This is a genomic window from Streptomyces sp. NPDC051020, assembly GCF_040683105.1.
Lineage (GTDB): Bacteria > Actinomycetota > Actinomycetes > Streptomycetales > Streptomycetaceae > Streptomyces.
Genome location: NZ_JBFBCG010000006.1, coordinates 115343 through 171906 on the forward strand (window position 1 = coordinate 115343; position 56564 = coordinate 171906).

53 protein-coding genes, 1 tRNA gene and 3 pseudogenes (2 of these 57 running past the window's edge) are annotated in these 56564 nt (G+C 69.4%); 16 read left to right on the forward strand and 41 right to left on the reverse strand.

Translation table 11 applies throughout. The annotated features are described in order from the left end of the window. Together meaB and AB0N06_RS05610 are read right to left on the reverse strand one after the other, a co-directional pair. Positions 1 to 124, reverse strand: the 5' portion of a protein-coding gene (gene meaB, locus AB0N06_RS05605) for a methylmalonyl Co-A mutase-associated GTPase MeaB (RefSeq protein ID WP_366133417.1). 836 nt of this gene lie to the left of the window's left edge; the window shows 124 of its 960 coding nt (coding positions 1-124); it begins with the start codon at positions 122 to 124; its stop codon lies beyond the left edge, outside the window. Between the two features lie 45 nt (positions 125 to 169). Next, positions 170 to 1372, reverse strand: coding sequence for an acetyl-CoA C-acetyltransferase (locus AB0N06_RS05610; protein ID WP_366133418.1), 1203 nt, complete (start codon positions 1370 to 1372; stop codon positions 170 to 172). Between the two features lie 135 nt (positions 1373 to 1507). Here AB0N06_RS05610 and mce point away from each other — a divergent pair, with 135 nt between their 5' ends. The 5 genes from mce (at position 1508) to AB0N06_RS05635 (ending at position 8938) form a co-directional block, all read left to right on the forward strand. Then, on the forward strand, positions 1508 to 1936 hold the full coding sequence (gene mce / locus AB0N06_RS05615) for a methylmalonyl-CoA epimerase (protein WP_366133419.1): 429 nt from the start codon (positions 1508 to 1510) through the stop codon (positions 1934 to 1936). A gap of 165 nt (positions 1937 to 2101) precedes the next feature. Beyond that, positions 2102 to 5929, forward strand: a complete 3828-nt coding sequence (gene scy, locus AB0N06_RS05620; RefSeq protein WP_366133420.1) for a polarized growth protein Scy — start codon at positions 2102 to 2104, stop codon at positions 5927 to 5929. A gap of 185 nt (positions 5930 to 6114) precedes the next feature. After that, entirely contained in the window at positions 6115 to 7053 is a 939-nt protein-coding gene (locus tag AB0N06_RS05625) for a cellulose-binding protein (protein WP_366133421.1), read from the forward strand. A gap of 86 nt (positions 7054 to 7139) precedes the next feature. After that, positions 7140 to 8153 (forward strand): ATP-binding cassette domain-containing protein, encoded by a 1014-nt coding sequence (locus AB0N06_RS05630; protein WP_366133422.1) that lies wholly within the window; start codon positions 7140 to 7142, stop codon positions 8151 to 8153. 5 nt (positions 8154 to 8158) lie between these two features. Next, complete coding sequence (locus tag AB0N06_RS05635; RefSeq protein WP_366133423.1) at positions 8159 to 8938, forward strand: ABC transporter permease subunit; 780 nt, start codon at positions 8159 to 8161, stop codon at positions 8936 to 8938. Here the strand turns inward: AB0N06_RS05635 and AB0N06_RS05640 are convergent. Continuing rightward, on the reverse strand, positions 8919 to 9371 hold the full coding sequence (locus AB0N06_RS05640) for a hypothetical protein (RefSeq protein WP_366133424.1): 453 nt from the start codon (positions 9369 to 9371) through the stop codon (positions 8919 to 8921). The two genes, AB0N06_RS05635 and AB0N06_RS05640, sit on opposite strands and share 20 nt — an antisense overlap. 208 nt (positions 9372 to 9579) lie before the next feature. Between AB0N06_RS05640 and AB0N06_RS05645 the strand changes: the two genes are divergently transcribed. Both AB0N06_RS05645 and AB0N06_RS05650 read left to right on the forward strand, forming a co-directional pair. Continuing rightward, entirely contained in the window at positions 9580 to 10746 is a 1167-nt protein-coding gene (locus AB0N06_RS05645; RefSeq protein WP_366133425.1) for an ABC transporter ATP-binding protein, read from the forward strand. After that, positions 10743 to 11618 (forward strand): ABC transporter permease subunit, encoded by an 876-nt coding sequence (locus tag AB0N06_RS05650; protein WP_366133426.1) that lies wholly within the window; start codon positions 10743 to 10745, stop codon positions 11616 to 11618. Before AB0N06_RS05645 ends, AB0N06_RS05650 begins: the two co-directional genes overlap by 4 nt. 36 nt (positions 11619 to 11654) lie before the next feature. Here the strand turns inward: AB0N06_RS05650 and AB0N06_RS05655 are convergent, their stop codons facing one another. Beyond that, a complete protein-coding gene (locus AB0N06_RS05655; protein ID WP_366133427.1) occupies positions 11655 to 11984 on the reverse strand; it encodes an ATP/GTP-binding protein in 330 nt (109 codons plus the stop codon). 198 nt (positions 11985 to 12182) lie between these two features. Here AB0N06_RS05655 and AB0N06_RS05660 point away from each other — a divergent pair, with 198 nt between their 5' ends. Further along, a complete protein-coding gene (locus AB0N06_RS05660) occupies positions 12183 to 13235 on the forward strand; it encodes an LLM class flavin-dependent oxidoreductase (protein ID WP_366133428.1) in 1053 nt (350 codons plus the stop codon). 77 nt (positions 13236 to 13312) lie between these two features. Here AB0N06_RS05660 and AB0N06_RS05665 read toward each other — a convergent pair whose 3' ends face one another. Next, on the reverse strand, positions 13313 to 13705 hold the full coding sequence (locus tag AB0N06_RS05665; RefSeq protein ID WP_358857428.1) for an SCO5389 family protein: 393 nt from the start codon (positions 13703 to 13705) through the stop codon (positions 13313 to 13315). A 271-nt stretch (positions 13706 to 13976) separates the two neighbouring features. On the opposite strand from AB0N06_RS05665, the gene nucS reads away from it, so the two are divergent. Continuing rightward, the gene (nucS, locus tag AB0N06_RS05670; protein WP_030971518.1) at positions 13977 to 14648 is read left to right on the forward strand and encodes an endonuclease NucS; all 672 of its coding nucleotides are present in this window, start codon (positions 13977 to 13979) and stop codon (positions 14646 to 14648) included. 84 nt (positions 14649 to 14732) lie between these two features. On the opposite strand, the gene AB0N06_RS05675 is transcribed toward nucS, so the two are convergent. The 4 genes from AB0N06_RS05675 to AB0N06_RS05690 form a co-directional block, all read right to left on the reverse strand. Next, entirely contained in the window at positions 14733 to 17195 is a 2463-nt protein-coding gene (locus tag AB0N06_RS05675) for an ATP-binding protein (protein ID WP_366133429.1), read from the reverse strand. Positions 17196 to 17407: 212 nt separating this feature from the next. Next, positions 17408 to 17731, reverse strand: a complete 324-nt coding sequence (locus AB0N06_RS05680) for an STAS domain-containing protein (protein ID WP_327244317.1) — start codon at positions 17729 to 17731, stop codon at positions 17408 to 17410. 235 nt (positions 17732 to 17966) lie between these two features. Continuing rightward, a complete protein-coding gene (locus AB0N06_RS05685; protein WP_366133430.1) occupies positions 17967 to 18815 on the reverse strand; it encodes a 3-hydroxyacyl-CoA dehydrogenase family protein in 849 nt (282 codons plus the stop codon). Positions 18816 to 18988: 173 nt separating this feature from the next. Beyond that, complete coding sequence (locus tag AB0N06_RS05690) at positions 18989 to 19630, reverse strand: TetR/AcrR family transcriptional regulator (protein ID WP_366133431.1); 642 nt, start codon at positions 19628 to 19630, stop codon at positions 18989 to 18991. 160 nt (positions 19631 to 19790) lie between these two features. Between AB0N06_RS05690 and AB0N06_RS05695 the strand changes: the two genes are divergently transcribed. Next, complete coding sequence (locus AB0N06_RS05695) at positions 19791 to 20363, forward strand: cob(I)yrinic acid a,c-diamide adenosyltransferase (RefSeq protein ID WP_366133432.1); 573 nt, start codon at positions 19791 to 19793, stop codon at positions 20361 to 20363. A 253-nt stretch (positions 20364 to 20616) separates the two neighbouring features. Here the strand turns inward: AB0N06_RS05695 and AB0N06_RS05700 are convergent, their stop codons facing one another. After that, positions 20617 to 21162 carry a hypothetical protein gene (locus tag AB0N06_RS05700; RefSeq protein ID WP_366133433.1) on the reverse strand — a complete coding sequence of 182 codons (546 nt, stop codon included), beginning with the start codon at positions 21160 to 21162 and terminating at the stop codon, positions 20617 to 20619. Positions 21163 to 21313: 151 nt separating this feature from the next. On the opposite strand from AB0N06_RS05700, the gene AB0N06_RS05705 reads away from it, so the two are divergent. Continuing rightward, on the forward strand, positions 21314 to 22510 hold the full coding sequence (locus tag AB0N06_RS05705; protein ID WP_366133434.1) for a histidine kinase: 1197 nt from the start codon (positions 21314 to 21316) through the stop codon (positions 22508 to 22510). Then, on the forward strand, positions 22507 to 23157 hold the full coding sequence (locus AB0N06_RS05710) for a response regulator transcription factor (protein WP_366133435.1): 651 nt from the start codon (positions 22507 to 22509) through the stop codon (positions 23155 to 23157). Before AB0N06_RS05705 ends, AB0N06_RS05710 begins: the two co-directional genes overlap by 4 nt. 140 nt (positions 23158 to 23297) lie before the next feature. Here the strand turns inward: AB0N06_RS05710 and AB0N06_RS05715 are convergent. The 26 genes and pseudogenes from AB0N06_RS05715 to AB0N06_RS05840 form a co-directional block, all read right to left on the reverse strand. Next, positions 23298 to 24967: pseudogene (locus AB0N06_RS05715) on the reverse strand (IS200/IS605 family accessory protein TnpB-related protein). 363 nt (positions 24968 to 25330) lie between these two features. Next, complete coding sequence (locus AB0N06_RS05720; protein ID WP_366133436.1) at positions 25331 to 25777, reverse strand: DUF2550 domain-containing protein; 447 nt, start codon at positions 25775 to 25777, stop codon at positions 25331 to 25333. Positions 25778 to 25920: 143 nt separating this feature from the next. Then, positions 25921 to 26295 carry a F0F1 ATP synthase subunit epsilon gene (locus AB0N06_RS05725; protein WP_345510301.1) on the reverse strand — a complete coding sequence of 125 codons (375 nt, stop codon included), beginning with the start codon at positions 26293 to 26295 and terminating at the stop codon, positions 25921 to 25923. A gap of 110 nt (positions 26296 to 26405) precedes the next feature. Continuing rightward, on the reverse strand, positions 26406 to 27848 hold the full coding sequence (atpD, locus tag AB0N06_RS05730) for a F0F1 ATP synthase subunit beta (RefSeq protein WP_366133437.1): 1443 nt from the start codon (positions 27846 to 27848) through the stop codon (positions 26406 to 26408). Continuing rightward, entirely contained in the window at positions 27848 to 28762 is a 915-nt protein-coding gene (locus tag AB0N06_RS05735; RefSeq protein ID WP_366133438.1) for a F0F1 ATP synthase subunit gamma, read from the reverse strand. Before AB0N06_RS05735 ends, atpD begins: the two co-directional genes overlap by 1 nt. Before the next feature lie 3 nt (positions 28763 to 28765). Continuing rightward, entirely contained in the window at positions 28766 to 30337 is a 1572-nt protein-coding gene (gene atpA, locus AB0N06_RS05740) for a F0F1 ATP synthase subunit alpha (RefSeq protein WP_366133439.1), read from the reverse strand. Positions 30338 to 30470: 133 nt separating this feature from the next. Continuing rightward, positions 30471 to 31286 carry a F0F1 ATP synthase subunit delta gene (locus tag AB0N06_RS05745; protein WP_366133440.1) on the reverse strand — a complete coding sequence of 272 codons (816 nt, stop codon included), beginning with the start codon at positions 31284 to 31286 and terminating at the stop codon, positions 30471 to 30473. Beyond that, positions 31283 to 31828 carry a F0F1 ATP synthase subunit B gene (locus AB0N06_RS05750; protein ID WP_366133441.1) on the reverse strand — a complete coding sequence of 182 codons (546 nt, stop codon included), beginning with the start codon at positions 31826 to 31828 and terminating at the stop codon, positions 31283 to 31285. Before AB0N06_RS05750 ends, AB0N06_RS05745 begins: the two co-directional genes overlap by 4 nt. A 38-nt stretch (positions 31829 to 31866) precedes the next feature. Then, the gene (gene atpE / locus AB0N06_RS05755) at positions 31867 to 32094 is read right to left on the reverse strand and encodes an ATP synthase F0 subunit C (protein ID WP_030386954.1); all 228 of its coding nucleotides are present in this window, start codon (positions 32092 to 32094) and stop codon (positions 31867 to 31869) included. A gap of 72 nt (positions 32095 to 32166) precedes the next feature. Continuing rightward, positions 32167 to 33003: a F0F1 ATP synthase subunit A gene (gene atpB / locus AB0N06_RS05760; protein WP_366133463.1), complete on the reverse strand. Its 837-nt coding sequence runs from the start codon at positions 33001 to 33003 to the stop codon at positions 32167 to 32169. A 210-nt stretch (positions 33004 to 33213) separates the two neighbouring features. After that, positions 33214 to 33651 carry a hypothetical protein gene (locus tag AB0N06_RS05765; RefSeq protein ID WP_366133442.1) on the reverse strand — a complete coding sequence of 146 codons (438 nt, stop codon included), beginning with the start codon at positions 33649 to 33651 and terminating at the stop codon, positions 33214 to 33216. A 260-nt stretch (positions 33652 to 33911) separates the two neighbouring features. Further along, complete coding sequence (locus AB0N06_RS05770) at positions 33912 to 35294, reverse strand: MraY family glycosyltransferase (protein ID WP_366133443.1); 1383 nt, start codon at positions 35292 to 35294, stop codon at positions 33912 to 33914. 92 nt (positions 35295 to 35386) lie between these two features. Next, positions 35387 to 36652, reverse strand: coding sequence for a serine hydroxymethyltransferase (gene glyA, locus AB0N06_RS05775; RefSeq protein WP_366133444.1), 1266 nt, complete (start codon positions 36650 to 36652; stop codon positions 35387 to 35389). 89 nt (positions 36653 to 36741) lie between these two features. Further along, positions 36742 to 37383: a protein-tyrosine-phosphatase gene (locus AB0N06_RS05780; protein ID WP_366133445.1), complete on the reverse strand. Its 642-nt coding sequence runs from the start codon at positions 37381 to 37383 to the stop codon at positions 36742 to 36744. Further along, entirely contained in the window at positions 37380 to 38027 is a 648-nt protein-coding gene (locus AB0N06_RS05785; protein WP_114246670.1) for an L-threonylcarbamoyladenylate synthase, read from the reverse strand. The genes AB0N06_RS05780 and AB0N06_RS05785 overlap by 4 nt, the downstream gene beginning before the upstream one ends. Positions 38028 to 38091: 64 nt before the next feature. Beyond that, complete coding sequence (gene prmC / locus AB0N06_RS05790; RefSeq protein WP_366133446.1) at positions 38092 to 38937, reverse strand: peptide chain release factor N(5)-glutamine methyltransferase; 846 nt, start codon at positions 38935 to 38937, stop codon at positions 38092 to 38094. A gap of 40 nt (positions 38938 to 38977) precedes the next feature. After that, the gene (gene prfA / locus AB0N06_RS05795; protein ID WP_366133447.1) at positions 38978 to 40054 is read right to left on the reverse strand and encodes a peptide chain release factor 1; all 1077 of its coding nucleotides are present in this window, start codon (positions 40052 to 40054) and stop codon (positions 38978 to 38980) included. Positions 40055 to 40238: 184 nt separating this feature from the next. Beyond that, the gene (rpmE, locus tag AB0N06_RS05800) at positions 40239 to 40463 is read right to left on the reverse strand and encodes a 50S ribosomal protein L31 (RefSeq protein WP_019764351.1); all 225 of its coding nucleotides are present in this window, start codon (positions 40461 to 40463) and stop codon (positions 40239 to 40241) included. Positions 40464 to 40645: 182 nt separating this feature from the next. Beyond that, positions 40646 to 41749, reverse strand: coding sequence for an LCP family protein (locus AB0N06_RS05805; RefSeq protein WP_366133448.1), 1104 nt, complete (start codon positions 41747 to 41749; stop codon positions 40646 to 40648). A gap of 369 nt (positions 41750 to 42118) precedes the next feature. Then, positions 42119 to 44116, reverse strand: coding sequence for a transcription termination factor Rho (rho, locus tag AB0N06_RS05810; RefSeq protein WP_366133449.1), 1998 nt, complete (start codon positions 44114 to 44116; stop codon positions 42119 to 42121). 384 nt (positions 44117 to 44500) lie between these two features. Continuing rightward, positions 44501 to 45418, reverse strand: a complete 918-nt coding sequence (gene thrB, locus AB0N06_RS05815) for a homoserine kinase (protein ID WP_366133450.1) — start codon at positions 45416 to 45418, stop codon at positions 44501 to 44503. A 258-nt stretch (positions 45419 to 45676) separates the two neighbouring features. Continuing rightward, entirely contained in the window at positions 45677 to 46747 is a 1071-nt protein-coding gene (gene thrC / locus AB0N06_RS05820; protein WP_366133451.1) for a threonine synthase, read from the reverse strand. 6 nt (positions 46748 to 46753) lie between these two features. After that, the gene (locus AB0N06_RS05825; protein ID WP_366133452.1) at positions 46754 to 48109 is read right to left on the reverse strand and encodes a homoserine dehydrogenase; all 1356 of its coding nucleotides are present in this window, start codon (positions 48107 to 48109) and stop codon (positions 46754 to 46756) included. Between the two features lie 96 nt (positions 48110 to 48205). After that, complete coding sequence (gene lysA, locus AB0N06_RS05830; protein ID WP_366133453.1) at positions 48206 to 49597, reverse strand: diaminopimelate decarboxylase; 1392 nt, start codon at positions 49595 to 49597, stop codon at positions 48206 to 48208. Positions 49598 to 49623: 26 nt separating this feature from the next. Next, entirely contained in the window at positions 49624 to 50688 is a 1065-nt protein-coding gene (gene nrtL / locus AB0N06_RS05835) for an ArgS-related anticodon-binding protein NrtL (protein ID WP_366133454.1), read from the reverse strand. A 55-nt stretch (positions 50689 to 50743) separates the two neighbouring features. Further along, the gene (locus AB0N06_RS05840; protein ID WP_366133455.1) at positions 50744 to 51178 is read right to left on the reverse strand and encodes a response regulator; all 435 of its coding nucleotides are present in this window, start codon (positions 51176 to 51178) and stop codon (positions 50744 to 50746) included. A gap of 256 nt (positions 51179 to 51434) precedes the next feature. Between AB0N06_RS05840 and AB0N06_RS05845 the strand changes: the two genes are divergently transcribed. From AB0N06_RS05845 to AB0N06_RS05855, 3 genes are all read left to right on the forward strand, one after another. Continuing rightward, positions 51435 to 51506: transfer RNA gene (locus tag AB0N06_RS05845), tRNA-Arg, on the forward strand. 554 nt (positions 51507 to 52060) lie between these two features. After that, entirely contained in the window at positions 52061 to 52324 is a 264-nt protein-coding gene (locus tag AB0N06_RS05850) for a CopG family transcriptional regulator (protein ID WP_366133456.1), read from the forward strand. Continuing rightward, on the forward strand, positions 52321 to 52734 hold the full coding sequence (locus tag AB0N06_RS05855) for a PIN domain-containing protein (protein WP_366133457.1): 414 nt from the start codon (positions 52321 to 52323) through the stop codon (positions 52732 to 52734). Before AB0N06_RS05850 ends, AB0N06_RS05855 begins: the two co-directional genes overlap by 4 nt. A gap of 377 nt (positions 52735 to 53111) precedes the next feature. Here the strand turns inward: AB0N06_RS05855 and AB0N06_RS05860 are convergent, their stop codons facing one another. The 5 genes and pseudogenes from AB0N06_RS05860 to AB0N06_RS05880 all read right to left on the reverse strand — a co-directional run bounded on the left by AB0N06_RS05860 (position 53112) and on the right by AB0N06_RS05880 (position 56294). Beyond that, the gene (locus AB0N06_RS05860) at positions 53112 to 53534 is read right to left on the reverse strand and encodes a hypothetical protein (protein ID WP_366133458.1); all 423 of its coding nucleotides are present in this window, start codon (positions 53532 to 53534) and stop codon (positions 53112 to 53114) included. Positions 53535 to 53683: 149 nt separating this feature from the next. Then, positions 53684 to 53854 (reverse strand): annotated as a pseudogene (locus tag AB0N06_RS05865) (NERD domain-containing protein); the annotation flags it as partial. A gap of 934 nt (positions 53855 to 54788) precedes the next feature. After that, positions 54789 to 54932, reverse strand: a pseudogene (locus AB0N06_RS05870) (site-specific integrase); the annotation flags it as partial. A gap of 293 nt (positions 54933 to 55225) precedes the next feature. Further along, complete coding sequence (locus tag AB0N06_RS05875; RefSeq protein WP_366133459.1) at positions 55226 to 55951, reverse strand: DUF4839 domain-containing protein; 726 nt, start codon at positions 55949 to 55951, stop codon at positions 55226 to 55228. A 256-nt stretch (positions 55952 to 56207) separates the two neighbouring features. Further along, the gene (locus AB0N06_RS05880) at positions 56208 to 56294 is read right to left on the reverse strand and encodes a DUF3761 domain-containing protein (RefSeq protein ID WP_225075656.1); all 87 of its coding nucleotides are present in this window, start codon (positions 56292 to 56294) and stop codon (positions 56208 to 56210) included. Here AB0N06_RS05880 and AB0N06_RS05885 point away from each other — a divergent pair. Next, positions 56287 to 56564 carry the 5' portion of a hypothetical protein gene (locus AB0N06_RS05885; protein ID WP_366133464.1) on the forward strand. It continues 4 nt past the right edge of the window, so 278 of the gene's 282 nt are visible here — the first part of the coding sequence; it begins with the start codon at positions 56287 to 56289; its stop codon lies off the right edge, out of view. The genes AB0N06_RS05880 and AB0N06_RS05885 overlap by 8 nt on opposite strands.

Consider the following 56564-nt stretch of genomic DNA (forward strand, 5'->3'; position numbering starts at 1 on the left):
GCGCGAGGGCCGCCATCACCTCGCGCAGCTGCGGCGACGCCCCCTCCACAAGGGAGATGAGCCGGGCCACGGCCCGCGGCCGGCCTTCACGGGCCTGCTCGACCAGGGTGGGAACGTCCACCATCACCGCTCCGTTCGGTTCGTTCTGTGCGTGCGTGCGTGACGAGGACTACTTGCCGGGGACGCGGATGATCAGCGCGTCGCCCTGACCGCCGCCACCGCACAGCGCCGCCGCGCCCGTGCCGCCGCCGCGCCGCTTCAGCTCCAGCGCCAGGTGCAGCACCACGCGGGCGCCGGACATCCCGATCGGGTGGCCGAGCGCGATGGCGCCGCCGTTGACGTTCACCTTTTCCGGGGAGACGCCGAGGTCCTTCATCGACTGGAGGGTGACGGCCGCGAACGCCTCGTTGATCTCGATGAGGTCGAGGTCCTCGACGCTCAGCCCGTCCTTCTTCAGCGCGTGCTTGATCGCGTTGGACGGCTGCGACTGGAGCGAGTTGTCCGGGCCCGCCACGTTGCCGTGGGCACCGATCTCGGCGATCCAGTCCAGGCCCAGCTCCTCGGCCTTGGCCTTGCTCATCACGACGACCGCGGCGGCGCCGTCGGAGATCTGCGAGGAGGTGCCCGCGGTGATCGTGCCGTCCTTGGCGAAGGCGGGCCGGAGCTTACCGAGGGCCTCGACGGTCGTCTCGGCGCGGATGCCCTCGTCCTTGGAGAAGAGGACCGGGTCGCCCTTGCGCTGCGGGATCTCGACCGGGGTGATCTCGGCCTCGAAGAGACCGTTCTTCTGGGCGGCGGCGGCGCGCTGGTGGGACAGGGCGCCGATCTCGTCCTGGTCGGCGCGGCGCAGGCCGAGGCGGGTGTTGTGCTTCTCGGTGGACTCGCCCATCGGGATGTTCTCGTAGGCGTCGGTCAGACCGTCGTACGCCATCGAGTCGAGCATCTCGATCGCGCCGTACTTGTAGCCCTCGCGGGACTTCGGGAGCAGGTGCGGGGCGTTGGTCATGGACTCCTGGCCGCCGGCGACGACGACGTCGAATTCACCCGCGCGGATCAGCTGGTCGGCCAGAGCGATCGCGTCGAGGCCGGAAAGGCAGACCTTGTTGACGGTGAGCGCGGGAACGCTCATCGGGATACCGGCCTTGACGGCGGCCTGGCGTGCCGGGATCTGCCCCGCCCCGGCCTGGAGCACCTGGCCCATGATCACGTACTCGACCTGGTCGCCGCCGATACCGGCCCGGTCCAGCGCGGCCTTGATGGCGAAGCCGCCGAGATCGGCTCCGGAGAAGCTCTTCAGGGAGCCGAGAAGACGGCCCATGGGCGTACGGGCGCCCGCGACGATCACTGAGGTGGTACCGGTCGTTCCAGACATGAGGCACGGCCCCTTGGATTAGATGTGAACGAGGGTTTACTCGAATGTACTGAGCGGTTCGCGGCCCGTCATCCAGCAGCGGGTGTGATCGCGCGCACGTTGCGTAACCATCGGTGGAGCGCTCCACTGTTGTCCATGCTGACGCGAATCGACCACATCGGAATCGCCTGTTTCGACCTCGACAAAACTGTCGAGTTCTACCGCGCTACCTACGGCTTCGAAGTCTTCCACTCCGAGGTCAACGAGGAGCAGGGCGTACGCGAGGCCATGCTCAAGATCAACGAGACGTCGGACGGCGGTGCCTCGTACCTCCAGCTCCTGGAACCCACCCGCGAGGACTCGGCCGTCGGAAAATGGCTGGCCAAGAACGGCGAGGGAGTCCACCACATCGCCTTCGGCACCGCAGACGTCGACGAGGACGCCGCGGACATCCGTTCCAAGGGGGTCAGGGTGCTGTACGACGAGCCCAGGACCGGGTCGATGGGGTCGCGGATCACCTTTCTGCACCCCAAGGACTGCCACGGCGTTCTCACCGAACTGGTCACGTCCGCAGCGGAGCACTGACCTCCGGATACCCGGCCCGGTAGAGTGGGCGGTTCCGGGCCGGGGCCGGGTCGGGGCCGCGCCGCGTCCCCAGCCGTTGATCTGTCACCATTCCCCGGGGGACCGTTCGTCGGCGAACGGTACTCGTTTGGAGAGTTGCGACCAGGGGACGGATGGGACCGCGCAGTGCGGGGCTACGAACGCCAGGAGAGCCACCGAGCTGAAGACGACCATCTCTCGCGGTTCGAAGCCAAGATGGATCGGCTGAGGACCGACCGGGAGAAGGCCGTCCAGCACGCCGAGGACCTCGGTTACCAGGTCGAGGTCTTGCGCGCCAAGCTGCACGAGGCTCGGCGCAATCTCGCGACCCGTCCCGCATACGACAGCGCGGACATCGGTTACCAGGCCGAACAACTGCTCCGTAATGCCCAGATCCAGGCTGAACAGCTGCGCACCGACGCCGAGCGCGAGCTCCGTGACGCCCGGGCACAGACGCAGCGGATCCTGCAGGAGCACGCCGAGCACCAGGCACGGCTGCAGGCCGAGCTGCACAACGAGGCCGTGCAGCGACGGCAGCGCCTCGACCAGGAGCTGGCGGAGCGCCGCCAGACCGTCGAGTCGCATGTCAACGAGAACGTCGCCTGGGCCGAGCAGCTCCGGGCCAGGACCGAGTCCCAGGCCCGCCGGCTGCTCGATGAGTCCCGGGCCGAGGCCGAGCAGTCCCTGACGGCCGCCCGCGCCGAGGCCGCCCGGCTCGCCGACGAGACCCGGCACCGGCTCGGCTCCGAGGCGGAGTCCGCCCGTTCCGAGGCCGAAGCAATCCTGCTGCGCGCCCGCAAGGACGCCGAGCGGCTGCTGAGCGCCGCGTCCAGCCAGGCGCAGGAGGCCACCAGCCACGCCGAACAGCTGCGTACGTCGACGACCGCGGAGACCGAGCAGACCCGGCAGCAGACCGCCGAGCTGAACCGGGCCGCCGAGCAGCGCTTGCAGGAGGCCGAGACACAGCTGCGCGAGGCCCGCCTGGAGGCGGAGAAGGTCCTCGCCGAGGCGAAGGATGCCGCGGTCAAGCGGCTGGCCGGCGCCGATTCGCAGAACGAGCAGCGCACCCGTACGGCCAAGTCGGAGATCGCCCGGCTGGTCGGCGAGGCCACGAAGGACGCCGAGGCGCTGAAGGCGGAAGCCGAGCAGGCGCTCGCCGACGCCCGCGCCGAGGCGGACCGGATCAAGTCCGAGGTGACCGAGAAGGCCCGCACGGCGGCCGTCGAGGACACCGCGGCCCAGCTCGCCAAGGCGGCCAGGACCGCCGAGGAGGTACTGACCAAGGCGTCCGAGGACGCACGGTCGACCACGAAGGCGGCGAGCGAGGAGGCCGACCGGATCCGCCGCGAGGCGGAGGCCGAGGCGGACCGGCTGCGCGGCGAGGCCGCCGAACAGGCTGACCAGCTCAAGGGCGCGGCCAAGGACGACACCGAGGAGTACCGGGCCAGGACCGTCGAGCTGCAGGAGGAGGCCCGCAGGCTGCGCGGCGAGGCCGAGCAACTGCGCTCCGAGGCGGTCGCCGAGGGCGAGCGGATCAGGGGCGAGGCCCGCCGGGAGGCCGTCCAGCAGATCGAGGAGGGCGCGAAGACCGCCGAGGAGCTGCTGTCCAAGGCGAAGGCGGACGCCGAGGAACTGCGGACCGCCGCGGGCACCGAGAGCGACCGGGTCCGTACCGAGGCCGTCGAGCGCGCCACGGCCCTGCGCACCCAGTCCGAGGAAGCGCTGGAGCGGGCCCGTGCCGAGGCCGACCGGCTGCGTACGGAGTCCGAGGAGCAGGCGGAGTCCACCACGGCCGCGGCCGAGCAGGCGGCGGCCGGGCTCCGGGAGGAGACCGAGCGTGCGGTCGCCGCCCGGCAGGCCGAGGCCGCCGACGAGCTGGCCCGGCTGCAGACCGAGGCCGGGACCCGGGTCGCCGCCGCCGAGCAGACGCTGGCGGACGCGCGCGGCGAGGCGGAGCGGATCCGCCGCGAGACGAACGAGGAGTCCGAGCGGCTGCGCGCGGAGGCCGCCGAGCGGCTGCGCGCCCTGCAGACACAGGCGGAGACCGAGGCCGAGCGGCTGCGCGACGAGGCCGCGGCGGACGCGTCGCAGTCGCGTGCCGAGGGCGAGTCCGTCGCCGTACGGCTGCGCAGCGAGGCGGCCGCCGAGGCGGAGCGCCTCAAGTCCGAGGCTCAGGACAGTGCCGACCGGGTACGGGCCGAGGCCGCGGCCGCCGCCGAACGCGTGGGCACCGAGGCCGCCGAGGCGCTGGCCGCCGCGCAGGAGGAGGCGAACCGGCGCCGCCGCGAGGCGGAGGAGACCCTCGACGCGGCGCGCACCGAGGCGAACCAGGAGCGCGAGCGTGCGCGCGAGCAGAGCGAGGAGCTGCTCGCCTCCGCCCGCAAGCGGGTCGAGGAGGCGCAGGCCGAGGCGCACCGCCTGGTCGAGGAGGCGGACGCGCGGGCGACCGAGATGGTCTCCGCGGCCGAGCAGAACGCCCAGCAGGTACGGGACTCGGTCTCCGGGCTCCAGGAGCAGGCCGAGGCGGAGATCGCCGGGCTGCGTTCCACCGCCGAGCATGTGGCGGAGCGGACGAAGGCCGAGGCGCAGGAGGAGGCGGACCGGGTCCGCGCCGATGCGCACGCGGAGCGGGAGCGGGCGAGCGAGGACGCGAGCCGGATCCGCCGGGAGGCGCAGGAGGAGTCCGAGGCCGCCAAGGCGATGGCCGAACGGACCGTCAGCGACGCGATCACCGAGTCGGAGCGGCTGCGCTCGGACACCGCGGAGTACAGCCAGCGGATGCGTACCGAGGCTTCGGACGCGCTGGCGTCGGCCGAGCAGGATGCCTCCCGCAGTCGTGCGGAGGCCCGCGAGGACGCCAACCGGATGCGTTCGGACGCCGCGGCGCAGGTCGACCGGCTCGTCGGCGAGGCGACGGGCGAGAGCGAGCGGATCCGTACGGAGGCGACAGAGCAGGCGACGACCCTCGTCAGCGACGCCACGGCCAGGGCCGACCAGCTCCTCGGCGAGGCGACCGACGAGGCGGAGCGGCTGCGCGCGGAGGCGGCGGCCACGGTCGCCTCGGCGCAGGAGCACGCGGCACACACCCGTGAGGAATCGGAGCGGGTGCGCACCGACGCGGAGGCGGCGGCCGAGCAGTTGCGCGGCGAGGCCCGCGCGGAGGCGGACCGGTTGCTCGACGAGGCGCGCGAGGCGGCGGCGAAGCGCCGTGCCGACGCCGCCGAGCAGGCCGACCAGCTCATGAACAAGGCCCAGGAGGAGGCGCTGCGCGCCGCCACCGAGGCCGAGGAGCAGGCCGACACGATGGTCGGCGCGGCCCGCAAGGAGGCCGTGCGGATCACCTCCGAGGCGACCGTCGAGGGCAACACCCTGGTGGAGCGGGCGCGTACGGACGCGGACGAGCTGCTGGTCGGTGCGCGCCGGGACGCCACGGCCATTCGGGAGCGGGTGGAGGAGCTCCGGGCTCGTACGGAGAGCGAGATCGAGCAGCTGCACGACCGGGCCCGGCAGGAGACCTCCGAGCAGATGAAGACGGCGGGCGAGCGCGTCGACAAGCTGATGAAGGCGGCGACCGAGCAGCGCGAGGAGGCCGCGGCGAAGGCGAAGGAGTTGCTGGCGGACGCGAATTCGGAGGCGAGCAAGGTCCGGATCGCCGCGGTGAAGCGGGCCGAGTCGCTGCTGAAGGAGGCCGAGCAGAAGAAGGCCAGCATGGTCCGCGAGGCCGAGAAGCTGCGGGCCGACGCCGAGGAGGAGGCGAAGCGGACGGTCGACGAGGGCCAGCGCGAGCTCGACCTCCTGGTGCGCCGGCGCAAGGACATCAACACGGAGATCTCCCGCGTCCAGGACGTACTGGAGGCATTGGAGTCCTTCGAGGCACCGACGGGCGGCGGAAAGAGTTCGGGTGGCGGGTCCACCGGCGTCAAAGCCGGAGCCTCGGCAGGCACTCGATCGAGTGGCAAGTCGTCCGGGGGGTAGTCGGCCGACCATGTCACGTGCTTCGACAAGAACGTTCAACCCTCCGAGTGGCAAGGGGTCCGGGGGGCAGCCACTCAAAAGGGGTGTCATTCTCCAGATCAAACGGGCATCCACTCGATGACACGCCGCCCGGGCCCCTAGGATTCCCTCTATCACCTCACCGGTCTTACTTCGACAGGAACCCCATGAGTGACCCTTCCTCCCCCTTCGGCTTCGAGCTCGTGCGGCGTGGTTACGACCGCGGTCAGGTGGATGACCGCATTACCAAGCTCGTCGCCGACCGTGATAGTGCTCTGACCCGCATCACGTCTCTGGAAAAGCGCATCGAGGAACTCCACCTCGAAACGCAGAACGCCCAGGCCCAGGTGAACGACGCGGAGCCGTCGTACGCGGGTCTCGGTGCGCGTGTGGAGAAGATTCTCCGCCTCGCCGAGGAGGAGGCGAAGGAGCTGCGCGAGGAAGCCCGTCGCGCCGCCGAGCAGCACCGCGAGCTCGCCGAGTCGGCCGCCCAGCAGGTGCGCAACGACGCCGAGTCGTTCGCCGCCGAGCGCAAGACGAAGGCCGAGGACGAGGGCGTCCGCATCGTCGAGAAGTCCAAGGGTGAGGCCAACGCGCTGCGTACCGAGGCCCAGAAGGACGCGGCGCAGAAGCGCGAGGAGGCCGACGCCCTCTTCGAGGAGACCCGCGCCAAGGCCGCCCAGGCCGCCGCGGACTTCGAGACCAACCTGGCCAAGCGCCGCGACCAGTCGGAGCGCGACCTCGCGTCCCGTCAGGCCAAGGCCGAGAAGCGCCTCGCCGAGATCGAGCACCGCGCCGAGCAGCTCCGCCTGGAGGCCGAGAAGCTCCGTACGGACGCCGAGCGCCGGGCGCGTCAGACCGTGGAGACCGCGCAGCGCCAGTCCGAGGACATCGTGGCCGACGCGAACGCCAAGGCCGACCGGATCCGCAGCGAATCGGAGCGCGAGCTGGCGGCGCTCACCAACCGCCGCGACTCCATCAACGCGCAGCTGACCAACGTCCGCGAGATGCTGGCGACGCTGACCGGTGCCGCGGTGGCCGCCGCGGGTTCGCCGGTGGACGACGAGCCCGTCACCCGTGGTGTCCCGGCTCAGCAGACCCGCTGACGCCTCGGTACCTCAGCTGTACCCTTTGCGCGCCCGGTTCCGCCCTCGTGGTGGCGCCGGGCGCGTGGCCGTTCTAGCGTGAACGCATGATCGAGCTTGATGGCCTCACCAAGCGCTTCGGCAACAAGGTTGCCGTCGACCACCTTTCATTCCAGGTCAGACCTGGAATGGTGACGGGTTTTCTGGGCCCGAACGGGGCGGGCAAGTCCACCACGATGCGGATGATGCTCGATCTCGACAACCCGACCAGCGGATCGGTACGGATCGACGGCAGGCACTACCGTGAGCTGTTGGAACCCCTGAAGCACATCGGTGCGCTGCTCGACGCCAAGTCGATGCACGGAGGACGCAGCGCGTACAACAATCTGCTCTGTCTCGCGCAGAGCAATCGCATCCCGGAGAGCCGCGTCCCGGAAGTCCTCGACACCGTCGGCCTGAGCGCGGTGGCGAAGAAGAAGTCGAAGTCGTTCTCCCTCGGAATGGGCCAGCGGCTCGGAATCGCGGCCGCGCTGCTCGGCGATCCCGAGATCCTGATGTTCGACGAGCCCGTCAACGGTCTGGACCCCGAGGGGATTCACTGGATCCGCAATCTGATGAAGACGCTCGCGGCGGAAGGCCGGACGATCTTCGTCTCCTCGCATCTGATGAGCGAAATGGCACTCACCGCGGACCATTTGATCGTCATCGGCCAGGGCCGGCTGCTCGCCGACACCTCGATGGCCGATTTCATCCACCAGAACTCGCGCAGTTACGTACGGATGCGCTCCCCGCAGCAGGAACGGCTGCGTGATGTGCTGCACGAGGCGGGCATCGTCGTGGTCGAATCGGGGAGCGGCGTGCTGGAGATCGACGGCGCCACCGGCGAACAGCTCGGCGAGCTGGCCGCGCAGCACCAGATCGTGCTGCATGAGCTGAGCTCCCAGCGGGCCTCACTGGAGGAGGCGTTCATGCAGATGACGGCGGACTCCGTGGAGTACCACGCCCATGCGGACCACGCCGGGTGGCCGCCACCGCCCGCGGGCCCCCGGTGGGGCGAGCAGTGGAACCAGCAGCACGACAGCTTCACGTCCGGCACCTCAGGCACCGGAAAGGGGGCGTGACGACGATGGCATCGGTACCCGCGGTCCTGACCTCCGAGTGGACCAAGATCCGTACGGTCTCCTCCACCACCTGGACTCTGATCTCCGCCTTCGCCGTCACCGCGGCGATGAGCGCGGCACTCTGCGCACTGATGAACTCCCAGTTCGACGAACTCCCCCTGGCGGAGCAGGCCACCTTCGACCCGACCCTCCTCAGTTTCTCCGGGATGGTCCTCGGTCAGCTCGCGATGGTCGTCTTCGGCGTCCTGGTGGTCAGCACGGAGTACAGCTCGGGCATGATCCGTACCTCGCTGGCGGCCGTGCCGCAGCGCGGTTCGTTCCTCTTCAGCAAGGTCCTGGTCGCCGGGGTGCTGTCGCTGCTGGTCGGGCTGGCCACCAGTTTCGCCACGTTCTTCCTCGGCCAGGCCCTCCTCGGTGACCATCGCACGGACATCGGTGCGGAGCATGTCCTGCGTGCGGTCTTCGGCGGCGGCATCTACATGGGACTCATCGCGATCTTCTCCATGGGTGTGGCGACGATGCTGCGCAGCTCGATGCTGTCGCTCGGCATCCTGATGCCGTTCTTCTTCCTCGTCTCACAGATCCTGTCGGCGGTCCCGGGCGCCAAGAACGTGGCCCGCTACTTCCCCGACCAGGCAGGCTCCAAGATCATGCAAGTGGTTCCGGCCGCCATGAACAGCGAGCCGGCGCCGTACGGGCCGTGGGGCGGGCTCGGCATTCTGGCCGCATGGGTGGCGGCCGCGCTGATCGGCGGGTACCTCGTGCTCAAGAAGCGGGACGCGTAGGCGGCAGGTCCGGCTCGGACTCGGTCAGTACCGAGTCGAAGCCCTCCCAGCCCTCCCACTGCCAGACGTCCCGCTCAGGGTCCGCCTTGAGCGGGACGAACCGGCCGAGCTCGAAGTCGCCGTGGGCCGCGTCCAGGTCGAACCACCGCTCGTCAGCCACCTCACTGCCGAGTCCCACCGCCCGCGCCGTCAGCCTCACCATGAGTTTGGCGTCCTCCGACGCGGACAGATCCTTGCCCTGAATCCTGGTCAGAGGCAGCTGCCCCACGGTGGAGTCCACCGGGATCCATACGGTGAAGGGCGCCCCTCGCTCCACGGCGAGCCACGAACGCTCGTCGGCCCGCTGCCCCTTCTCGTCCAGGACCTTGAGCCACTTCTTGTAGATGACACGGCTGCCGTCGAAAGGCGATGTCTCCAGGTAGCGCAGATGCACCCGGGCTCCCGCAGACCGACTTCCTGCCGTACCTCGACGCCTCCGGCGACCTGCGGTTCTACGACGACCTGCCGCCTCTCGGCGACTCGCTCCCTTGAACGGCTTGGCCGGAACCGTCAAAGCCTGGATATCCTCCTAACTCTTACGGGGGGCGTGCGGCCTGACGGCCTGGGCCCCGACGACAGATAAAAGTCGATGGGGCTGGAGCATGATCGAGGCAGTCGGCCTGACGAAGCGCTACGGCGCGAAGACGGCCGTATACAACCTTTCCTTCCAGGTGCGGCCCGGCGCCGTCACTGGATTCCTCGGTCCCAACGGGTCGGGCAAGTCCACCACGATGCGCATGATGCTCGGCCTGGACCAGCCGACGTCCGGCCATGTGACGATCGGCGGGCATCCCTTCCGGAGCCTGCCGAACGCGCCGCGCCAGGTGGGTGCGCTGCTGGACGCCAAGGCGGTGCACGGAGGCCGCAGCGCCCGTAACCACCTGCTCTCGCTGGCGCAGCTCGCGGGTATCCCGGCCGCCCGGGTCGACGAGGTGCTCGGCGTCGTGGGCCTGCAGGACGTCGCCAGGAAGCGGTCCAAGGGCTTCTCGCTCGGCATGGGGCAGCGGCTCGGGATCGCGACGGCGCTGCTGGGCGACCCGCAGGTGCTGCTCTTCGACGAGCCCGTCAACGGTCTCGACCCGGAGGGCATTCTCTGGGTCCGCAATCTGATGCGCATGCTGGCGTCCGAGGGCCGTACGGTCTTCGTTTCCAGCCATCTGATGAGCGAGATGGCGCTCACCGCCGATCATCTGATCGTGATCGGGCGCGGGCAACTGCTCGCCGATATGAGCGTCAAGGACTTCATCTCCGCCAACTCGGCCGATTTCGCACGGGTACGCGTCCCGGATGCGCAGTCCGAGCAGCGGGAGAAGCTTACCGCCGCGCTCACCGAGGCGGGCGGCCAGGTCATGTCGGAGCCGGATGGGGCCCTGCGGGTCACCGGGCTGCAACTGCCGCGGATCAGTGAGCTGGCGCACGGGGCGGATGTGCGGCTGTGGGAGCTCTCACCGCACCAGGCCTCACTGGAGGAGGCGTACATGCGGATGACGCAGGGCGCCGTGGACTACCGCTCGACGGTGGACCAGAAGGCCGGGCTGCAGCAGCCCGTGCCGGGCGGCGGATACGCACCGCCGCTGCCGACCGTCCCTGAGGTGCCGCAGCAGGGCTGGTACGCCCCGCCGCCGCCTGGACAGAACCCGTACACGGCACCCCCCGCGGCCGCCCCGGCCGTGCCCACGACCGCACCCGCCGCACCCGCAGCACCCGCAGCACCCGCAGCCGGCCCCGCAGACCTGACCAAGCGCGACACCAGCGAGGACGCCCGATGACAACGCCGCCGACCCCGCAGGCGCCCTACCAGCAGCAGGCGCAGCAGTACCCGCAGCAGAACTGGGCGCCCGCGCCCACCGATCTGTACACCTCGCCGATCCCGCAGCGCCGCGCCACCCTCGCCGACGCGCTCGCCTCCGAGTGGACCAAGATCCGCTCCGTGCGCTCCACGATGTGGACGCTCGGCGTCATGATCGTGCTGCTGCTCGGCATCGGAGTGCTGTCGGCCGTCGCCGTCAACACGTCCGGCCCCGAGCTCGGCGACACCAAGGTGCTCAGCCTCGGCTTCTTCGGGGTACTTCTCGGTTCGATCTGTGTGATCACGCTCGGCGTGATGACCATCGCCACCGAGTACGGCACCGGCATGATCCGTACGACACTGACGGCCTGCCCCAGCCGTGCCCGAGTGCTGAGCGCGAAGGCGATCGTCTTCTTCCTGCTCACCTTCACCATCACGACCGTGATGACCACGCTCGTCGCCGCGCTGCAGACCGCCATCCTGGACGGCGGTACCGCCAGTGGTGACGACTGGCTGCGCGCCACGGTCGGCGTCGGTCTCTACATCGCGGCCCTGGGACTGCTGTCGCTCGCGGTCGGCGCCCTCATCCGGCACTCCGCCGGCGCGATCACGATCATGATCGCGGTGGTACTGCTGCCGCTCGTGCTGGCCATGTTCATGTTCTCGCCGTCGCTCGCCGACGTGCAGCAGGCCCTGTTCAACTACTCGATCCCCAGCCAGCTCGGCGGGCTGTACGACGCCTCGGTCTCCGCGTCGGGGCCGTCCGGCTGGGAGCCACTGTGGATCATGCTGGGCGTCACGGCCGTGGCCATGGCCGGCGCCTACGCGGCGCTGGACCGGCGCGACGCCTGACCGGTCACCGGCCGGCAAAGCGTGCCGGGAGGGGCACTAGTAGCGCGGCGCGTTCCTGGACCGCTGCACCCTTGTGGTGCGGCGGTCCTTCGCGTTCCAGCACGCCTTGTGCCAGTGCCTGCGGTCGTCGACCCCGCCGTACTCGGACCAGGCGACGAGGTGCGGTACGCCGGACGGGATCTCCTGGTCGCAGCCGGGGCAGCGGTACCGCTTGCCCGCCGCGCTCGCGCCGCTCACCGGGCGCACCGACCACTGTTCGCCCTGCCACTCCTCGGCACGCCCGCCCCCGCCGTAGCGCTCCCCCGGCATACTCGCGCTGCCGGTGGGACTCTCGCCGCCTCGGGGACGGTTACGGCGCGGGGACACGTGACACCTCACGGGGCAGGCTGGGCAGTTCCCGTCAAGCGTAGGGCCATTCGGTCGAAGCAGGCGTCCGGTACGGCCCAGGACAGGACGGGTTACCGGAAAATCGCAACAACTTCGCCGCGGACCGTGCCCTTGGCACGTGTCAGGCGTTGTTGCCAGTAGGGGAGAGCCACGTCGGCCACAAGGAGGTAATGGGCGATGCGCGTGGGAACGTTCGTACTGGCAGCCCAGTTTCCCGGGCAGGGGCCGGGGGAAGCGCTGCATCGCGCGATCCGGTCCACCGAGGTCGCGGAGGAATCCGGGCTCGATTCGGTCTGGCTCGCAGAACATCATTTCGTGCCGTACGGGGTCTGCCCGTCCGCCGTCACGCTGGCCGCGCTGCTGCTCGGCCGCACCCGCAGGATCCGGGTCGGTACAGCGGTCAGCGTGCTGCCGAACCAGCATCCGGTGGCGCTCGGCGAACAGGCGGCGCTGCTCCAACTCACCAGTGGGGGCAGGTTCTCCCTCGGCGTGGGACGGGGCGGGCCCTGGGTGGACCTGGAGGTGTTCGGAGGGGGCCTGGAGGCGTACGAGAAGGGCTTCCCTGAGTCGTTGGACCTGCTGCTCGACTGGCTGCACAAACCACGCGTGGCGGGCAACGGGGAGCGATTCGGCTTCCGTGAGGTCGCGGTGGTCCCCCGGGCCGACGAGCTGCTCGACGAGAACGACGGGAATGGCTCGCAAGGGCCGGGCGGCCCCGAGGTGATCGTCGCGTGCACGTCGCCGAAGAGCGTGAAACTCGCCGCCGAGAACGGCCTGCCGATGCTCCTCGGAATGCACTGCGGCGACGAGGAGAAGGCCGAGATGGTCGCCCTGTGGGGTTCCACCGCGCTCGCCGCGGGCCGGTCGCCCGAGAGTGTCCGGGAAGCGGGCCATGTCTCCGCGGGCGTCGCCCAGATCGCGGACCGGTCCACGGAGGCCGTGGAGACACTCACGAAGGCGATGCCGGGGTGGCTGCGACAGGGATTGGACGCCCATGTGACGGTCGACGGCAGGCACCGCGTCATGCGCGACCCGGCCGCCTATACGGAGTTGCTCTGTGACCTTCATCCGGTGGGCCCGCCCCGGCTCGCCGCCGACCGGCTCGCCGCGACCGCCGAGCGGACGGGCATCACCAGGTTCGCGCTCCTGGTGGAGGGTTCGGGAGATCTGGCGGCCACGGAGGAGAACGTAGCGCGGCTGGGCACCGAGGTACTGCCACTACTGGCATGAACACCCGTAGGAGTACGGGGAGCTGCCGCCCCGGAGCCAGTTGCACCTCCTGCGGCCCGGAGCGGCAGCAGAAGCGTTCAGCAGTCCCGTAGTTCGGGCGACTGGTTGAGCAACTGACCCCTCACCGAAGTGAATCGGGCCAGCCGCTCGTCGACCGAGGCGTCCAGCGGGAACACCGCGACGCGGTGGCAGTTCTGGAATGCCAGGCGCACCCCGAAGTGCCGCTGCAGCGCACCGCGTATCGCATCACTCGCGAGCGCACGCAGCAGCTGACCACGTGCCTGCTCGTCCGGCGGAGGCGTCTGGTTGTCGGCGAAATCTCCGCCGTCGACCTTCAGCTGGGCCACCAGAGAGCTGATCATCTCCCATGCGTAGGGCAGGGAGGTCCGGACGCAGTCGACGAAGTCGGCTTCGTCGACCTCGCCTCGCTCGGCCTGTTCCAACAGCGCCGGTGAGACGTCGAGCGACATGGGTTCTCCTCTCGCGACCCCGGCGGACGGCCGGGGCCTTACGGGCAGGGAAGAGGGACGGCGACGCAGCGTACACGCGCGGCGACCTCATGCTTCCACGGTAAGGGCGCAGTCCGGGCCGCACCAGGAGATTGGGAACACAACCGGCCAATAACGAAGGTGCGCAAAGAGGGGCAAGCCCGAGGTCCCGAAGCGCTGTGGTGGGCGGTGGCGGTGGGGCGACAGAGGGGGAATCGCGCCGGGCACCCGTCGTCGAGTAGCGTTGCCGACCATGCGTCTCGTCATCGCCCGCTGCTCCGTGGACTACGCGGGCCGGCTCACGGCCCACCTGCCCTCCGCTCCCCGCCTCATCCTGGTGAAGGCGGACGGGAGCGTCTCCATCCATGCCGACGACAGGGCGTACAAACCCCTCAACTGGATGTCACCGCCCTGCACCCTGAAGGAGGGTGCCGACGACACCGAAGGCGTCTGGACCGTGGTGAACAAAGCGGGCGAAAAACTGATCATCACGATGGAGGAGATCCTCCATGACTCCTCGCACGAACTGGGCGTCGATCCGGGCCTCATCAAGGACGGCGTGGAAGCGCACCTGCAGGAACTCCTCGCCGACCGGATCGAGATCCTCGGCGAGGGCTACACGCTGATCCGCCGCGAATACCCCACCGCCATCGGCCCGGTCGACATCCTGTGCCGGGACGCGGACGGGAAGACCGTGGCCGTGGAGCTGAAGCGCCGCGGTGACATCGACGGCGTGGAGCAGCTGACCCGCTATCTGGAGCTGCTCAACCGCGATCCCCACCTCGCCCCGGTGAAGGGCATCTTTGCAGCGCAGGAAATCAAGCCGCAGGCCCGGGTACTGGCGACGGACCGCGGAATCGGCTGCGTGGTGCTCGATTACGACGCCATGCGCGGCATCGAGGACGACAAGCTCCGCTTGTTCTGACCACGCCCTCCGCACCACGGAAGGCCCCGGACCCGCGCTGTGCGGTCCGGGGCCTTCCACGTTTCCGCGGACGTGCGCTCAGCCTCAGGCCACGACCGGTTCCGGAGAGCTGCCGGACGCGCTCGCCGTCGTGGACGGGCCGCTCGCCGAGTCGGAGGTGTCCGGGGGTGTCGGATCCGTCGGGGTGTCGGCCGGGGTGGGGGTATCGGTCGGCTCCGTCTCCGTCGGGGTCGGAGTGGCCGTCTTGGTCGGCGTCTTCGTGGGTGTCCTGTCAGGCGACTTGGTGGGCGTGCCCGGGGAGCTGGGCCTCCCGCTCGTCGGCCGGCCCGGACTCGGGCTGTCGCTCGGCACGCTCGACTCCGAGGAGGGTGCGCCGCTGCCGCTCGGGGTGACCTGGCTGCCGGACGGTCCCGGCGCCCGGGACGAGCCGCTCGACGAGGCCCCGCCCGGTGTCGAGTCGTCCGCCGGCTCGTCGGCCGGGAGCCCGTTCTCGCTGTCGTCCTCGACCGCCGACTGCTCGGTCGAGACGCGTCGGCCGTCCTGGGCGTCGCTGCTGGGCATCATGCCGAGCGTCACCACGGTGCCGAGCACCGCGGCCAGCACGACGCCCGCGCCCGCCGCGACCAGATTGCGCCGGGCGCCGCCCAGCACCGCCTTGCGGCCGCCGAATCCACCGGTGCCGGATGCCGGGGCGGCCCGGGGTATCAGCGCGGTGTCGTCCTCGGACGTCCGCGGCAGCACCATCGGCCCGGCCGCAGGTATGCCGCCGAACGGCGACGCCGGCTCGTCGTACCGCGCGGCCGGCATCTCCTCGCCCGCCGGTGTGCGGCCGCCGGGCAATGCGCCGGAGCGGTCCGCGACCAGGGCGAGTGCCCGGCGTCCGGCCACCGCCCCGGACTTGTCGGCGAGCGCGCCGCGCATGCCGATCGAGGTCTCCAGTTCGGCCCTGGCCCGGTCCGGATTCCCGTTGCACAGTGCGAGAACGCCCAACTCGTGATGGAAGTAGGCCTCCTCCGCGACCTCACCGGCGATCCTGGCGGCCTCCTGGCCCAGCCGCAGGGTCTTCTCCCAGCCGCTCCAGTGCAGCCCGGCCGCGAAGGCGGGGGTGGCACTACGGGCCAGCAGCACGGCGGCGCTGGCCTGTCCGGCCCCGTCGCCGGGGACCAGCCGGGTCATGGCCGCGACGATCGCGTCGGCCTCGGCGACCGCCCGGGCGGCGGCGACCGAGGGGTGCCCAGCCCACCAGGCGTAGTGCTGGGCGGCAGTGCGGGCCCGGTCGTCCGCGTCCTCGCCGTACCCGGCGGCCTCCAGCTGGGCGACGACTCCGGGGGCCAGCCGGTAGCGGGAGCCGGCCGGCGAGAGCAGTCCGCAGCCGGCCAGCTCACCGAGTGCGGCATCGGCGTGGGTGTCCCCCACGAGCGCCGGCAGATGCGCCTGGTGCGGCACCTCGCCGCCGAGCGCGACCGCGAAGTGCAGGGCGTCGCGTGCCGGGCCGCTCAGCCGGGAGGCGAGCAGTGCGGCGGGGGCCGCGCCCTCGCCGAGGCTGGGCAGCGGTACGCCCTGCCCCTCGGCGTCGGCGCCCTTCGCGAAGATGTCGTCGACGGGCCGGCCCTCGTCGTGCGCGGTCGGGTCGGTGCGCAGCATGTCGCGCTGGCGCAGCAGGGCTCCCGCCTGGACGAAGCGCAGCGGCAGCCCCTCGGACTCGAACCAGAGGTCACCCGCCCAGTTCGCCTCCTCGTCGGTGAGCGGCCGCTCGACGACGTGTTCCAGCAGCTCGACGGAGGCGCTGCGGCCCAGTCCTGCGAGGAAGACCTCGTCGAGGTGCGCGTCGGCGGCGGGCGCCGGGGCGTCGGGGGTCGTGGCGAACAGGAAGGCGCACTCGGGCGTCGCGTCGAGCAGCTCGTCCAGCGCGGCCCCGCCGAACTCCAGGTCGTCGAGGACGACGACGGCGCCGATGGACCGGAGCTTCTCGAGAAGTACGGCGCGGTCGGGGCGGAGCAGCGGTGCGTCGTAGACCGCCTCGAAGAGCCCGTACAGGAGGTCCGTGACGGTGCGCTTGAGGCCGGAGAGCCGGACGACTCCGTCCGGTGCGAGGTCCGCGCAGTCGGCGGCGACGGCGCTCAGCAGCGCCGTGCGGCCGGATCCGGCCGGCCCCGTGAGCCGTACCGAGCGGCCGCGCGCCAGCAGGCGCACCAGCCGCTCACGCTCTTCCTGCCGCTCCAGGAGCGGCAGTTGGGGGGCGGGCGGACCCGGTGGTACGGGCGGTGCGGCGGCACGCTCGCGGTCGGCGCGCTCGGCGGCGTTGCGGCGGACCGGCACGGGGGGCTGCTCCCCCGGCGGGCAGAGCTCGACCTCGCTGCCGTCGACCGGGTTGACGGTGAGCAGGAAGTCGCCGGAGACGACCTGCACGACACGTGCCTGCTGCATCGTCTGCTGGCCGAAATCGCTGGTCAGCGGCGCGCGGGGCTGCAATCGCCGTCCGCTTTCCTCGCCGTGGCCATCATTGCCCTGGCCGAAATCTTCCGGCCCCCGGTGTATCGGGTCCATCGCCAAAATCCCCCAGACGCGTCGCGCGGTTGCCCCTCCCGGCCTCGCACGCACCGCTGTCGCTTCTGGTCCGGTGTCCGCCCCATGGGTTCCGTCATTCGGGGGACGGCCGAACCCTAGACCGTCGCCCGGTATCCACACACCATCGGGGTGACACGCTGCCCCGGACGTCATGGTCTCGTGAGGATTGTGCGTGTTCGGATGAACGCCCTCTACACCCGCGGCAGGGAGTCTGCGGCGATTCCGCCCTCGATGGCCAGAATGCGGTGCAGTCGGGTCGCCACCAGCAGGCGCTGCATCTGCGGTGGCACTCCACGGAGCACCAGCCGCCGCCCGGCCCGCCCGGCCCTCCGGTGTGCGCCCATGATGACGCCCAGTCCGGTGGCGTCCCAGGAGTCCAGCTCGGTCAGGTCGAGCACCAGGTCGCCGGCTCCGTCGTCGAGGGCGGAGTGCAGGACCGTACGGGCGTCCGCCGCGCTCCGGACGTCGAGGCGGCCCCCGACGACCAGCTCGGTGTGGTCGCCCCTGATGTGCATATGCGCTCCCGGAAATACTCCATGGACGGTCCGTCTGCCTGTTCCTGCCCCTGCTCCGTCTCTGCCACAACTGACTGTGCCGGCCACAGGGAAGTTGCCGTCTGTAAGCGAACCGATACCGAATTCACTCCGTGGAGTGACATCGGCCCGCTGAAGGTCCACTGCAGCCGGGAGCCTCCCCCGGCTCCCCCGGGCCTGATCGACGGCAGATCAGGCACCCGGGGGCCGAATGCGATCAGTAGGTGTAGAAGCCCTGCCCGCTCTTGCGGCCGATGTCACCTGCATCGACCATCCGGCGCATCAGCTCCGGTGCCGCGAACTTCTCGTCCTGCGACTCGGTGTAGATGTTGGAGGTGGCGTGCAGCAGGATGTCGACGCCGGTCAGGTCCGCCGTCGCGAGGGGGCCCATGGCGTGACCGAAGCCCAGCTTGCAGGCGGTGTCGATGTCCTCGGCCGAGGCAACACCCGACTCGTACAGCTTGGCGGCCTCGACGACGAGCGCCGAGATCAGCCGGGTGGTGACGAAGCCGGCGACGTCACGGTTGACCACGATGCAGGTCTTGCCGACGGACTCGGCGAACTCGCGCGCGGTGGCGAGGGCTTCGTCGCTGGTCTTGTAGCCGCGTACGAGCTCGCACAGCTGCATCATCGGGACCGGTGAGAAGAAGTGCACACCAACGACGCGCTCCGGGCGCTCCGTGACAGCCGCGATCTTGGTGATCGGGATGGCGGAGGTGTTGGAGGCGAGGACGGCGTCGTCCCGCACGATCTTGTCGAGGGCGCGGAAGATCTCATGCTTGACCTCGAGCTTCTCGAAGACGGCCTCGACGACGACGTCCGCGTCGGCGACGGCGTCGAGATCGGTGGTCGTGGTGATGCGGGCCAGCGCGGCGTCCGCGTCGGCCGCCTCCAGCTTCCCCTTGGAGACGAACTTGTCGTACGAGGCCTTGATGCCGTCGCGACCACGGGTCAGGGCCGCGTCGGTGACATCGCGCAGCACGACGTCCCAGCCCGCCTGGGCGGAGACCTGCGCGATACCGGACCCCATGAGTCCGGCCCCGATGACGGCGAGCTTCCTGGCCACGTTCGCACCCCTTTGCGTTCGGCCCCGACGGCCGTCGTCCGCGACGACGGTCCGGACGGATTCTTAACGGTTGTTCACATGCTCTCCGGCGGAGATTAGTACCCGTGAGGCGCGCTGGGGCGGCGAAGAGATGCGCGTCACGTCTCACATGACGGACATCACACCGGGACGCGTCATTCGGCAGCGCGTCGCGCGTAGTTGAGCACCTTGTCCCCGAGCACGTCCTCCATCTCGTCGAGGAGGACGAGGGCTTCGCGGGACACCTCGGCGGGCTTGCGGCCGGCGACCATCTCGCGGCTGATGTGGCCGAGCAGGGTGGAGTGGACCCAGGAGAGCTGACCGGCCACCAGCAGCGGCAGCGGGTCGCCGGAGCCGGTGCCCGCCTCCTCGCGCAGGGTCGTCTCCAGGTGGACGAGCGCGTCCTGCTGGACGTACCAGAGGCGGGCCTTGAGGCTGTCGGCCTCGTGGACCACCCGCATGAAGCGCTCGTACCCCTCGACCAGGCCGACTGTCGGCGAGACGCCTTCGACCTGGATGCGCAGTTCACGCAGGACGGCGTCGGCGGCGGACTCGCCCCGGCCGCGGCCGCGCACGTACCGCGAGAGGCGGCCGACGACATCGCTGCCGCGGTCGAGAAACAGGTCCTCCTTGGTGGGGAAGTAGTTGTAGACCGTGTTCGGTGAGACGTCCGCGGCCTGCGCGATCTCAGCGATGGTGACCGCGTCGAAGCCACGCTCCAGGAAGAGGGCGGTGGCCACGTCCGAGAGGTGCTGTCGGGTCTGCCGCTTCTTCCGCTCCCTGAGTCCCTCTGCCATAGCACCATCCTAGTTTCGCTGGCCTCAGTTAATTTTTGGCGTCATTGCAATTTTTCATGGACTCTGTTTTCCGGTGCCATGGTCAGTCATCACCGCAGCCGGGCTCGCCCGGACCTTCGCGACCGGACACGTCCCCGGTCACGGCACTAGGCTCGGCCGCATGGTCAATCTGACGCGCATCTACACCCGTACCGGCGACCAGGGCACGACCGCCCTCGGCGACATGAGCCGCACCGCCAAGACCGATCTGCGGATCTCGGCGTACGCCGACACCAATGAGGCCAATGCCGTCATCGGTACGGCGATCGCGCTCGGGCAGCTGCCGGAGGAGCTCGTGAAGGTCCTCGTCCGGGTGCAGAACGACCTGTTCGACGTGGGTGCGGATCTGTCGACGCCGGTCGTCGAGGAACCGAAGTACCCCCCGCTGCGGGTCGAGCAGCACTACGTCGACCGGCTGGAGGCGGACTGCGACCACTTCCTGGAGCAGCTGGAGAAGCTGCGGTCCTTCATCCTGCCGGGCGGTACGCCGGGGGCGGCGCTGCTGCACCAGGCGTGCACGGTGGTCCGGCGGGCCGAGCGGTCCACCTGGGCGGCGCTGGAGGTGCACGGCGAGGTGATGAACGCGCTGACCGCGACGTACCTCAACCGCCTCTCCGACCTCCTGTTCATCCTCGCGAGGACGGCGAACAAGGAAGTCGGCGACGTGCTGTGGGTACCGGGCGGCGAGCGGTAGGCCGGGGTCCCTTCGTCCCGTCCGGCGTGCGAGGACAGCGTCGGCCGGACGGGACCGGCCCCTACCGCTCCGCCGTAGAGGCCGCGCACGCAGGTGGGGCGGCGTCGCGTGCCGATGGGCGGCGCCCGGCGGCGTTGTCGTCGGTCGACGACTCCCCCATAGCCCGAAAGGCATGGGAGGAGCCCCCTCCGCGTCGCCTCCCTCCTCCGCCTTGCCAGCCTTGCCCCTCGCCCCGCCCCTTCCTCCACCCCACCTACGTGCGCGGCCTCTTCGCCCGCTTCGGGAACACCGTGTAGCTCACGGCGATGATCAGGTTGATCCCGATCACGAAGAGCATCGTCTGCTGCCAGGACCGCAGCGATCCCACATCCCCGTCCCCGCCCACGTACCAGATCGCCCCTTCCAACAGCGCCAGCGCGGTCGTCGCCGCGAGCACCCACCGCCCTGCGACCCGCCACTCGTGGACCGCCCTCGGCATTCCGTACTTCGGCGGTTTCACCGGCGGCGGGCCGCCTGCGAACCGGTGGGCGACGCGGGCGTCGACCCACGCGATGGTCGAGTGGCCGAGTCCGACGGTGAAGCCGATGTACACCGCGGCCAGTCCGTGCTTCCAGTCCGGCTCGGCACCGTTCTTCAGGTCGATGGCCGTCACCACCAGCAGCGCGAGCTCCAGCAGCGGCTCGCACAGCAGCAGTGCGGCCCCGAGCCTCGGCTTCTTCGCCAGGTACCGCATCGCGAGTCCCGCGGCCAGCAGCACCCAGAAAGCGATCTCGCAGAACACGATCAGCGTGACGATCACGGCACTTCTCCTCCCGTTCCCCCTCATCCTGCTCGATCCACCTGCGCGCTTCGTCGTCGCCAGTGACGAGCCGCGACTGCATCCTTCTATGTAGTCGCGTATCGCCCCGGGTAGGGAGGCCCGCCGCGCGACGGCCGTGTTGGATGGGGGCATGCTCCTGCCTGCCCGCCCGCACCGCCACGACGTACTCATCGCGGTCATCGGGCTGTTCAGCGGTGCCTCGCTGACGGCCGTCGGTCTGGCCACGCAGACCGGCCGGCTCCTCGACTCCCCATGGGCCACCCTGCCGCCGCTCGCGGTGATGGCGTCGCTGGAGCTGCTGCGCAGATCGGCGCCCCAGACGGCGCTGGTCATCGGCACGCTCACGCTGGTGGCCGATCAGTTCACGCCGGGGAACCTGGCGACCGTGCTGATGTTCACGGACCTTGTGTACGCGGCGGTGGTGTACGGGTCCCCGGCCGCCGCCCGCCGCATCCCGGTGACGACGTTCCTCATCACGGTCGCGGTCACGATCGGGTTCCTGGCCTGGTTCCGCAGCCCCGAGGCGCTGCTCGTCGGCATCGTCTCCGGCCTGGTCTCGTTCGGGCCCGCGATCACCGGAGTCAGCGTGCGGAACCACCGGGACGCCGCGGAGACCGCCCGACTGCGCGCCGAACAGACGGCGCTGCTGGCCGAGATGGACCGGGCGCAGGCGGTGACCGCCGAACGCGCCCGGATGGCCCGTGAACTGCACGACATGGTCGCCAACCATCTCTCCGCGATCGCCATCCACTCCACCGCGGCGCTCTCCATCGACGAGCCCTCGACAACCCGGGACGCGCTCGGCGTCATCCGGCAGAACAGCGTCGAAGGGCTGGCCGAGATGCGACGGATGATCGGGCTGCTCCGTACCGGGAGCAAGGGGGCGGAACCGAGCATCGCGCCGACCCTGGCCGCCCTGGACACACTGATCGAGCAGACCCGCACGGTCGCCGCGTCGAGCGGACTGACCTGCACCCTTGAGGACACTCGCGGTGAGCAGAAGGCGCTGCCGGCACCGGTCGAGCTGGCCGCGTACCGGATCGTCCAGGAGTCGCTGACGAACGCGCTCAAGCATGCCGCGCCGGGCCCGGTGGGGGTGCGGCTCGGGCGGGCCGGACAGCTGCTGACGGTGGAGGTCACGAGCGTGTTCGGGGACCACCCGGGGCCGCGCGCACCGGGGTCGGGGGCAGGCCTCGTCGGAATGCAGGAGCGGGTCGCGCTGCTGGGCGGCGAGATCGCGGCGGGACCCGTCACCCCTGGGGACGGGCCGAGGATATGGCGGGTGCGGGCCGAACTGCCCGTCGACGAAAGGACGGTGAAGGGATGACGATCCGGGTACTGGTGGCGGAGGACCAGTCGGCCGTGCGGGCGGGGCTGGTCCTGATTCTGCGCAGCGCGCCCGATGTCGAGGTGGTCGGGGAGGCGCCGGACGGTGAGGCGGCGGTGCGGCTGGCCCGTGAACTGCGCCCGGATCTGGTGCTGATGGATGTGTCGATGCCCCGGCTGGACGGGGTGTCGGCGACGCGGCAGGTGGTGGCGGAGGGGCTGGCCGATGTGCTGGTGCTGACGACGTTCGATCTGGACGAGTACGTCTTCGGGGCCCTGCGGGCGGGCGCTGCGGGTTTTCTGCTGAAGAACACCGAGGCGCGTGAACTGCTCGAAGCGGTACGTACGGTGGCGCGCGGCGAGGGCATGATCGCCCCGGCCGTGACGCGCCGGCTGATCGCGGAGTTCGCCGCGACCGCCCCGGCGCGAGCGGCCGGCTCACCCGATCCTGCGGTCCTCGACGCACTGACGCGACGCGAGCGCGAGGTGCTGGGATGCCTGGGCCAGGGGCTGTCGAACGCCGAGATCGCGGTGCGGCTCTCGATGGCGGAGGCGACGGTGAAGACGCACGTCAGCCGCTTGCTGGGGAAGCTGGATCTACGCAGCCGGGTCCAGGCAGCAGTGCTGGCACAGGAGTTGGGGATGTGAGGTCGCGAAGCGATCCATGGTCCAGACCTCTTGACGATTGGTCCAGACCTTCCTAATCTCACCGAGCACACTGCGGTGAGCACGCCATGACAAGGCGGGCTCAGGGCGGCGCAGGGTTTGCAGTCCACGGACCACCGTTCCTAGCCAGTGTGCATGAGTGAGTCCTGGACCCACTGCTGCGTACTGGGCGCATCCCGAACGGTGTTGGATGCGCTGGGTTCCCGCTTTCGCTTCCCGCTCGGCGCCGGCCCTCCAGGGGGCCGGTCCGTGGCGGGTGGGCGGGTTCCTTCACGTCCCCGGTCACCTGACCCGGCCTGGACGGTCCGATGCCCCGCACGATCGCTCCGGTCGTGTGGGGGCGGTGCCGTCCTTCCCCAAGCTCTCAACTCCGTTCGAGCAGGGGATACCCCATCCCGGATCGGGTGCCCGAGGGCGCGTCGTCCGATCGCAATACCGGCGGCATCGTGACGAGACATGGTGCGGTGGGGGGTGACCAGCGGTTTCTGCCAGTGCTGGGCACCCCACTGGGAGGTGTAGGCGGGATCGACTGCGACAATGCTCAGGCCCTGTTCGGCGGCCATCGACACCAGCCGGGCCTTCAGTTTCCCGGTCGGGATGCCGGAGATGAGCTGCCGGAACCGCTTCCGGCGGCCGTGCTTCTCGCGGGTCTTCTCGGCGGTGAAGTCGAGGTCTTCGATGCCGATCGCCGCGACCCCGACACGCCTCGCCCAGTTGATCAACCGGGTCAGGGCGTGGCGGATCTGTGCGTCGCGGTGATCGGTTGTGCCGGACAGGTCGTAGGGGAAGCGGCGCGGGTCTCCGATGGGGTTGCCGTGCTGGTCGAGGTGGTAGGCGGCGAAGTGGTCGGCGTTGGTGTCGACGCCGATCATGCCCCGGGCACGGGCGGCCTCCAGCGGGATGGTCTTCACGACGGGGCGTTGCCAGGATGCGGTGAGGTACCAGCGGCCACGGTCCACGTCGAGGTGGATGCGGTAGGCGACGGCCCGGTTCGCGGTGATGCGGTCGGCCCACTCCGCACCCCGGTGCGCAAACGCCACGGTGGAGGTGAGGATGTACCGGCCGTGCCCGGCGTTGGCCAGGTGCGCGAGCGGAGCAGGCAGCTTGATGCTCACCTCGCCGTCCGGGTGACACGGATCGTCTCGTTCCCGAACCGCTTCCCCGACTCACCATCAGCGGCAAGAAACCAGCGCCCCGCCTCCCACCGTTCCCGCCACTGGCCTTCGGTGAGCTCGGCTTGGGCGAGATGCTGGCGGGTGTTGAGCAGACGTCTGCCGCCCCGCACCACCCGCACGCGTCCGGTCTGTCGGTCACGGACCGCGGCGGCGTGCCGCGCCTCCAGTGCCGCGAGGCGTCGGGACTTGCGGAACCACTCGCCCTTCGAGCGGTAGCCGCCCGCGGCCCGCTTCGTTCCACGCTTGCCGATCGGGAGGGACAGACGCTGCCGCAGCGTCCTGATCCCCGCCTCCAGCGTCTGGATGTGCGCTGCCTGGCAACGCCGGGCCAGCGCCCACTGATCATGCGTGGCCTTGGTGATCGCACCCGCGATCCGCGACGACGACAGCGGCGTCAGCTCCCGCTTACGCGATGCCCAGGTGTCCGCGCTGTGCTCCACCTCATCCGCGCAACGTGCCTTGAGGTCACGCGAAGCCAGACGGCCCTGGTGCTCACCAACCCAGCGGAGGACTTCCTCGTCCCGGGGAGTGAGACGCTTGAGACGGTCCCGGACGGCCACCCCGCAAGGCCCCGGCACCACGAAGGGTGCCGCCAACTCCCGCACACCATCCACCATGTCACCCCCTCCCGCAAGGCCGGACGCCTGCCACCCAGCCCAACGAGCAGCAGCCGTCAAAGGTCACCCATTCGACCCCAGAACCCCCGTTCCCGCCCGCGCGAACCCGCTGACGGGACTCACTCCCGCTCGCTACAACTCACGTCAACGCAGCAAAACCAACAGCAGCTCGCAACCCCTACGATCCCCTGCGGGATCAGCGCACGACCCCGGAAAGCAGCCGGGGAGACAGGTCCGCTCCCTGTCTCCCCGGTTTTCGCTGTGCCGTGCTGCTGTCCGTGCCGCGCCTGCCGTTACAGCTCCTCAGGCGACGTTCACCCTGCCCCGGACATCGCCCGGGGGCCCCTTCGAGCGAGGCCCGTCTCAAGCAACATTGACTCGCTGGCCGGGCGGAGCCGCCTCCAGCCAGGCGAGGAAACCGGTCAGGGCGTCCTCGCTCATCGCCAGCTCCAGGCGCGTCTCCCGGTGGAGACAGCCGAGCACGACGGCGTCGGAGAGCAGCGCAAGCTCCTCCTCGCCCTCGGGCAGCCGTCGGTCGATCACCTCGATCGCGGAACGCTCAAGGATCCGGCGGGGCCGGGGAGCGTACGAGAAGACTCGGAACCAGTCGATACGGTCACCGCTGTAGCGCGCAACGCCGTACACCCAGCCCTTGCCCGAGAGGTCGGGCTCGGCCGACACGTTCCACCGCACGCTGCAGTCGAAGGTCCCACCGGAGCGCTGGATCAGCCGCCGGCGCAGACCGAAGACGAAGAGACCCACCGCAACCAGTACGACGACCAGGCCGCACACCCACAAAGCGAGGACCATCTCCACCGACCTCCTCGCATCGTCGAGTAACGGATACCACCCGGACTGCACTTGCAACTGCACCTGCATCGCCTCAGCCGCGGCACGGTCTGGAGAGTTCCAGCTCGGGCCGCGGCTGAGGGTAAAGACATTCGGCGGGGTGCCTAACGCACCGCCACCGCGCGGATTCGCACATCGGCGCGACGCTCGGCGGCGCCGTCCGCGTCCGACTTCGCACGCTCCAGCGCACGCTCGGCGCGCTCGACATCGATCTCGTCCGCCAGCTCGGCGATCTCCGCCAGCAGCGAAAGCTTGTCGTCCGCGAACGAGAGGAAACCGCCGTGCACAGCCGCGACTACGGTTGTGCCCTCGCTCGTACGGATCGTCACCGGGCCCGACTCCAGCACACCGAGAAGCGGCTGGTGACCGGGCATGACGCCGATGTCGCCGGACGTGGTACGCGCGACGACCAGGGTGGCCTCGCCGGACCAGACACTGCGGTCCGCGGCGACCAGCTCGACGTGCAGCTCAGCAGCCAAGAGTGGCTCCTCGGGTCACCACCCGGCCGTTGGAGCCGGGTGTTGGGTCAATTCTACGGGGCGTGGTGAGGGGGACGGGACGCACCCGCCCCCCTCGGTGAGCCATGGGCTCAGGAGACGCCGAGCTCCTTGGCGTTGGCCTTGAGGTCCTCAATGCCACCGCACATGAAGAACGCCTGCTCCGGGAAGTGGTCGTACTCACCGTCGCAGATCGCGTTGAACGCGGCGATCGACTCCTCGAGCGGCACGTCCGAACCGTCCACGCCGGTGAACTGCTTGGCGACGTGGGTGTTCTGCGACAGGAAGCGCTCGACACGACGGGCACGGTGGACAACGAGCTTGTCCTCCTCGCCCAGCTCGTCGATACCGAGGATCGCGATGATGTCCTGGAGGTCCTTGTACTTCTGGAGGATCCCCTTGACACGCATGGCCGCCGCGTAGTGGTCCTGCGCGATGTAGCGCGGGTCCAGGATCCGGGACGTGGAGTCCAGCGGGTCCACGGCCGGGTAGATGCCCTTCTCGGAGATCGGACGGGAGAGAACCGTCGTCGCGTCGAGGTGGGCGAAGGTGGTGGCCGGGGCCGGGTCGGTCAGGTCGTCCGCGGGGACGTAGATCGCCTGCATCGAGGTGATCGAGTGACCACGGGTCGACGTGATGCGCTCCTGCAGCAGACCCATCTCGTCGGCCAGGTTCGGCTGGTAACCCACTGCGGACGGCATACGGCCGAGCAGCGTGGAGACCTCGGAGCCGGCCTGGGTGTACCGGAAGATGTTGTCGATGAAGAAGAGCACGTCCTGCTTCTGCACATCGCGGAAGTACTCCGCCATGGTCAGACCGGCCAGCGCGACACGCAGACGGGTGCCCGGGGGCTCGTCCATCTGACCGAAGACAAGGGCGGTCTTGTCGATGACGCCCGAGTCCTGCATCTCCTCGATGAGGTCGTTGCCCTCACGGGTACGCTCACCGACGCCCGCGAACACCGACACACCGTCGTGGTTGTTGGCGACGCGGTAGATCATTTCCTGGATCAGAACGGTCTTGCCGACACCGGCACCACCGAACAGACCGATCTTTCCACCCTTGACGTACGGGGTGAGAAGGTCGATGACCTTGACGCCGGTCTCGAACATCTCGGTCTTCGACTCGAGCTGGTCGAAGTTGGGCGCCTTGCGGTGGATCGGCCAGCGCTCGGTGACCTCGGCCTCGGCCTCGGGCTTGTTCAGGATCTCACCGAGGGTGTTGAACACCTTGCCCTTGGTGATCTCGCCGACCGGGACCGTGATGCCGGTGCCCGTGTCGGTCACCGGAGCCTGGCGGACCAGACCGTCGGTGGGCTGCATCGAGATCGCGCGGACCACGCCGTCGCCGAGGTGCTGGGCGACCTCGAGCGTCAGCTTCTTGAGCTTGCCGTCCTCGGCCGGGTCGGCCACCTGGACGGTCAGCGCGTTGTAGATCTCCGGCATCGCGTCGACGGGGAACTCCACGTCGACGACCGGGCCGATGACCCGGGCGACGCGGCCCGTGGCGACGGCCGTCTCAACTGTGGTCGTCATTACTTGTCACTCCCCGCGGTCGCGTCGGCCAGCGCACTGGCACCACCGACGATCTCGCTGATTTCCTGGGTGATTTCGGCCTGGCGGGCCGCGTTGGCAAGCCGTGAGAGGCTCTTGATGAGCTCTCCGGCGTTGTCGGTGGCCGACTTCATCGCGCGGCGGCGGGCAGCGTGCTCGGAAGCAGCGGCCTGCAGCAGTGCGTTGTAGATCCGGCTCTCGACATACCGCGGAAGCAGGGCGTCGAGGACGTCCTCCGCCGACGGCTCGAAGTCGAAGAGCGGCAGGATCTCGCCCTTGCCCTCTTCTTCCTTCGTCGTGTCGAGGCTGAGCGGCAGCATCCGGTCGTCCACCGGGTTCTGCGTCATCATCGACACGAACTCCGTGAAGACGATGTGCAGCTCGTCCACGCCGCCCTCGGCGGTCTCCTGGGTGACCGCTTCGATCAGCGGGGCCGCAGCCCGCTTCGCATCCGCGTACGTCGGGCTGTCGGTGAAGCCGGTCCACGAGTCCGCGATCTTGCGCTCACGGAAGCCGTAGTAGGCGACACCCTTGCGGCCGATCACATACGTGACGACCTCCTTGCCCTCACCGCGCAGACGCTCGGTCAGTCGCTCCGCCGCCTTGATGGCGTTGGAGGAGTAACCGCCGGCCAGACCGCGGTCGCTCGTGATGAGCAGGATCGCGGCCCGCGCCGGAGTGTCGGCCTCGGTGGTCAGCGGGTGCTTGGTGGTGGAGCCGGTCGCCACCGCGGTCACCGCACGGGTGAGCTCGGTCGCGTACGGCGTCGACGCCGCCACCTGGCGCTGCGCCTTGACGATGCGCGAAGCGGCGATCATCTCCATCGCCTTGGTGATCTTCTTCGTGGCGGTGACGGAGCGAATGCGGCGCTTGTAAACGCGAAGCTGAGCGCCCATCGATCAGCCCTCGCCCAGAAGCTTGCCGTCCGAGGTCTCGAACTGCTGCTTGAAGGCGGCGACCGCGTCGGCAACCGACTGCAGCGTGTCGTCGGACATCTTGGCGCCCTCGGCGATGCTGGTCAGGAGCTCCTTGCGCTCGCGGCGCAGGTACTCCAGCAGCTCGCTCTCGAAGCGACGGATGTCCTCGACCGGGACGTCGTCCATCTTGCCGGTGGTGCCGGCCCAGATGGAGACGACCTGCTCCTCGACCGGGTACGGGTTGTACTGCGGCTGCTTCAGCAGCTCGACCATGCGCTTACCGCGCTCCAGCGACGCCTTCGAGGCCGCGTCCAGGTCGGAACCGAAGGCGGCGAACGCCTCCAGCTCACGGTACTGGGCGAGGTCGACACGGAGACGGCCGGAGACCTGGCGCATCGCCTTGTGCTGGGCGGAGCCACCGACACGGGAGACCGAGATACCGACGTTCAGGGCCGGACGCTGGCCGGCGTTGAACAGGTCGGACTCCAGGAAGCACTGGCCGTCGGTGATGGAGATGACGTTGGTCGGGATGAACGCCGACACGTCGTTCGCCTTGGTCTCGACGATCGGGAGGCCCGTCATCGAACCGGCGCCCATCTCGTCGGAGAGCTTCGCGCAGCGCTCCAGCAGACGCGAGTGGAGGTAGAAGACGTCGCCCGGGTAGGCCTCACGGCCCGGCGGACGGCGCAGCAGCAGCGACACGGCGCGGTAGGCGTCGGCCTGCTTCGAGAGGTCGTCGAAGATGATCAGGACGTGCTTGCCCTGGTACATCCAGTGCTGACCGATGGCCGAACCGGTGTACGGCGCAAGGTACTTGAAGCCGGCCGGGTCGGACGCCGGGGCGGCGACGATGGTCGTGTACTCGAGCGCGCCGGCCTCTTCCAGGGCACCGCGCACGGAGGCGATGGTGGAGCCCTTCTGACCGATGGCGACGTAGATGCAGCGCACCTGCTTGTTCACGTCGCCCGAGCGCCAGTTGTCGCGCTGGTTGATGATCGTGTCGACGGCCAGAGCGGTCTTACCGGTCTGACGGTCACCAATGATCAGCTGACGCTGGCCGCGGCCGATCGGCACCATGGCGTCGACGGCCTTGTAGCCGGTCTGCATCGGCTCGTGCACCGACTTACGGACCATGACGCCAGGGGCCTGCAGCTCGAGGGCGCGGCGGCTGTCGGTCGCGATCTCGCCGAGACCGTCGATCGGGTTGCCGAGCGGGTCGACGACGCGGCCGAGGTAACCCTCGCCGACGCCGACGGAGAGCACCTCACCGGTGCGCTGCACCGGCTGGCCCTCCTCGATTCCGCTGAACTCGCCGAGAACGATCGCACCGATCTCGCGCTCCTCGAGGTTGAGGGCGAGACCGAGGGTTCCGTCCTCGAACTTCAGCAGCTCGTTCGCCATGGCCGAGGGAAGACCCTCGACCTTCGCGATGCCGTCGCCGGCAACGCTGACCGTACCGACCTCCTCGCGCGAGGCCGCGTCCGGCTTGTACGCCTGGACAAAGTTCTCCAGCGCGTCCCGGATCTCCTCCGGCCGGATCGTGAGCTCCGCCATCTGGGTTCCCTGCTCTCCTTGTTGGGCCCGAAGTTTCTTAAGGGGGTCTGGGGGCCGACCCCCAGGAATCTTCTGCAGTTTCTGCACGGCCCAACCGGGCCGCTGGTCTTGCTTGTTCTGTTGCTGCGCTGTGTCAGCCGGCCATGCGGCGGGACACCTCGTCGAGGCGCTCCGCGATGCTGCCGTTGATGATCTCGTCACCGACCCGCACCGCGATCCCGCCGAGGACCGTCGGGTCCACGTCGAGGTTCAGGTGCATCGGCCGACCGTAGATCGTCGTCAGTGCGGCGCCGAGGCGCTGCTTCTGCTGATCGCTCAGCGGCACTGCCGTCGTGACCACGGCGACCATGCGGTCCCGGCGCTCCGCGGCAAGCTTGGAGAGGGACTCGAGTCCCGCTTCCAGGCTACGTCCCCGGGGCTGGGTCACAAGCCGCACGACGAGGCGCTCGGTGGCGGGCCGTGCCTTGCCGCCGAGCAGGCTGCGCAGCAGCTCAGCCCTGGCAGTGGCGGACGCGGACCGGTTGGTGAGCGCGGCGCGCAGCTCCTTGTCGGAGGCGACGATCCGGCCGAACCGGAAGAGCTCGTCCTCGACGTCGTCGAGATCCCCGCTGCGCTGGGCGGCGGTGAGGTCTGCGATGTTCGCCAGTTCCTCGACCGAGTCGACCAGGTCGCGCGACTGCGACCAGCGGGAGCGGACCATGCCGGAGATCAGATCGACGGTCTCGCCGCCCACCTGACCGCGCAGCAGCCGTCCGGCCAGCTCCGCCTTGGCCTCACCGGCCTGCGACGGGTCGGTCAGGACCCGCCGCAGTGACACCTCGCGCTGGAGCAGCGCCGTGACGGCGGCCAGCTCCTCGGCGAGCTTCGCCGCGTCGACCGACGTGCTGTCGGTCAGCGCGTCGAGACGCTCACGTGCGGCAGCCAGTGCCTCGCGGCTCGCGCCGTTCATCGGACAGCCTCGGCCTTCGCCTCGAGCTCGTCGAGGAAACGGTCGATGGTGCCGCTCTGCCGGGCGTGGTCCTCGAGGGACTCGCCGACGAGCTTGCCGGCCAGGTCGGTGGCGAGCTTGCCCACGTCCTGACGCAGCGCGGAAGCCGCGGCCTTGCGGTCGGCCTCGATCTGGGCGTGACCGGCAGCGATGATCTCCTCACGCTGCCGCTGGCCTTCCGCCCGCATCTCCTGCAGGATCACGACGCCCTGCTCCTGCGCCTCCTGGCGCAGGCGCGCGGCCTCGTGACGAGCCTCGGCGAGCTGAGCCTTGTACTGCTCAAGAACGCTCTGGGCCTCGGTCTGGGCCGCATCGGCCTTCTCGATACCGCCTTCGATGGCCTCGCGGCGCTCTTCCAGAACCTTGTTGATGTTCGGGAGGAGCTTCTTGGCGAGGAAGCCGAAGACGATGACGAAGGCGATCAGACCGATGACGAGCTCAGGGAGCGGCGGAACCAGAGGGTTCTCTGGCTTTTCGGCCGCGAGCTGAACCAGGGGGTTCACATCAGTGCCTTTCGTCGGAACGGACTAGTCGCAGTTCGTCAGCTGTAGACGAACGGCATGACCAGACCGATCAGGGCGAGCGCCTCACAGAAGGCGAAGCCGAGAATCTGGTTGGCGCGGATCAGGCCGGCAGCCTCGGGCTGACGAGCGAGAGCCTGCGTGCCGTTACCGAAGATGATGCCGACGCCGACGCCGGGACCGATGGCGGCCAGGCCGTATCCGACGGAGCTGAGGGAACCGGTGACGGCGGCAAGGGTCTGGGACATGCCAGTTCTTCCTTCTCTTTCACGGACCGGTGGGGGTTGGCCACCGGACGACTGGGGGGAGGGGAGGCGCGATCAGTGGTGCTCGGCGACAGCGCCCTGAATGAAGCTGCACGCCAGGAGCACGAAGACGTACGCCTGAACAGCCTGGATGAACAGCTCGAAGGCGGTCATCACGATGACCATCACGAACGAGACACCCGCGTAGGCGATACCGATGCCGTTCAGCAGGTACCAGCTGGCGATGGTGAAGAGGAGCAGCAGCGTGTGACCGGCGAACATGTTCGCGAAGAGTCGGACCGCGTGCGTGAAGGGCCGGACCAGGACGTTCGAGAAGAACTCGATGACCATGACCAGCGGCAGCACCGCGCCGAGCGACTTGTCGTAGCCCGTCAGGTTCTTGAAGCCGCCGACGAAACCGTGGCGCTTGAAGGTGATGCTCATCCAGAGGATGTAGACGATCGCCGCCAGGCCCGCCGGGTACGCGATGATCGACGTCACCGGGAACTGGGCGAGCGGGATGATCGACCAGAGGTTCATCATCCAGACGAAGAAGAAGATCGACACCATCAGCGGGACGTACTTCTCGCCCTCGCGCTTGCCGAGCGTCTCGTAGACGATCCCGCGGCGGACGAAGTCGTAACCGGCCTCGGCGACCATCTGCAGCTTGCCGGGGACGACCTTCGGCTTGCGGAAGGCGGCCCAGAAGAAGCCGACGATGATGACCGTACCGAGGAGCGCCAGCAGCATCGTCTTGTTGAAGTAGACGTTGCTGTTCGCGTCACCGAAGATCGGCTCGAACAGGAATGAGTGCAAGCCAGGACCCGGGAAACCACAACCGGAGAAGATGTGGCAATCGGTCTCGAAGGCGAGCACCTGTGTCGGGTCAGCACTCACCGCGGGCTCCTTCAGCGTGGCGCATAGGTACGGCAACCTCGTTGTGTCGGCGCGGCGCGCAGCCGCGGTTCGGCACTGGACTGGTGTTACGGATGTGTGAGCGGCAGTCAGGCATTGAGCCTCGCGATCGAGCAGGCGTCAGCTCACATGCCCGCGCCCGCAATGCCGCAGTTGGAACCGGACGATAGCAGGGTCTGAAACCTGCACTTATACCGCCCCTACCCTTCACGTCTTCGGGCCCGTGTTCGTGGGCTTGTCGCGCTGGTCGGACTCGGGCTCGACGTAAAGGATCTTGGCCTTCATGTGCGCACGCGCCTGTGCGCCGATCCACACGAGAGTCAGCGCGACCAGAGTGATCGCGAAGGCTTTCGGGTCGAACATCGTCGTGTTCTTGAATGCGGCGACAAAGATGAACAGCAGGAGAAGCTGAGCCGTGTACAGCATCAGCCCCATCGCCTGGAACAGGTGAGGCAGGGACCTGGCGGTCCGTTGCAGAACCACGAGGCCGATCCCCATGAAGAGGACCACCACGATGGTCGCAACGAGCGCCCCGAGGGCTCCCTTGCCACCGGCGACTCCACCGCTGACGGCGACGGCAACGGCGCCGGCTGCAGCGGTGGGTACGGCGGCTTGAAGGAGAGTCCGGACGTCGTTGGACGGCATGGCGGCAGCTCCGCTTGCAGGGGGTGGGCAGTGTGTCGTCATGGACGAGCGTAGGCCCGGTCCGAGTCGATGCTTCGGGCCTATGGACCGTCTCGCTGGGGTCCTTCGGCTGTATCCACCGGGCTTAGTGAACGGTATCACAAACTATTTGATGAGGTCTTTACTAAGAAAGTGTGCTTGCTGTCACACATGAGAGTTAACCCGCGCGTGTGAGCAACACAACGCGACCTCTTGTCCGGTATTGCCCACTGATGCCTGAGTCATCGGCGGGCGGAATCAGCCTGACGACTTTTCGAAGAACGCGAACGGGGTCCGATCGCGGTCGCTCCGTTGACGCCGGAGACACCGACGACGACGTGTGCCGGCTCCTGCGGCTCCGGCTCGTGCCCGTCCTGCCCCATCTGCGGTTCCCGGGGCTCCTGTTGCGCCTCGTGCGCGGCTCCGGAGCTCTTGCCCCGATGGTCCCAGCGGCGGTAGCGGGGCGGCACGAAGCGCTCCGCCCAGCGCGGGGCGCGCGGTGTGAAGCGGGGCATCAGCAGCAGGACCAGCCCCACCGCGCTCAGCCCCACGATCACCAGCGCGATCCACAGCGACGTCGAGTGCACGGAGTAGCCGACCGCACCGAAGGCGATCAGGGCCGACCAGAAGTACATGATCAGCACGGCCCTGCTGTGCGAATGGCCGATCTCCAGCAGCCGGTGGTGCAGATGGCCGCGGTCCGCGGCGAACGGCGACTGGCCGTTCCAGGTGCGCCGGACGATCGCCAGCACCAGGTCCGCGGTCGGGATCGCGATGATCGTCAGCGGCAGCAGCAGCGGAATGAAGACCGGCAGCATCGCGTGCGTGGCCTCTCGCTCACTGCCCGCGAAGAGCTTCATCGCGTCCGGGTCGACCTGCCCCGTGACAGAAATCGCACCGGCGGCCAGCACGAGACCGATCAGCATCGAGCCGGAGTCGCCCATGAAGATCCGGGCGGGATGCATGTTGTGCGGCAGGAAGCCGAGGCACATGCCCATCAGGATCGCCGTGAAGAGCGTCGCGGGGGCGGCCGCCTCGATCATGTGCCCGTACCAGAGCCGGTACGTGTAGAGGAAGAACGCGGCCGAGGCGATGCACACCATGCCGGCCGCCAGGCCGTCCAGGCCGTCGACGAAGTTGACCGCGTTGATCGTGACGACGACCAGCGCGACGGTGAGCAGCGTGCCCTGCCACTGGGTGAGCGCGACCGTGCCGATGCCGGGGATCGGCAGCCACAGGATCGTCAGCCCCTGGATGACCATGACCGCGGCGGCGATCATCTGCCCGCCGAGCTTGATCAGCGCATCGATCTCGAACTTGTCGTCGAGGACGCCGATCAGCCAGATCAGCGCGGCACCGGAGAGCAGCGCCCGCGGTTCGCTGGACAGCTGGAACACACTGTCGAGGTTGTACAGGTGGGCCGCGACGATCAGTCCGGCGCACAGCCCGCCGAACATGGCGATGCCACCGAGCCTCGGTGTCGGTTCTCGGTGGACGTCACGCGCACGGATCGCGGGCATCGCCCCGACCGCGATGGCGAACTTCCGCACCGGGCCGGTGAGCAGATAGGTCACCGCAGCCGTGACACAGAGCGTCAGCAAGTAATCACGCACGGGCTGCCCCACAGATATCGCCGGCCATCTCAGCCCACACCTTAACTACGTCGGCCTCATGGTTGAGGACACGGAGGTACGCGTGATGGTTGCATGGACCACGTCTACCCCGGATAGGGAGGATATTTCCCGGCCAGTTCCCTCACCTCAGCGCGGACGTCGCCTTCCTCACGTACCGCAGCCCCGAAGAGCACCGCGAGCCGTGCCATGTCGGTGACGTTCATGCCCTGGGTGGTGACCGCGGCAGTGCCGAGCCTGATGCCCCGGGTGTCCCCGTAAGGCAGCGCGCAGGTGTCCAGCACCATGCCCGCCGCCGCGAGCCGTTCGCGGGCGGTGCGGCCGTCGATGCCCAGTGGCGCCGGGTCCGCGACGATCAGGTGGGTGTCCGTGCCGCCGGTGGTCACTTCGAACCCCTCGGCCTCCAGGCCGGCCGCCAGAACCCGGGCGTGTGCCACCACCTGATGGGCGTACGCGGCGAACGCCGGTGTTGCCGCCTCGCCGAACGCGACCGCCTTCGCCGCGACCGTGTGCATCTGCGCGCCGCCCTGGGTGAACGGGAAGACCGCCCGGTCGATCCGCTCGGCCAGCTCCGATCCGCACAGGATCATGCCGCCGCGCGGCCCGCGCAGCACCTTGTGCGTGGTGGCGCACACCACGTCGGCGTACGGGACGGGACTGGGCGCCGCTCCCCCGGCGATCAGCCCCATCGGGTGCGCGGCATCGGCGATCAGATACGCGCCGACCTCGTCGGCGATCTCGCGGAACAGCTTGTAATCGGGATGGCGGGGGTACGAGATCGAGCCGCTGACGATCGCCTTGGGCCGGTGTGCCCGGGCCAGGGTGCGCACCTGCTCGTAGTCGATCAGGCCGCTCTCCGAGTCGACCCCGTACCCGACGAACTCGAACCATCGGCCGGAGAAGTTGGCGGGCGAGCCATGGGTGAGATGTCCGCCGTACGAGAGTCCCATCGCGAGCACCGTGTCGCCGGGGCGCAGCAGGGCCGCGTACGCCGCCAGGACGGCCGAGGAGCCGGAGTGCGACTGAACGTTCGCGTGCTCGGCGCCGAAGAGCGCGGTGGCCCGCTGAACGGCGATGAGTTCGGCGGCGTCGGCCAGCTCGCAGCCGCCGTGATGGCGGGCGCCGGGATAGCCCTCGGCGTACTTGTTGGCGAGCGGCGAGCCGAGCGCGGCCAGTACCGCGGGCGAGGTGAAGTTCTCGGCGGCGATCAGCTGCAGCGTGCTCGACTGCCGGTGCAGCTCCCCCAGCAGCACGTCGGCGATTTCCGGGTCTCCGCGGAGCAGGGCGCCGAAATCCTGCGGCAGGGCTGTGACGGTGGCGGAGGAGAGTGCGGCGGGAGTGGTGACCGACATCTGACGGCTCCGGGCCTGGGGAGGGGGATGCGTTGGCGTCGGATCCAATGTAGGCCGGTACGCGTGCGCCCGCCCGCTGCCCAGGAGCGTCAGTGCGGGGCCGGTACGCCCGTCAGTGCGGTGACCACCGGGTCGAGCGCCTGGTTGATCTCATCGCAGATGGAACGGAAGAACGTGATCGGGGCACCGTACGGGTCGTAGACCTCGTCCGCCTCGGCAGTGGGGGCCAGCAGCCAGCCGCGCAGCGCGGCGGCCGCACGGACCAGCGCACGGGCGCGTTCGACGACGCCCTCGTCGCGCGGGTCGGGCAGCGTCGCGGGGTCTATGGCCCGGACCAGCCGGGTGAATTCCTTGAGCGTGAACGTCCTCAGGCCGGCCGAGTGACCCATCGAGATCACCTGGGCGCGGTGGTCCCGGGTGGCGGTCAGGACGAGGTCGGCGCGGATCACGTGCTCGTCGAGGAGCTCGCGGCCGACGAAGCCGGTGGCATCGGCGCCGAAGTCGGCGAGGACGATCTCGGCGTTGGTTTCCATCGGGGCGCCTTCGTGCCCCCAGGTGCCCGCGCTCTCCACGATCAGACCGCCGCTGAGCGGGTCGCCGAGCCGGTCCACCAGGGCATGGCGGGTCAGCCGCTCGGTGATCGGCGAGCGGCAGACGTTGCCGGTGCTGACGTGGAGGATGCGGAAGGTGTCGGTCCGCCCCGCTATGCCACGCCCCTCAGGGGCGGTCAATTGGCCACCTCGAGGTCCGGTACCACCTTGCGGAGTTCCTCGACGGAGAGGGCTCCGGCCCGCAGCAGGACCGGGACCTTGCCGGTGACGTCGACGATCGAGGACGGCACGATGCCGGGCGTCGGGCCGCCGTCGAGGTAGACGGAGACGGAGTCGCCGAGCATCTCCTGGGCGGCGTCGCAGTCCTCGGGAGCCGGGTGTCCGGTGAGGTTGGCGCTGGAGACGGCCATCGGGCCGACCTCGGTGAGCAGTTCGATGGCGACCGGGTGCAGCGGCATCCGGATGGCGACGGTGCCGCGGGTGTCGCCGAGGTCCCACTGAAGCGAGGGCTGGTGCTTGGCGACGAGCGTGAGGGCTCCCGGCCAGAAGGCGTCGACGAGCTCCCAGGCCTGCTCGGAGAAGTCCGTGACGAGGCCGTGCAGGGTGTTCGGGGAGCCGATCAGGACAGGGGTCGGCATGTTGCGGCCGCGGCCCTTGGCGTCGAGCAGGTCGGCGACGCCCTCGGAACTGAAGGCGTCGGCACCGATCCCGTACACGGTGTCGGTGGGCAACACGACCAGTTCTCCGCGGCGGACGGCGGACGCGGCTTCACGCAGACCCGTCGTACGGTCGGTCGCGTCGTTGCAGTCGTATCGCCGAGCCATCAGCCGGCCTCCTCAAGCATGTACGGGTATGGCGGGTACGGGTCGTGCGGGTGCGGGGCGCCGGTCACGGCATGGCCCTACGGGCCGTCGCGAACCGGGGCCGTCGGTTCAGATCGGGGTGGTCGGCCGCGTCGGCCCAGCCCCGCTCCTCGGTGAAGATCCACGGCACCTGACCGCCCTGGGTGTCGGCGTGCTCGATGACGACGAGGCCACCGGGGCGCAGCAGGCGGTGCGCGGTGCGCTCAAGGCCGCGGATGGTGTCCAGGCCGTCCTCGCCGGAGAAGAGCGCCATCTCCGGATCGTGGTCACGGGCCTCGGGTGCCACGTACTCCCACTCGGTGAGCGGAATGTAGGGCGGGTTGGAGATGACCAGGTCGACCTGGCCGTCGAGCTCGGGAAGGGCCGTCAGAGCGTCTCCGCGGTGCACGGTGACCCGAGACCCCTCGGCGTTCTTCCGCGTCCATCTGAGGGCGTCCTCGGAGAGCTCCACGGCGTGCACGCGCGAGCGCGGCACCTCCTGGGCCATCGCGAGGGCGATGGCGCCCGATCCCGTGCACAGGTCGACGATCAGCGGCTCGACGACGTCCATCGCCCGGACGGCGTCTATCGCCCAGCCGACGACCGACTCGGTCTCCGGGCGGGGCACGAAGACGCCGGGGCCGACCTGGAGCTCCAGGTAGCGGAAGAAGGCGCGGCCGGTGATGTGCTGGAGCGGTTCGCGGGCCTCGCGGCGGGCGATGGTCTCCCAGTACCGGGCGTCGAAGTCCTCGTCCGGCACCAGGTGCAGTTCGCCCCGCTTGACGCCGTGCACGAACGCGGCGAGTTCCTCCGCGTCGAATCGCGGCGAGGGTACACCGGCGTCGGCCAGCCGCTGGGTGGCCTGGGCCACCTCGGCGAGCAGCAGGTTCATCGCGGTTCTCCGTACGGGTTCACGGGCGGGGCGGGCGTTCTTATGCGGCGGCGAGCTTGGCGGCGGAGTCGGCGTCGACACAGGCCTGGATCACGGCGTCCAGCTCCCCGTCGAGCACCTGGTCCAAGTTGTACGCCTTGAAGCCGACGCGGTGGTCCGAGATCCGGTTTTCCGGGAAGTTGTACGTACGGATCTTCTCGGAACGGTCGACGGTACGCACCTGACTGCGCCGGACGTCCGAGGCTTCCTGCTCGGCCGCTTCCTGGGCCGCGGCAAGCAGTCGCGAACGCAGGATACGCATCGCCTGCTCCTTGTTCTGGAGCTGGCTCTTCTCGTTCTGGCAGGAGGCGACCACGCCGGTCGGCAGGTGCGTGATGCGGACGGCGGAGTCCGTGGTGTTGACGGACTGGCCGCCGGGGCCCGAGGACCGGTAGACGTCGATACGGAGATCGTTGGCGTGGATCTCGACGTCGACCTCCTCCGCCTCGGGCGTGACGAGCACACCGGCGGCGGAGGTGTGGATACGGCCCTGCGACTCGGTGGACGGCACGCGCTGCACGCGGTGCACCCCGCCCTCGTACTTCAGCCGGGCCCACACGCCCTGGCCGGGCTCCGTGGCGCCGTTGCCGCCCTTGGTCTTCACCGCGACCTGGACGTCCTTGTAGCCGCCGAGCTCGGACTCGGTGGAGTCGATGATCTCGGTCTTCCAGCCGATGCGCTCGGCGTACCGCAGATACATGCGCAGCAGATCGCCGGCGAAGAGGGCCGACTCGTCGCCGCCCGCGCCCGCCTTGATCTCCAGGAGCACGTCCTTGTCGTCACTGGGGTCGCGCGGGACCAGGAGAAGGCGGAGCTTCTCGGTGAGTTCCTCGCGCTGCTTCTCCAGGTCCTTGACCTCGGCGGCGAACTCGGGGTCGTCCGCGGCGAGCTCGCGGGCGGTTTCGATGTCGTCGCCGGCCTGCTTCCAGGAGCGGTACGCACCGACGATCGGGGTCAGCTCGGCGTAGCGCTTGTTGAGCTTGCGCGCGTTGGCCTGGTCGGCGTGGACCGCGGGATCCGCGAGCTTCTTCTCAAGATCGGCCTGTTCGCCGATCAGTTCCTCGACCGCCTCGAACATCGGGGGCTCCTGGGGGTGGGGTATCCCCTGCTCCGCAGAGCTTGGGGAAGTTACTCGATATGCCGACTGAACGGCATCGTGCTGTCCGGGCGGGGTACGGGGAGACCCCGTACACCCGGCCGGAAAAAAACGCCGGTCTCGGCGCCCCCGGGAAGAGGGCGCCAAGGACCGGCGCAAGAACTCGCTACTTGCTGGCGGAGCCTGCAGCCTTGCCGAAGCGGGCCTCGAAGCGGGCCACACGGCCACCGGTGTCGAGGATCTTCTGCTTGCCCGTGTAGAACGGGTGGCACTCGGAGCAGACGTCGGCGCGGATGGTGCCGCCGTCGATGGTGCTCCGGGTGGTGAACGACGCGCCACAGGTGCAGCTGACCTGCGTCTCGACGTACTCGGGGTGGATGTCGCGCTTCAAGGGTGTCTCCTAGGTTCGGGAGGGCGCCGGGTCGCATGCGCGGATTGCGCATCCGTGAACCGGGGCCGACGTACCAGTCTGCCAGGACCGGCCGTATCTCCCAAAACCGGGGGCGGGCCGCACCTATTCCCGACCGTTCGGGAACACATCGCGCGTGTCCTGCTGACTGATCCGGCAGAGGTCTACCGGACGACCTTGCCGGCCACGCCCTTGTCGCCCGCCGACTTCTCGGTGGCGGAGGCCGGGATGGGCTTGTCGTGCTTGAGGGCGGTCCACACCTGCTGCGCGGACTCCTCCAGCGGAACGACGCGGTTCGGGTCGGCCGGGTCGTACTGCACGGGCATCGTCACCATGGTGACGTTCTTCGGGTTGAGCCCCTTGAGACCGGTGGCGAAGCCGGTGAGGCTCTGGACCGAACCCAGGTCGGAGTCGGTGGTGACGGCCTTCGTCGCTGTGTCCGCGAGGTCGAACAGGGTCTTCGGGTTCGAGAACACCCCGACGCTCTTCACCTGTTCCATCAGCGCCTTGATGAACGCCTGCTGGAGCTGGATGCGACCGAGGTCGCTGCCGTCGCCGATGCTCTTGCGGGTGCGGACCAGGCCGAGCGACTGCTCCCCGTTGAGGGTGTGGGTGCCGGGCTGCAGATGCAGATGGCTCTTGGAGTCGTCGATCGCCTGCGTGGTGGTGATCTTGACTCCGCCGAGCTGGTCGATGAGCTTCTTGAAGCCGGTGAAGTCGACCTCGACGTAGTGGTCCATGCGGATACCGGACATCGATTCGACGGTTTTGACCGCGCAGGCCGGTCCGCCGACCTCGTACGCCGTGTTGAACATGGCGCGCTGCTGGCCCGCGACCGTCTTACCGGTGGTGTCGCTCGTGCAGTCGGGGCGGGTGACGAGGGTGTCGCGCGGGATGGACACGACGCTGGCCGTCTTGTGGCCCTTGTTGACATGCACGACCATCGCGGTGTCCGAGCGGGCGGTGCCTTCGTCCACGCCGTACGCGGAGTTCGCGCCGGAGCGGGAGTCGGAGCCGAGGACGAGAATGTCCTGCGAGCCGTTGTCGACATTGACGGGGCGGTTCTTGCCGAGCGCGGCGTTGATGTCGACGGCCTTGAGATTGTCGTTGAGCTTCACGTACGCGTATCCCAGCCCCGCACCGCCGACGACGACCACACCGGCCGCGGTCCAGGCGGCTATGACCGTGGCCCTGCGGCGGCGGGACGGCTTCTTCCGGCGCTTGCCGGTGCCGCGTATCCGGGTGCTGCTCCCGCTCTGCCCGGTCATCCGTCTCCCTCGGTACTCGCTTGCTCCCGGCTACCCCTTGCTGGTGTTCGGGCACTGTTTGTGTCGCTCTGTCGCCACTTTGTACGACGCCGCGACTCGGAGAAGGGTTGCACAGCGACCTGTGACGCCCGTGTCGGCCCGGAACCCGCAGGCAGCGCCAGTGAACAGCTGGTGATCCCGCGCTCACCTGCGGTTTCTTGGCCTGTCCTAGCCAATTCGGGTCCGGCGGCGGAGCGGTCGCCGTGTGGCGAAGGTCTCGAATCGGGCAGTTCGAGTGAAACACCGGAAACAGGGCCGCCCCCGTCACCGAGGTGACGAGGGCGGCCCTGTCGACGACCGGCGGTCCAGGACTGCCGGGACGGTACGAGGTCAGTCGTTGCCGTTGCCCGGGGCGGGCGTCGTCTTCTGGATCTGGAGCAGGAACTCCGCGTTGGACTGGGTCTTCTTCATCCGGTCCAGGAGCAGCTCGATCGCCTGCTGCTGGTCGAGTGCGTGGAGCACCCGGCGCAGCTTCCAGGTAATCGCCAACTCGTCGCTGCCGAGCAGGATTTCTTCCTTACGGGTGCTGGACGCGTCGACGTCCACCGCCGGGAAGATGCGCTTGTCCGAGAGCTTCCGGTCGAGCTTGAGCTCCATGTTGCCGGTGCCCTTGAACTCCTCGAAGATCACCTCGTCCATGCGCGAGCCGGTCTCGACGAGCGCCGTGGCCAGGATGGTCAGCGAGCCGCCGTCCTCGATGTTGCGCGCGGCACCGAAGAAGCGCTTCGGCGGGTACAGCGCGGTCGAGTCGACACCACCGGACAGGATGCGGCCGGACGCCGGGGCCGCGAGGTTGTACGCGCGGCCGAGGCGGGTGATCGAGTCCAGCAGGACGACCACGTCGTGACCCAGCTCGACGAGACGCTTGGCGCGCTCGATGGCCAGCTCGGCGACGGTGGTGTGGTCCTCGGCGGGACGGTCGAAGGTCGAGGAGATGACCTCGCCCTTCACCGACCGCTGCATGTCGGTGACCTCTTCCGGACGCTCGTCGACCAGGACGACCATCAGGTGGCACTCGGGGCTGTTGACGGTGATCGCGTTGGCGATCGCCTGCAGGATCATGGTCTTGCCGGTCTTCGGCGGGGCCACGATCAGGCCTCGCTGGCCCTTGCCGATGGGAGCGACCAGGTCGATGATCCGCGTCGTCAGGACGTTGGAGTCGGTCTCCAGACGGAGCCGGTCCTGCGGGTAGAGCGGGGTCAGCTTCTGGAACTCCGGGCGGCCGCGGCCGGACTCGGGCGCCATTCCGTTGACGGAGTCGAGGCGGACGAGTGCGTTGAACTTCTCGCGGCGCTCGCCGTCCTTGGGCTGGCGCACCGCACCGGTGACGTGGTCACCCTTGCGCAGGCCGTTCTTGCGGACCTGGGCGAGCGACACGTACACGTCGTTCGGGCCCGGCAGGTAGCCGGAGGTCCGGATGAACGCGTAGTTGTCGAGGATGTCCAGGATGCCCGCGACGGGGATCAGGACGTCGTCGTCGGTGACCGGCGGTGCGTCGCTCGCGAAGTCGTCGCGGCCACGACGGCCACGGCGGTCGCGGTAGCGGCCACGGCGGCCGCGACGGCCACCTGCCTCGTCGTCGTAACCGTCGTCCTGCGGGCCGCCGCCACCCTGCTGCCCCTGGCGCTGCTGGCGCTGGCCGCCCTGCTGACCCTGGCCACCGCCCTGCTCGTCGCCCTTGCCACGGCGGTCGCGCTGACGGTCACGGCGGTCGCCGCGCTCACCGCGGTCGCCACGCTGACCGCGGTCGCCACGGCGGCCCTCGGCGGTGTCCACGGTGGCTTCGGCCTTCGCCTCGGAGCGGTCCTCGCTCTTCGGCTCGGCCGGCGTCTCCACCTTGGCCTCGGCCTTGGCCTCGACCTTGGTTTCCGCCTTGGTTTCCGGGCTGCCCGCCTGCGCGGTCGCACGGCGCCGACGACGCTCGCCCACGGGCTGGTCGTCACTGGCCGGCTGGCCGGGGATGTCGATCTGCTGCTGAGCCGTGGCCTTCTCGGCGGGCGCGGCGGCGGACTCTTCCCCGGTGCGCGACTTGGAGGTGGCGCGCCGCTTGGGCTTGGTCTCGGCGGGCGCGGCAGCGGCCTTGGGCGCGGCGCTGCCGGCCTGCGCCTCCTTGATGACCTCGATCAGCTGGCCCTTGCGCATCCGCGCAGTGCCCTTGATGCCGAGGCCGGACGCGACCTGCTGCAGCTCGGCCAGGACCATGCCATCGAGGCCGGTGCCGGAGCGGCGGCGCCGTGCGGTGGTGCCAGTGGCAGCACCTTCGGCGGGCGCGGCGCTGTCGACGGTCTTGTCGGCAGTCACGCCCATCAGATCGGTGGTGTCGCTCACGAAGGGTCCTTCCCTGGAGCGGACGTCGGCCTTCTGGCTCGGCGACCGGTTGTGCTGTCCGACTGCGGTCTTTTGATCTTGCGGACCGTGCCGGGGCGGTGGTCCGCCGGGTACGGCGGAGAGATGAATGTGCAAGGTTCCGGCGCGAGCATCCCCCTGCTCGGCCCACTCCTGGACAAGCGAGGGGTGTCGTGCCGGTTCCGGAGCGTGCTCGAAACTGCTCAGGCAGGCTGCTCAGGCAGTCGGGGAGGCTCTCGGAAGAAATGGTGGCCCCTGAAAGGGACACGAAGCAACGCGCCACATAGACGTCGGTTGCAGACTTGAGGTTAACACTACCGGCTCCAACAAACATTCCCCCTCTCACTCACCGGCAATCACTTCTCGCTACGAGGCGAGTGGCAGCACACTCGCGCCCGAGGCGTCGAGAGTGAGCCGGTTGGCCGCCCATCCTTCGCCCGCCAGCCGTGCGACCTTGTCGGCCGCACCGTCCTCGGCCAGCGCGAGCACGGTCGGCCCGGCGCCGGAGATGACTGCAGGGACGCCGTCGGCGCGCAGTCGGTTGACAAGCTCCACGCTCTCCGGCATCGCCGGGGCGCGGTATTCCTGGTGCAGTCGGTCCTCGGTCGCGGCGAGCAGCAGCTCCGGGCGCCGGGTCATGGCCTCGACGAGGAGCGCCGCACGGCCTGCGTTGAACGCGGCGTCGACGTGCGGGACGGTGCGCGGCAGCAGTCCGCGGGCGGTCTCGGTGAGCACCGGCTTGCCGGGGACGAAAACCACCGGAACGATGGAATCAGAGGGATCCGTCCTGATCGCCCGGGCGGATCCGCCGTCCATCCAGGCCAGCGTGAAGCCGCCGAGCAGGCATGCGGCGACGTTGTCGGGGTGGCCCTCGATCTCGGTGGCGAGCTCCAGCAGGGCCGCGTCGTCGAGCCGGGCGTCGCCGCCGATGGTCACGGCGCGGGCCGCGACGATGCCGGCACAGATGGCGGCGGAGGAGGAGCCGAGGCCGCGCCCGTGCGGGATGCGGTTGGCACAGACGATCTCCAGGCCGCGGGGCTGTCCGCCGAGCAGGTCGAAGGCGGTGCGCAGGGAGCGCACGAGGAGGTGACTTTCGTCGCGGGGCAGGGTGTCGGCACCCTCGCCGGCGATGTCGATGTGCAGCCCGGAGTCGGCGACGCGGACGACGACGTCGTCATAGAGCCCCAGCGACAGGCCGAGGGCGTCAAAACCCGGGCCCAGGTTGGCGCTGGTAGCGGGGACGCGCACCCGGACGGCGGCGGCTCGGAAGGCGGGACCGGCCATCGCTTCGACGACTCTCCTTGTGAGGCAGCGGGAATGTGTTGCGGCGGGATTGTGGCGGTGGATCTTTCGTAAGCCTGTGGAGAACCCGATGGCCACGACGGCAGCACCGCGGCAGGTGCGGCGTGGCAGGTTGAGTACAGCTTATCGAAGGAAGGTTCTGTGGCGACATAGGGCGCACAGGAGGCGCACGATGCGTGTCGCACGCCTCCCATGCGCTCTCCGCCCCGAAAGGGGGCGGTTGAGCTGCTGATGTTCCGGTTACGCGAGTCCCAGCTTCTCCGCGGCGGTGGCCGCGTCGACCGGTACGGTGACCGGCTGCGGGGCACCTGCGACGGCCCAGTCGGGATCCTTCAGGCCGTTGCCGGTGACCGTGCAGACGATCTTCTGGCCCGGGTCGACCTTGCCCTCTTCGGCGGCCTTGAGCAGACCGGCGACCGACGCGGCCGAGGCGGGCTCCACGAAGACGCCCTCCTGGGAGGCCAACAGGCGGTAGGCGGCCAGAATCTGACGGTCCGTGACCTCGTCGATGAAGCCGCCCGACTCGTCCCGCGCGGCCAGCGCGTACTGCCAGGAGGCCGGGTTGCCGATCCGGATCGCGGTGGCGATGGTCGACGGGTCCTTGACGACCTCGCCGCGGACGATGGGCGCGGAGCCGGAGGCCTGGAAGCCCCACATGCGCGGCTTGTGCGTGGACATCGCGTCCGCCGCGTACTCCGTGTACCCCTTCCAGTACGCGGTGATGTTACCCGCGTTGCCGACCGGCAGGACGTGGATGTCCGGGGCGTCGCCGAGCGCATCGACGATCTCGAACGCCGCGGTCTTCTGGCCCTCGATCCGAACCGGGTTGACCGAATTGACCAGGGCCACCGGGTAGTTGTCCGAGAGCGAGCGGGCCAGCGTCAGGCAGTCGTCGAAGTTGCCGTCGACCTGCAGGATCTTGGCGCCGTGGACGAGCGCCTGGCCCATCTTGCCGAGCGCGATCTTGCCCTGCGGCACGAGGACGGCGCAGACCATGCCGGCCCGCACCGCGTACGCGGCGGCGGAGGCGGAGGTGTTGCCGGTGGAGGCGCAGATGACGGCCTGAGCGCCCTCCTCCTTGGCCCGGGTGATCGCCATCGTCATCCCGCGGTCCTTGAAGGACCCGGTGGGGTTGGCGCCCTCCACCTTGAGGTGCACCTCGCAGCCCGTACGCTCGGAGAGGACCTGAGCGGGAACGAGCGGCGTACCACCCTCACGAAGCGTGACGACCGGCGTCGTGTCCGTGACCGGCAGGCGGTCCCGGTACTCCTCGATGATGCCGCGCCACTGATGGGTGCCCTTGGTGGTCATGGGTCCTTACTCCCCTTCAACACGCATGATGCTGGCGACACCGCGCACGGTGTCGAGCTTGCGCAGCGCCTCGACGGTCGCCGAGAGGGCGGCGTCGGGCGCGCGGTGGGTGACGACGACGAGGGATGCCTCGCCGCCTCCGCCCGTCCGGCGCCCGCCGCCACCCTGCTCGATGGCGACTTCGTCGCTGCTGCTTGAATTTCGACCTTGCTGGCGAACCGTATCGATGGATACGCCCTGTTCGGCGAAGACCGTCGCGACCTGGGCGAGCACGCCAGGCTTGTCGGCCACGTCGAGGCTGATGTGGTACCGCGTGACAACCTCACCCATGGGGCTGACCGGCAGACGCGTGTACGCGGACTCTCCGGGGCCGGTGGCCTCGCCGAGCTTGTTGCGGCAGACCGCGACCAGGTCGCCGAGGACCGCGGAGGCGGTCGGCGAGCCACCGGCGCCGGGGCCGTAGAACATCAGCTGCCCGGCGGCCTCCGCCTCGACGAAGACCGCGTTGTACGCCTCGCGGACGGAGGCCAGCGGGTGGCTGAGCGGGATCATCGCGGGGTGCACACGCGCGGTGACGGACTGCCCGTCGGCGGCGCGCTCGCAGATGGCGAGGAGCTTGACGGTGCAGCCCATGCGGCGGGCCGAGGCGATGTCGGCGGCGGTGACCTCGGTGATGCCCTCGCGGTGCACCTCACCGATCGTCACCCGGGTGTGGAAGGCGATCCCGGCAAGGATCGCGGCCTTGGCGGCGGCGTCGAAGCCCTCGACGTCGGCGGTCGGGTCGGCCTCGGCGTACCCGAGGGCGGTGGCCTCGTCGAGCGCCTCGGAGTAGCCGGCGCCGCTGGTGTCCATCCTGTCGAGGATGAAGTTGGTCGTGCCGTTGACGATGCCGAGCACCCGGTTGACCTTGTCACCGGCGAGGGACTCACGCAGCGGCCGTACGAGCGGAATGGCGCCGGCGACGGCTGCCTCGTAGTAGAGGTCCCGGCCATGCTGCTCGGCGGCGGCGTGCAGTGCGGCGCCGTCCTCGGCGAGCAGCGCCTTGTTCGCGGAGACGACGCTCGCGCCGTGCTCGAAGGCGGTGGTGATGAGCGTGCGGGCGGGCTCGACGCCGCCGATGACCTCGATGACGACGTCGATGTCGCCCCGTTTGACCAGGGCGGTCGCATCGGTGGTGATGAGTGCGGGGTCGATGCCCTCGCGCACCTTGGAAGGGCGGCGGACGGCGACGCCGGCGAGCTCCACGGGCGCTCCGATGCGCGCGGCGAGGTCGTCGGCGTGCGTCGTCATGATGCGCGCCACCTCTGAGCCGACCACTCCACAGCCCAGCAGCGCCACCTTCAGCGGACGCGTACGCATCATCCGACCTCGTTTCTCATACATGCTCATGTGTGGACCAGTCTCACTCACCGGACGGACGTTTCTGCCACCCGTCCGGATCCTGAGACATATATTTCATCAGCCGACATCGAGACGCAGGAGATCTTCCTCCGTCTCCCGCCGGACGATCACGCGCGCCTCTCCGTCACGCACGGCGACGACGGGCGGGCGCAGCGCGTGGTTGTAGTTGCTCGCCATGGCGCGGCAGTAGGCGCCGGTGGCGGGCACCGCGATCAGGTCGCCGGGCGCGAGGTCCGACGGCAGGAACGCGTCCTTGACCACGATGTCGCCGCTCTCGCAGTGCTTGCCGACGACGCGGACGAGCAGGGGCTCGGCGTCGGAGCGGCGGGAGACGAGCGCGACGGAGTACTCGGCGTCGTACAGCGCGGTGCGGATGTTGTCCGACATGCCGCCGTCGACACTGACGTAGGTGCGGAGCCCTTCGAGGTGCTTGACGGTGCCGACCTCGTACAGCGTGAACGCGGTGGGTCCGACGATGGCGCGCCCCGGCTCGACAGAGATCCGCGGGGTGGCGAGCCCGGCCGCCTCGCACTCGCGGGTCACGATGTCGCCGAGTGCCTTGGCGATCTCGTGCGGCTCGCGCGGGTCGTCGTCGGAGGTGTACGCGATGCCGAGACCACCGCCGAGGTCGATCTCCGGCAGCTCGATGCCGTGCTCGTCGCGCACCTCGGCGAGGAGCTGGACCACACGTCGGGCGGAGACCTCGAAGCCGGCCATGTCGAAGATCTGCGAGCCGATGTGCGAGTGGATGCCGACGAGTTCGATCCCGTCGAGAGCGAGCGCCCGGCGGACCGCCTCGGCGGCCTCTCCCCCGGCCAGCGCGATGCCGAACTTCTGGTCCTCGTGCGCGGTGGCGATGAACTCGTGGGTGTGCGCCTCGACGCCGACGGTCACCCGGATCTGTACGCGCTGCCGCTTGCCGAGCCGCTGCGCGACGTGCGAGACCCGGACGATCTCCTGGAACGAGTCGAGCACGATCCGCCCGACTCCGGCCTCCATGGCGCGCTCGATCTCGGCGACGGTCTTGTTGTTGCCGTGGAAGGCGATGCGTTCGGCGGGCATCCCGGCGGCGAGCGCGACGGTCAGCTCACCACCGGAACAGACGTCGAGGTTGAGCCCCTCCTCCTGGAGCCAGCGCACGACGGCCCGCGACAGGAACGCCTTTCCGGCGTAGAAGACATCGGCGTCCCGCCCGAAGGCGTCGGCCCAGGCGCGGCAGCGGGCGCGGAAGTCGCTCTCGTCGAGGAAGTAGGCGGGCGTCCCGAATTCCTCGGCCAGCCGGGTCACTTCGATCCCGCCGACGGCGACGACGCCGTCGGCGTTGCGGGAGACGGTGCGGGCCCAGACCTTCTCGTCGAGGGCGTTGAGGTCGGCGGGCGGGGCTGCGTAGTGGCCCTCGGTCAGGACGTCGGCGTGACGGGGACCGGCGGGGTGCGCGGATCGGCTCATCGTGTTGCTCTGCTCTCTCAGGTCTCTCAGAGGACTTCGGGTGCGCTGATGCCGAGCAGGGACAGGCCGCCTGCGAGCACCGCCCCGGCAGCTTCGGCAACGGCCAGCCGGGAGCGGTGGGCGGCCGAGGGTTTCTCGTCGCCCTTGGGCAGCGGCGGGCAGGCGTCGTGGAAGTCGAAGAAGGCGTGCGCGATCTCTTCGAGCTGCCGGGCGAGCCGGTCGGGCGCGCGGTGCCGGGCGGCGGCGGCGAGAGCCTGGGGGTAGTCGGCCAGCGTACGCATCAGTGCGGGGGCGTACACGTCCTCGTCGTACGTCGCGGTGAATCCGAGAAGGGCTGCGCCGCGGGTGAGGGCGCAGACCCGGGAGCGGGCGTAACGGACCAGGAAGAGCGGGTTGCCGACGCCCTGGACGAGCAGCTCCGCACCGAGCGGGGCGTGGTCGTGCCCGGCCGGCCGCAGCAGTCCCCACCGGGTGGCGTCGGGACCGAGCCGCCGCAGCAGCTCCCCCGCGCCGACGCCGGCGGGAACGGGCCGGATGGCGGTGAGCGGAGTCGGCGGCTTCCCCTGGGCGTCGACGTGGACGCCCAGCCGCGCCCAGTCCGGGTCGGGCGCGCCGTCACAACTGGTACGCACCAGCGCGCCCTGCGTTCGCGCGATCGCGCGCAGCGTGTGGGTGGTGACCGCCGCCCGGACCTCGCGGGCGTGGCTGAACCGGAGGACGTCTCCGGCGAGCGTGTCCCCGTGCCCGTACCGGGCCCCTCGCGCCAGCACCTCGCGTACGAGTGCCTCGCGCGCCCGGACATCGGCCGACGCGTCGAGGGTGAAACTCAGGAACCCGGGCCCGGTGACGTCGACCCGCCCGATCCCGGGCGCACCGGCGACCCGGTCCCGCAGGATCTCGGCCACTTCCCTGGCCGGACGCGCGGCGGGCCCGGCCAACTGCAGTGCGACGGCACAGGCGTAGTCCCCGGTCCCGCCGGGCCTGGTCCTCTCCACTCGCACGCGCGCGGGCACGGGCGCACGCAGAACGTCCTCGTCGACCGCGCGGCGCACGGCGTGCAGCACGGTCCTGGAGAGATCGGCGGGGGTCACGGGACAAGCGTATGGGAGGGAGGGGGGCGTTTCGCGACCCGGTTTCGCCATGCGGTCAGCCCGCGGCGCTCTCCGCCCTCCCGGCACGGTGTCTGCCGTCGGCCGACGGCGGGGCCTCCCTGTTCGCCAACTGTCGTACGAGCCGCACCAGCTCGCTCGGCTCGAAGGGCTTCGCCAGGAAGGCGTCGACCCGGGCGGCGACGCCGTCCTCCGCCTCGTACTGCGTACCGGCGCTGATGATCGCGACCGGCAGCCGGCTGGTCCGGGGATCGGAACGGAGCCGGGTGGCGGTCTCCAGACCGTCGAGCCGGGGCATGACGACATCAAGGGTGATCACATCCGGACAGACCTGATGCACCAGATCCAGACACTCGACACCATCGGCCGCGGTCACGACCTCGAAGCCCTCAAGCTCGAGATTGACCCTGATCAACTGCCGGATGGCCTTGCTGTCGTCGACAACAAGCACACGGCCACACGCCCCTGACACACTTCAGAGGGTAGGTCGGGCGCAGGGGCTGCGTCCGGGTTTTGCCCACTTCCGGCCCCGGACGAGTGGTGGGCGGACGGCACATGGCCGACACGGCGGCCCTGCGCACGGGCGCGCGACCGGGCCGGCGGCACGGGGCACGGCGGCGCCGGGGCGCGGGGGCGACGCGCGACGGCGACCTCGCGGAAATACCTGTTCACGGACACCCGCCAGAAGCTGGTAGTGTTTCATTCGTCGCCAAGCAGTTCGGCGACACGCCCCCGTAGCTCAGGGGATAGAGCATCGGCCTCCGGAGCCGGGTGCGCAGGTTCGAATCCTGCCGGGGGCACTTCCGGATAGACCCTCTGATCAGCGGAAACGCTGAGCAGAGGGTCTTTTTCATGCGGTTAGACGCTGCCGGACCGGTGGCAGTTGCGCTCGACGCTCCGGAACCGCGCGACTGTCCCTGCTCTGCGGTTTTCCCGAGGCGAAACGAAGCGCTGCCGGCCGGCCGTCCCGCGTCGCACTGCACCGTGGGACACACGTCGGACGCGAGCAACATCCCTTTCCACCCTGGCGCTTGACACTCCGCGTATGCGGCCGATGACCCGAGCGGCCCGACCGGCCGAGCGGTCACCGCGTCGGCACAGCTCGACGATCCCGGCGTGAAGGAACGGCGTGGGAGAGGCTTCTCCTACGAACGGAGATACAAATACGACCTCGCAACGAGCCTTGGCCGGGGCTTTCCCGAGGCAAAGCGGAGCGCCACGAGTCGACCGCCGCACGGCGCCCGGCGTCACGGGAGACGCTTGGGACGCGAGCCCGCACGGAAAGGAGCCGGGAGCAGCCCCTTCTTTCCAGCTCCACCCGAGCGTCGGTAGGATCGCAGGTAGGATGAGTGGCATGAGTGAGGCTACCGGTAAGTACTCGATCACCATGCCCCGCGACATCGCCGAAGCCGCCAAGGCCCGCAGCGGCCCGTCGGGGCTGTCCGCCTACGTGGCCGCCGCCGTCGCCCGCCAAATCGAGCGCGACAACCTCAACGAGCTCATCCAGGTCGCCGAGGCCGAACACGGACCCATCACCGAGGACGAGATCCAGGGCCTCCGCGACCAGCTCCACCAGGCGCGCCGGCAGCAGGCCCGCAATGAGACGAACGCGGCGTGACCCGCTCCCCCGCCACCCCGGGCGGCACACTCGTCCTCGACAGCGAAGGGCTGGCCAAGGCCGTGCTGCGCGATCGCGCAGTCACGGCCTGGCTCGCCCTTGCCCGCACCGACGACCTGCGCGTGATCACGTCCGCCGCCACCTTGGTGGAAGTGACCCACCCCCGCATCAACCGTCCAGCCCTGGAGTGGACCCTGTCCCGCCTCGTCATCGAACCGATCACAGAGTCGATCGCACGCCACGCTTCCACCCTCCTCGCCGACGCCGGCCTGCACGGCCACAAGTACGCCATCGACGCCATGCTCGGCGCGACCGCGCTGGCCTCACCCGGCCCTGTCACCGTGCTCACCTCCGATCCGGAAGACCTCACCGCGCTGTGCGGCAGCCGAATCACCGCCATCAAGATCTGACACTTCATATTGAGGGCATTCAGCGCATTCCCAAGTCGTGGGGTATGCGTGGGACGAGATGCCTGACAACTCGTCAACTACGCCTTTGGCCTGCGAAACTGCGTGGGACACGCACGGCCTCCGGAGCCGGGTGCGCAGGTTCGAATCCTGCTGGGGGCACCCTTCATGAGGTGCCCAAAGACCCCGTCACCAGCGGAAACGCTGAGGCCGGGGTCTTCGCGTTTGTGCAGGCGTATGCCGCTCGGAGCGGGCGTATGTCGGGGTCTGTGGACGAGGCGTGGACGGGATCTTGGAGCATTACGCCAGGTGAGCCCCGCAAAACGATGTGGCCCCAGGACAGGTGTAGGGGCCACATCGCAAGGCGGTACAGGTTCCCCCTAGTCGGCGGTGACCCCCCAGTAGCCGATCTGCGCGGGCCTACCGTCGCGGTAGAGCACTGTGCAGTTCCCCCGGGCGCGGCCTGGGAAGTCCAACCGCTCGGAATCGAGAGCGGCGTCCCACTCCTCGTAGGTGGGCCGGCCGTGAGGAGCCCACGCGCGCACTTCACCATCGGTCAGCGGCCGCATGAACGGACCGTCGTCGGTGTCCGCGGCCTCGATCATGAGAGGGAAGTCCAACACGGAGCCCGTGCCACCGGTGAAGATGTACTCCTGCCACTCCGGGTCGTGCCACAGTTCCTCGACGGATCGCCCCTCGAAGCCGTGGTTGTCCCGCGCCAGCTCGTCTTCCTGGGCCTGCCGGAACGCGGCCACCAGATCACGCTGATACGGGCCTGTATGAGTCCATGCGTTGCCGCCCATCCGCGTCCCCTCTCCATTCGAACTGCTTGTTCAAGAGCGGAGCGTAAGAGACGGCACTGACAGGGCACCCCGTCCCGACGATGGTCACACCCTGGAGACCACCCACAGGTCCCGCAGGGAAGGCCGGCACCTCGCTGAGACGCACCGGCTCAGGCCCGACCCCAAGCCTGGCGATGGCGAGCGACGCCGTACACCTGCTCAACCTGCTCAGCCGTCAGCACCCCCGAGAGCGGCGCCAGTGCCGCTACCTGACGCTCCTGGTACACGCGCACGCTGAGCTGTGTGGCGACCACCTTCAGATCAGTCACGCCGACGAAGACACTGTGCGGCGCAGCTCAGTTCGCTCTTCCCGGACGATGCCGACCACGCCATGACCACGCTCTCCGAAGCTGCGGGCCCAAGCCCGAGAATGTGCACGGAGGTTGCCCACCTTGGCGTGCCGACGTCGATGGCGGGGCAGCGCGGCCACGCACCGAATGCCAACGGGGGACTAGCCTGCGGAACAGAGGCCGTCGTTAGGACAGAACACAACCCCCGTGTAGTTATAGCCGACCCGTATGGTCACGGGATTCGGGTCGGGGGGGGATGTTGACGTAAGAACCCGCGTCAGCTGTAGCACTGAAGTGGACCGTCGTCCCGACAGTGAAGCTCGCAGTGCAGGTGCCGGTCGGATTCGGCGCCGGGTCGCCTCCGTACGGATCCCACGCTGAAATATGGCAGTTGATCCCGGCAGGGCTGCTGGTGATGGTTCCGCCACCCCAGCCGTCACCGACGTACGCGTTCAGTTGAGCGGTGGACTGAGCCTGAGCCGGGGCGACGAAGCCGATCGCGGCGGCCGTGGCGAGTCCGGTGATGACTCCCATCGCGCGCCAAGCGCGGTTTCTGTACTTACTCATGGGCAGCCCCTCTGATCGAACCGACCCCCTCCAACCAAGCTATTCGCCCCCTCGGGGACCCACAACCCGGGGCACGATCGCCGTCAGTGCCGCGGCGGTTGCCCTTGACGGCCGCAGACACTGTGTTTACGGAGACCAGGTTGTCCGGAGGTGCCTTCGACACGCCTGCACCGACGCGCTCCTGTCGAGCCGCGCTGATTCGCTGCATCGTCACGCACCACGTAAACGCCGGGCGCAGGGTGCTGTGGGTGAGCACCCACGACGCATTCCGAGTCAGACCACCGAATCACGTTGACAGGCAGTGCCAACAAGAGGCCCCCGGACGCGGCGCCAGGGGCCCCCGATTGTTCAGGCCGAATCACTCGTACTCGCGAAGCAAATCCTCAATCCGCCGGTTGGCGACGTCCTGACGTCCGTCGAGGCACTTCGCGTAGCGGGTCAGCAGGACCTCAACGCTGTTGCCGGCGCGCTCGGCAACTTCGGTGGGATCCACTCCGGCATTCCCGCATACAGCCGGGCGAACGCATGGTTCAGTGGCCCACTGTCCGATGGTGTGTACCTACTGCGGGTCACCCTGCGACATGACCTCGGCGTCGAGGTAAAGCCTGACTTCGAGCGCTCCCTCATGCGGGGTCTCGCCGCCCTCGACAGTGAGCGAAGAAGCCTCGAACGCCAACTCGACTCAGAGCACACTCAAGCCAGCCGGTCCGCATAACGCACAGATCAGCACGGCCTGGCGGGAACGGACCGAGCGCCCGACTTCCGCGCGGCGTGCCGATGCGCCGCCCATCTTGACTACCGGACTTCCGTGGAGATCGGGTCGAGGAAGAAAAGGCACTGGTCCGCGTTGAATTCGCCCACCTCGGCGACGAAGCGGAACCTGTCGCCCACGCCGACGGCGTCGGGGATCTTCTTGCCGGTCAGTCTCAGGTCGAAGACGTTGACGTCCTCGTACTTGAAGGCCGGGCCGACCGCCGTGTTCGGTCCCTTGTCGCCCGGGCCTAGGAGGAAGTCGTAGCGGGTGTCGTAGTCGCCGTGGGGCGCCATGTTAACGATCGAGCCGTTGAACGCGACCGTCTCGCCCTCGTGCCTGGTCGCGAAGTCCCGGTTCGCGTCGTCGCAGTCGTCCGTCTTCAGCAGCGCCGCGAACTCCGGGTTGTTCTGAGCCGTGATCACCTCAGGGGCGGCCGACTCGGCCGCGGCCGGAGCCGGCGTGGCGGAAGGCTTCTCGCTCGCGGCGGCCGCCGGCTTGTCCGGCTCGTCCTTCTTCTCGCCTCCGCCGCTGAGTGCGGAGGCGGTGCCGATGACGATGGCCAGGATCACGAGGACGCCGGCCGCCGCGCCGATCAGGGGCCACGGCAGCGGCTTCTTCGGCCGGCGGAAGTCGAGGGTGGTGCGAAACGTGCCCTGGGCCTGTTCGACGAGCTCCCAGCCGTCCTTCTGCATCTTCGAGATCACCAGGCCGTCGGTGCCGCGAACTGTCTGCACGGTCTTGTACTCGTAGTTGATCTCGTCGGCCATGCGGCTCAGCTCCCAAAAAAGATGGACTGTTCATACCAACGGCCTCGCGAGCGTAGGGGACGCCGCTAGGAACTCGGCATCACCGACGTCACCCTCCGCCCCATCCGGCGCGGCCACGGCCGAGGCCGCCGCGGTTGGTCGTGCGTCCGGAGCCGTGCGGGCGCAGAAGCCTCGGAGACACGTGACCGCCCCCATTCAACGGGGTGGGTGGCCCCACGCTCACACCACCAGTTGGAGCACCGCCCCGAGACGTTTACTACCGGTAGAAGACGGCCACGCCACCGTGATGCGAACAGGCTCCCTGATGGTGAGCGGCGTACGAGTACGTACCGTCGTTGCACAGAGCCGTCGCACCCCCGCCCGCAGAACTGGAGCCTCCCGACGAGCTGGACCCGCCGCTGGACGACGATCCGCCAGACGTCGAACTGCCGCCCGTTCCCGACCCCGCGGCAGCTGCGTGCGCGGTGACGGTCACCTTCACCTTGACCGTCTTCGTCACCGTCGGCGCGGGCTTCGGCTTCGCGGTCTCCGTCGCCGTGGCCGTCGCGGTGACCGTAGCCGTGGCCGTCGGCTGCACCTTGTCGTTGGCCACCGACTTCGTCGCGTTCGGGTT

What these genes read in the sequence shown, in the direction of transcription:
- AB0N06_RS05710 (WP_366133435.1), top strand. Translation starts at nt 22,507, where the DNA reads ATGACGATCCGGGTACTGGTGGCGGAGGACCAGTCGGCCGTGCGGGCG.
- atpE (WP_030386954.1), bottom strand. Translation starts at nt 32,094, where the DNA reads ATGTCCCAGACCCTTGCCGCCGTCACCGGTTCCCTCAGCTCCGTCGGA.
- AB0N06_RS05650 (WP_366133426.1), top strand. Translation starts at nt 10,743, where the DNA reads ATGACAACGCCGCCGACCCCGCAGGCGCCCTACCAGCAGCAGGCGCAG.
- lysA (WP_366133453.1), bottom strand. Translation starts at nt 49,597, where the DNA reads ATGAGCCGATCCGCGCACCCCGCCGGTCCCCGTCACGCCGACGTCCTG.
- AB0N06_RS05645 (WP_366133425.1), top strand. Translation starts at nt 9,580, where the DNA reads ATGATCGAGGCAGTCGGCCTGACGAAGCGCTACGGCGCGAAGACGGCC.
- AB0N06_RS05825 (WP_366133452.1), bottom strand. Translation starts at nt 48,109, where the DNA reads ATGATGCGTACGCGTCCGCTGAAGGTGGCGCTGCTGGGCTGTGGAGTG.
- thrB (WP_366133450.1), bottom strand. Translation starts at nt 45,418, where the DNA reads ATGGCCGGTCCCGCCTTCCGAGCCGCCGCCGTCCGGGTGCGCGTCCCC.
- prfA (WP_366133447.1), bottom strand. Translation starts at nt 40,054, where the DNA reads ATGTTCGAGGCGGTCGAGGAACTGATCGGCGAACAGGCCGATCTTGAG.
- AB0N06_RS05850 (WP_366133456.1), top strand. Translation starts at nt 52,061, where the DNA reads ATGAGTGAGGCTACCGGTAAGTACTCGATCACCATGCCCCGCGACATC.
- AB0N06_RS05660 (WP_366133428.1), top strand. Translation starts at nt 12,183, where the DNA reads ATGCGCGTGGGAACGTTCGTACTGGCAGCCCAGTTTCCCGGGCAGGGG.
- mce (WP_366133419.1), top strand. Translation starts at nt 1,508, where the DNA reads ATGCTGACGCGAATCGACCACATCGGAATCGCCTGTTTCGACCTCGAC.
- AB0N06_RS05695 (WP_366133432.1), top strand. Translation starts at nt 19,791, where the DNA reads ATGGTCAATCTGACGCGCATCTACACCCGTACCGGCGACCAGGGCACG.
- AB0N06_RS05675 (WP_366133429.1), bottom strand. Translation starts at nt 17,195, where the DNA reads ATGGACCCGATACACCGGGGGCCGGAAGATTTCGGCCAGGGCAATGAT.
- thrC (WP_366133451.1), bottom strand. Translation starts at nt 46,747, where the DNA reads ATGACCACCAAGGGCACCCATCAGTGGCGCGGCATCATCGAGGAGTAC.
- AB0N06_RS05785 (WP_114246670.1), bottom strand. Translation starts at nt 38,027, where the DNA reads ATGGCTCGGCGATACGACTGCAACGACGCGACCGACCGTACGACGGGT.
- AB0N06_RS05805 (WP_366133448.1), bottom strand. Translation starts at nt 41,749, where the DNA reads ATGACCGGGCAGAGCGGGAGCAGCACCCGGATACGCGGCACCGGCAAG.
- AB0N06_RS05610 (WP_366133418.1), bottom strand. Translation starts at nt 1,372, where the DNA reads ATGTCTGGAACGACCGGTACCACCTCAGTGATCGTCGCGGGCGCCCGT.
- nucS (WP_030971518.1), top strand. Translation starts at nt 13,977, where the DNA reads ATGCGTCTCGTCATCGCCCGCTGCTCCGTGGACTACGCGGGCCGGCTC.
- AB0N06_RS05720 (WP_366133436.1), bottom strand. Translation starts at nt 25,777, where the DNA reads ATGGTCCTCGCTTTGTGGGTGTGCGGCCTGGTCGTCGTACTGGTTGCG.
- AB0N06_RS05680 (WP_327244317.1), bottom strand. Translation starts at nt 17,731, where the DNA reads ATGCACATCAGGGGCGACCACACCGAGCTGGTCGTCGGGGGCCGCCTC.
- AB0N06_RS05665 (WP_358857428.1), bottom strand. Translation starts at nt 13,705, where the DNA reads ATGTCGCTCGACGTCTCACCGGCGCTGTTGGAACAGGCCGAGCGAGGC.
- glyA (WP_366133444.1), bottom strand. Translation starts at nt 36,652, where the DNA reads ATGTCGGTCACCACTCCCGCCGCACTCTCCTCCGCCACCGTCACAGCC.
- AB0N06_RS05630 (WP_366133422.1), top strand. Translation starts at nt 7,140, where the DNA reads ATGATCGAGCTTGATGGCCTCACCAAGCGCTTCGGCAACAAGGTTGCC.
- AB0N06_RS05875 (WP_366133459.1), bottom strand. Translation starts at nt 55,951, where the DNA reads ATGGCCGACGAGATCAACTACGAGTACAAGACCGTGCAGACAGTTCGC.
- AB0N06_RS05635 (WP_366133423.1), top strand. Translation starts at nt 8,159, where the DNA reads ATGGCATCGGTACCCGCGGTCCTGACCTCCGAGTGGACCAAGATCCGT.
- atpA (WP_366133439.1), bottom strand. Translation starts at nt 30,337, where the DNA reads ATGGCGGAGCTCACGATCCGGCCGGAGGAGATCCGGGACGCGCTGGAG.
- AB0N06_RS05860 (WP_366133458.1), bottom strand. Translation starts at nt 53,534, where the DNA reads ATGGGCGGCAACGCATGGACTCATACAGGCCCGTATCAGCGTGATCTG.
- AB0N06_RS05625 (WP_366133421.1), top strand. Translation starts at nt 6,115, where the DNA reads ATGAGTGACCCTTCCTCCCCCTTCGGCTTCGAGCTCGTGCGGCGTGGT.
- atpD (WP_366133437.1), bottom strand. Translation starts at nt 27,848, where the DNA reads ATGACGACCACAGTTGAGACGGCCGTCGCCACGGGCCGCGTCGCCCGG.
- AB0N06_RS05735 (WP_366133438.1), bottom strand. Translation starts at nt 28,762, where the DNA reads ATGGGCGCTCAGCTTCGCGTTTACAAGCGCCGCATTCGCTCCGTCACC.
- AB0N06_RS05705 (WP_366133434.1), top strand. Translation starts at nt 21,314, where the DNA reads ATGCTCCTGCCTGCCCGCCCGCACCGCCACGACGTACTCATCGCGGTC.
- AB0N06_RS05690 (WP_366133431.1), bottom strand. Translation starts at nt 19,630, where the DNA reads ATGGCAGAGGGACTCAGGGAGCGGAAGAAGCGGCAGACCCGACAGCAC.
- AB0N06_RS05765 (WP_366133442.1), bottom strand. Translation starts at nt 33,651, where the DNA reads ATGCCGTCCAACGACGTCCGGACTCTCCTTCAAGCCGCCGTACCCACC.
- prmC (WP_366133446.1), bottom strand. Translation starts at nt 38,937, where the DNA reads ATGAACCTGCTGCTCGCCGAGGTGGCCCAGGCCACCCAGCGGCTGGCC.
- AB0N06_RS05745 (WP_366133440.1), bottom strand. Translation starts at nt 31,286, where the DNA reads ATGAACGGCGCGAGCCGCGAGGCACTGGCTGCCGCACGTGAGCGTCTC.